We start from the raw sequence: 55,331 nt of genomic DNA, 5'->3' as shown, positions 1-55,331 counted from the left end.
AAAGCGATGGTTATCGCGCGGTTCAGGTAACCGTCGGTGCTCGTCGTTCCTCTCGTGTGACCAAGAGCGAAGCAGGCCACTATGCCAAAGCCGGCGTTGAAGCTGGTCGCGGTATGTGGGAGTTCCGTCTGGCTGATGGCGAAGGTGAAGACCTGGTAGCCGGCGGCGAGATCACGGCTTCTGTCTTCGAAGACGGTCAGGTTGTTGATGCCACTGGTCAGTCCAAGGGTAAAGGTTTCCAGGGCGGTGTTAAGCGCTGGAACTTTTCCATGCAGGACGCGACCCACGGTAACTCACTGTCGCATCGTGCTCCGGGTTCCATTGGTCAGAACCAGACTCCGGGCAAGGTATTCAAGGGCAAGAAGATGGCGGGCCAGATGGGCAACGCGCAGGTAACTGTGCAGAACCTGAAGGTCGTCCGCGTCGACGCCGAGCGCAACCTGCTGCTGGTAAGTGGTGCCGTTCCCGGCGCGACTGGCGGTAACGTTGTCATCAAGCCTGCAGTTAAAGCCTGAGGAGCGGTGCGATGGAATTGACTATTACAGGTAGCGGCAAGGGAATCTCTGTTTCCGATGCCGCATTCGCCAAAGATTTTAACGAGTCGCTGGTTCACCAGGTGGTTACTGCATACATGGCAGCTAGCCGTCAGGGCACCAAGGCTCAGAAAACACGTTCAGAAGTCAGTGGCGGTGGTAAGAAGCCCTGGCGTCAGAAGGGCACAGGTCGTGCTCGTGCAGGTACAATCCGTAGCCCGATCTGGCGCTCCGGTGGTGTGACCTTTGCTGCCAAGCCTCGTGACTTCGAGCAGAAGGTCAACCGCAAGATGTACCGCGCAGCGATGCGCTCTATTTTTTCCGAGCTGGTTCGCCAGGAGCGTTTGGTTGTGGTTGACGACATGAATGTCGACACCCCCAAAACCAAGGCTTTCAACGCCAAGCTGAAGGACATCGGTGTGAATAACGCCCTGATTCTGTCCGACAACGTTGAGCAGAATCTGCACCTGGCCTCCCGTAACATTCCGCACGTTGACGTGCGTGACGTTGCAGGACTGGACCCGGTTAGCCTGGTTGCCTTCGAGAAAGTCGTTGTGACTGTTCCCGCTCTGAAGAAGATCGAGGAGATGCTGGGATGAATCAGGAACGTATTTACAAGGTTCTTCTGGGACCGCACGTATCAGAGAAAGCGTCTCTGGTGGCGGAAAGCAATCAGGTCGTGTTTCGTGTAGCACCTGATGCGACTAAGCCCGAGATCAAAAAAGCCGTTGAGCAGCTGTTCAACGTCACCGTCGAAGGTGTTCAGGTTCTGAACCGTAAGGGTAAGCTCAAGCGTACCATCCGCGGTTTCGGCAAGCGTAATGATCTGCGTAAGGCTTATGTAAAGCTTGCGGAAGGTCAGGACATCGATTTTCTGGATGTGGAATAAGGTAAAGGGGTCGTAATATGCCGATCGTCAAAACCAAGCCAACATCTGCCGGCCGCCGTCACGTTGTAAAGCTCTACAACCCTGATCTGCACAAGGGGCGCCCTTACGAGCCGTTGGTAGAAACTAAGAGTAAGTCGGGTGGTCGTAACCATTTTGGTCGCATCACTACCCGTCACGTTGGTGGTGGCCACAAGCAGCACTACCGCGTAATTGATTTCAAGCGGACCAAAGATGGTATTCCGGCGACTATTGAACGCCTGGAGTATGATCCTAACCGCTCTGCGCACATCGCGCTCCTGAAGTACGCCGATGGCGAGCGTCGTTACATCATCGCTCCCAAAGGTATGCAGATCGGAGATCCTGTGCGTTCCGGTATCGACGCGCCGATTAAAGTGGGCAGCACGCTTCCGCTCCGGAATATTCCGGTTGGTTCCGTGATCCACTGCGTCGAACTCAAGCCTGGCAAAGGTGCCCAGCTGGCTCGCTCCGCGGGCGCATCCGTACAGCTGGTAGCGCGTGAAGGTGCATATGCCACCATCCGCCTGCGCTCAGGTGAAATGCGTAAGGTGCTTGTTGACTGTCGTGCAACGTTGGGCGAAGTGTCCAACAGCGAGCACAGCCTCAAGCAGCTTGGTAAAGCGGGTGCATCACGTTGGCGCGGTAAACGTCCAACAGTACGTGGTGTTGCTATGAACCCAGTTGACCACCCACATGGTGGTGGTGAAGGGCGTACCTCTGGCGGGCGTCACCCTGTTACTCCTTGGGGTGTTCCGACCAAAGGGCATAAGACTCGTAAGAACAAGCGTACTGACAAGATGATAGTACGTCGTCGTTCGGCCAAGTAAACGACTACATAGAGGTAATTGCTGTGCCACGTTCTTTAAAGAAAGGTCCTTTTATAGACCTGCATCTGTTGAAGAAGGTCGAGGCAGCTCTGGAAGCTAACGACAAGCGGCCGATCAAGACCTGGTCGCGCCGGTCAACAGTTTTTCCGGAGATGGTAGGCCTGACCATTGCAGTCCACAACGGCAAGCAGCACGTGCCGGTTTATGTCACCGAAGATATGGTTGGACATAAGCTGGGTGAGTTCGCGGCAACGCGTACTTATCGTGGTCATGCGGCCGACAAGAAAGCTAAACGCTGATTCTGAGGTAATAGAAATGGAAGTAGCAGCCAAGTATAAGGGCGCTCGCCTCTCAGCTCAGAAAGCACGTCTTGTCGCTGACCAAGTACGCGGCAAGGCTGTTGAGGACGCCCTAAACATTCTGACTTTCAGCCCAAAAAAGGCGGCAACAGTCATCAAGAAAGCTCTTGAGTCTGCCATCGCCAACGCTGAGCACAACGAAGGTCTGGACGTTGACGAACTGCGGGTTTCCACCGTGATGGTGGATGAGGGTCCGACGCTCAAGCGAATCAAAGCTCGAGCCAAGGGGCGCGCTGACCGGATTTTCAAGCGCACCTGCCATATCACCGTCAAGGTCGCCGACAAGTAGGAGATGCTCAGATGGGTCATAAAGTAAATCCAACCGGCATTCGCCTGGGTGTGATCAAAGAGCACAACTCAGTGTGGTATGCCGAAAAGCAGGAATACGCGAACAACCTGTTGAACGATATTCAGGTTCGTGCATTCCTTGACAAGCGTCTTGTGAAGGCGTCTGTCAGCAAGATTGTGATCGAGCGCCCTGCTCAGAACGCCCGTATCACGATCCATACTGCCCGTCCCGGTATTGTTATCGGTAAGAAGGGTGAAGATGTTGATCGTCTGCGTCGCGAAGTTAGCGACATGATGGGTGTGCCCGTGCACATCAACATCGAAGAAGTCCGCAAGCCGGACCTGGATGCCCGCCTGGTAGCGCAAAACGTTGCCGGCCAGCTGGAGCGTCGTGTGATGTTCCGTCGCGCTATGAAGCGTGCGGTACAGAACGCCATGCGCCAGGGCGCGAAGGGTATCAAGATCCAGGTAGGTGGACGTCTCGGGGGTGCTGAAATCGCGCGTTCCGAGTGGTATCGCGAAGGTCGTGTACCTCTGCACACTCTGCGTGCAGATATTGATTACGCAACCTACGAAGCGCATACCACTTACGGCGTTATCGGCGTCAAGGTATGGATCTTCAAAGGTGAGATTCTTGGTGGTATGGAGCAGGTCCGTGCTGACAAGAAAGCCTCTGGGAAGAAAGGTTCTAAGTAAAGGGGCACTCTTATGCTGCAACCAAAACGCACCAAATTTCGCAAGGTAATGAAAGGCCGTAATACCGGTCTCGCTCACCGCGCTAACAAGGTGAGCTTCGGTGAATACGGATTGAAGGCGACTACCCGTGGGCGTATAACTGCGCGCCAGATTGAGGCAGCGCGTCGTACCATGACTCGTCGCATCAAGCGGGGCGGTAAGATCTGGATCCGGATTTTCCCGGACAAGCCGATCTCCAGCAAACCGCTTGAAGTACGAATGGGTAAAGGTAAGGGTTCTGTCGAGTATTGGGTGGCTGAAATCCAGCCTGGCCGGATGCTTTATGAGATGGAAGGTGTTTCCGAGGAAATCGCTCGTGACGCATTCACTCTTGCTGCGGCCAAATTGCCGGTACAGACCACCTTTGTAACGAGGACGGTGATGTGATGAAAGCAACAGAGCTGCGTGATAAGTCAGTCGAGGAGCTGAACAACGAGCTGATCGACCTCCTGAAGGAGCAGTTCAACCTGCGCATGCGCAAGGCGACAGGTCAGCTGAATCAGTCTCACCTTCTCGGCAATGTGAAGCGCGATATTGCTCGCGTGAAAACAGTATTGAATGAAAAGGCAGGACAGTGACATGACCGAAGCTACCCAAACTGCCAGAACTCTGAGCGGCAAGGTCGTGAGCAACAAGATGGAGAAATCCATCGTTGTCCTGGTTGAGCGCCAGGTGAAGCACCCTCTGTACGGTAAGTACATGAAGCGCTCAACCAAGATTCATGCTCACGATGAGAGCAACCAGTGCAACATCGGTGACACCGTAACGATCCAGGAAACCCGTCCGGTCTCGAAGACCAAAAGTTGGGCTCTGGTGGAAGTTACCGAACGTGCATCCAAGGTGTAATTCGCCCGGAGAACAACCATGATTCAGACTCAAACAATGCTTGAAGTCGCGGATAACAGCGGTGCGCGTCAGGTGATGTGCATCAAGGTCCTGGGCGGTTCACACCGGCGTTATGCAAGCGTTGGGGATATCATCAAGGTAACCGTTAAGGAAGCCATCCCCCGCGGCAAGGTGAAGAAAGGCCAGGTCCTGAAGGCTGTTGTAGTACGTACCCGCAAGGGTGTGCGTCGTCCGGACGGGTCGCTGATCCGTTTTGACGGTAACGCGGCGGTACTTCTGAACAATCAGGACGCTCCCATTGGTACCCGTATCTTCGGACCGGTTACCCGTGAACTGCGTAACGAGAAGTTCATGAAGATTATCTCACTGGCACCCGAAGTACTTTAAGGACCAGAGGCCGGTTATGAAAAAGATCAAACGAGATGACGAAGTAATCGTCACCACGGGGAAAGATAAAGGCAAACGTGGTAAAGTCCTGAAGGTTCAGGACGATGGCCGAGTGATTGTTTCTGGCATCAACATGATGAAGAAGCACACCAAGCCGAACCCGATGCTGGGCACCCCAGGTGGCATCGTCGAAAAAGAAGCACCTATCCAGGCTTCCAACGTGGCTATTTTTAATCCGCAGACCGGCAAAGCCGATCGCGTAGGCTTCCAGATCAAGGAAGACGGCGCCAAAGTGCGGATCTTCAAGTCCACGAACGAAGCTGTCGATAACCAGTAAGCGGTGGTGGTTACGATGCTTAACATGAAAGAGCAGTACAGTAAGGAAGTGGTACCCGCCCTGCAGAAAGAGTTCGGCTACAAGAACATTATGCAGGTGCCGCGTATCGAAAAGATCACCCTGAACATGGGTGTCGGCGAAGCGGTTGGTGACAAGAAGCTGATTGAGAATGCCGTGGCGGATCTTGAGCGCCTGGCGGGTCAAAAAGTGGTTGTTACCAAGGCACGTAAATCCGTCGCGGGTTTCAAGATTCGTGAAGGTTGGCCTATCGGTTGTAAGGTTACCCTGCGTGGTGAGCGTATGTGGGATTTCTTTGATCGTCTGGTTCACATCGCGGTTCCCCGCGTTCGTGACTTCCGCGGTCTGAACCCCAAATCGTTCGACGGTCGCGGTAACTACAGCATGGGTGTGCGTGAGCAGATCATTTTCCCTGAGATCGAGTACGACAAAGTCGACAAGATCCGTGGTCTGGACATCACCATTACCACCACTGCCGGTACCGACGACGAAGGTCGCGAACTGTTGAAAGCCTTTGGCTTTCCGTTCAAGAAATAAGGAACGAGTGTAATGGCTAAGGTTTCCATGAAGAACCGTGAGCTCAAGCGCGAGAAGACCGTTGCGAAGTTTGCAGCGAAGCGTGCTGAGCTCAAGGCGATTATCAAGAACCCGAATACCAGCGATGAAGAGCGTTGGGACGCACAGATGAAGCTGCAACAGCTTCCTCGTGATGCCAGCCCCTCACGTCTTCGTAATCGTTGCCAGGTGACTGGTCGCCCCCACGGCGTTCTGCGCAAGTTCGAGCTTTCACGGATCAAGCTCCGTGAATACGGCATGCGCGGTGACGTACCGGGTCTGACCAAGGCAAGCTGGTAAGACTGGCACCCTGACCACCAGGTCAGGTGCCCGTTGGTAAGCGGTGCGGCACGCCGCTGCACAACTAAAAAGATCAGGAGCCTCATACCAATGAGTATGCAAGATACGCTTGCGGATATGTTTACGCGTATTCGTAACGCACAGATGGCACAGAAGGCCGACGTGGCCATGCCGTCTTCAAAGATGAAGATCTCCGTGGCCCAGGTCCTGAAGGACGAAGGTTACGTTGAAGATTTTTCCGTTTCAGCTGACGCGAAGCCCGAGCTGACGATTACTCTGAAATATTTCGGCGGCAAGCCGGTTATTGAAGAGATCAAGCGGGTCAGCCGTCCGAGTCTGCGCCAGTACAAAGGCGCTGGGGAACTGCCGAAAGTATCCGGTGGTCTGGGAGTCGCGATTGTCTCAACGTCCAAGGGCGTTATGACAGACCGCGCCGCACGAGCTGCCGGCGTGGGTGGCGAAGTCATCTGCACCGTATTCTAGGAGAATCACATGTCCAGGGTTGCCAATAATCCTGTCGTGCTGCCTTCCGGTGTTGAGGTTAAGCTGAACGGACAGGAAATTAATGTGAAGGGCTCCAAGGGAGCGCTTCAAATCACCATTCACCAGGCGGTAGAAGTAAAGCAGGAAGAAAACGTTCTTCGCTTTGTGGCCCGCGATGGTGCCAAACAGTCCCGCGCTCTTGCTGGTACTACCCGTGCACTGGTCAACAACATGGTGACCGGTGTCTCTACAGGCTGGGAGCGTAAGCTCGCGCTGACGGGCGTAGGTTACCGTGCCCAGGCGCAAGGTAAGAAGCTCAACCTGACACTGGGTTTTTCGCACCCGGTCGAGTATGAGCTGCCCGAGGGGATTACCGCTGAAACTCCGTCTAATACGGAAGTTGTGATTCGCGGAATCGACAAGCAACAGGTTGGCCAGGTCGCTGCGGAAGTCCGCGCATTCCGTCCGCCAGAGCCTTATAAAGGCAAGGGTGTGCGTTATGCGGATGAGCAGGTCAGACGCAAAGAAGCCAAGAAGAAATAAGGCGGGACTATGAGCGCGAATAACGAAAGATTGCGTCGCGCACGCAAAGTGCGCATGAAGATCCGTAAGCTGGGTACCGACCGCCTGTGCGTTCACCGCACGCCGCGTCACATGTACGCCCAGGTTACAACTGCAGATGGCAGCAAGGTTATTGCCACTGCCTCCACGTTGGATAAGGAACTGCGCCAGGGTGCAACCGGTAACGTGGAAGCTGCCAAAAAGGTCGGTCAGCTGATTGCTGAGCGTGCCAAGGCAGCAGGTGTAGAGAGCGTTGCTTTTGACCGCTCCGGTTACCGTTATCACGGTCGGGTCCAGGCTCTGGCCGACGCAGCCCGTGAAGCTGGCTTGCAATTCTAAGAGGTGGAGAAGATGAGCGTTAACGAACAGAAGGCGCCTGAGCTCCAGGAGAAGCTGGTTCAGGTCAATCGTGTCGCCAAGGTTGTAAAAGGCGGCCGTATTTTCGCCTTCACCGCACTGACTGTAGTGGGTGATGGTAAAGGTCGCGTTGGTTTTGGTCGTGGCAAGGCGCGTGAAGTGCCGGTCGCCATCCAGAAGGCCATGGAAGCCGCACGCAAGAACATGGTAGAGGTTCCGCTGGACGGCACCACTCTGCAATACCCGGTCAAGGCTCAGCATGGCGGCTCCAAGGTCTACATGCAGCCAGCCTCTGAAGGTACAGGTATCATCGCCGGTGGTGCGATGCGTGCGGTACTGGAAGTCGCGGGTGTTCAGAACGTACTGTCCAAGTGTTACGGGTCTACCAACCCGGTGAACGTGGTACGTTCCACCATCAAGGGTCTCCAGGCGACACAGGCGCCTGAGGATATTGCAGCCAAGCGCGGTAAAACCGTGGAAGAGATTCTGGGTTGAAGTCATGGCGAACGCAAAAACGATCAAAGTAACTCTGACCCGCAGCCCCATCGGCTGCCAGCCCAAGCACAAACTGTGCGTCAAGGGCCTGGGTCTTCGTAAAATCGGTCACACCGTGGAAGTGGAAGATACGCCTTCCATCCGCGGCATGATCAACCGGGTTGATTACCTGGTTCGGGTTGAGGAGAACTAAGATGCGTCTGAACGAACTTAGTCCGGATCCCGGTTCACGTCCTGCTGCCAAGCGCGTAGGTCGCGGTATCGGTAGCGGTCTCGGTAAAACCGGTGGCCGTGGTCACAAGGGTCTGAAAGCCCGTTCCGGTGGCAGTGTTGCTCCCGGTTTCGAGGGTGGTCAGCAGCCGTTGGCCCGCCGTCTGCCGAAGTTTGGTTTCACTTCTCGTCAGCAGCGTTATGTTGCTGAAATTCGCCTGAATGAACTGGCGAAGGTAGAGGGTGACGTAGTTGACCTCGAAGCACTCAAGAAAGCAGACATTGTTCGTGAAGAAATTCGCGAAGCCAAGGTTATCCTTTCCGGCGAACTGAGTCGGGCGGTGACCGTAAAAGGTCTGCGAGTGACCAAGGGCGCACGCGAGGCGATTGCTGCCGCGGGTGGAAAAGTCGAAGACTAAGGCGAGTCGAGGACTAAATGGCCAAGACAGCATCATTGCCTGCGGGCGCGGGAAAAGGACTGGCAGAGCTGCGTTCGCGGCTCTGGTTCGTCTTCCTGGCATTGTTGGTGTACCGTATCGGTGCCCATATACCGGTGCCGGGTATTAACCCTGACCGCCTGGCGGCGTTGTTCGATCAGAATCAGGGCACGATCCTGAGTCTGTTCAACATGTTTTCCGGTGGTGCGCTTGAGCGCATGAGTATCTTCGCACTCGGTATCATGCCGTATATCTCTGCCTCTATTATCATGCAGCTCATGACAGCGGTCAGTCCGCAGCTTGAGCAGCTGAAGAAAGAGGGCGAGGCTGGTCGTCGCAAGATCAGCCAGTACACGCGGTATGGTACGGTTATCCTGGCCCTGGTTCAGGGCTTCGGTATTTCTGTCGGTCTGGCATCTCAGGGCGTCACCTTTAACGACAGCTTCAGCTTCCACTTTGTGGCGGTTGTGTCCTTCGTTTGTGGTGCCGTCTTCATGATGTGGCTGGGTGAGCAGATCACCGAGCGTGGCGTCGGTAACGGTATTTCCCTGCTGATTTTCGCCGGGATCGTTGCCGGTTTGCCCGGTGCTATCGGTCAGACCCTTGAGCAGGCGCGGAATGGCGAGATGAGTCTGCTCGTTGTTCTGGGCATTGGTGTGCTGGCGATTGCCGTGGTTGGTTTCGTGGTGTTCATGGAGCGAGGTCAGCGGCGTCTGACTATCAACTACGCCAAGCGTCAGCAGGGCCGCCGGGTATTTGCCCAGCAGTCCAGCCATCTGCCGCTGAAGGTTAATATGGCCGGTGTTATTCCGCCCATCTTCGCGTCTTCCATCCTGTTGTTCCCGGCATCGCTGGGGCAGTGGTTTGGTCAGGGCGAAGGCATGGAGTGGCTGAGTGATATCTCCCAGGCACTGGCGCCAAGCCAGCCCCTGTACATCATCCTGTTTGCGGCAGCAGTGGTATTCTTCTGCTTCTTCTACACGGCGCTGATGTACAACCCGAAAGAAGTTGCGGATAACCTCAAGCGCTCTGGAGCGTTTATTCCGGGCATTCGTCCCGGTGATCAGACGGCCAAGTATATCGACGGCGTTCTGACCCGGCTGACTCTGTTCGGTGCAATGTACATTGCAGCAGTTTCCCTGTTCCCTCAGTTCCTGATGGTGGCCGGGAATGTACCGTTCTATCTGGGTGGTACCTCACTGCTGATTGTTGTAGTCGTGGTGATGGATTTCATGGCGCAGGTTCAGTCGCACCTGATGTCTCATCAATATGATTCGTTGATGAAGAAATCCAATCTCAAGGGCTATGGTCGGAACGGTTAAAACCGTTCCCCTTGAAAACTGGAGTCGACAATGAAAGTACGCGCTTCGGTAAAGAAAATTTGCCGTAACTGCAAAGTAATTCGTCGCAATGGCTCGGTACGAGTCATTTGCTCGGAGCCTCGTCACAAGCAGCGCCAGGGCTGATTCCTTCGGGAAGCCTTCCTGACATTGCAGGGTTTCGGAATGATAGCGCTTGACTCTGAATGGGGTCAGGCGCTATTATTTCGCGCCCTTTTTGTGGCGGAAAATTCACACAGCAAAGCTTTGAACGCGGAGTAATTTGGATGGCACGTATAGCCGGTGTCAATATACCCGATAACAAACATGCTGTTATCTCGCTGACCTACATCTTTGGTGTTGGCAAGACAACAGCCCAAAAGCTTTGCGATGCAACCGGCGTCAAGCCGGACGTCAAGGTCAAGGACCTGTCCGACGAGCAACTTGAATCCCTTCGTACTGAAGTGGGCAAGGTGTCTGTCGAAGGCGATCTGCGTCGTGAAGTACAGATGAACATCAAGCGTTTGAAGGATCTCGGATGTCACCGTGGTCTGCGTCATCGTCATGGCCTTCCGGTCCGTGGCCAGCGCACCAAGACCAACGCCCGCACCCGTAAAGGTCCTCGCAAACCTATTCGTAAGTAACAGGTAGGCAAACATGGCAAAGCCAGGTACACGTACCCGTAAAAAGGTGAAAAAGACGGTTGTTGATGGCGTCGCGCACATTCACGCGTCCTTCAACAACACTATCGTGACCATTTCTGACCGTCAGGGCAACGTCCTGTCCTGGGCTACCTCTGGTGGTTCCGGTTTCCGTGGGTCACGCAAGAGTACACCTTTTGCTGCGCAGGTAGCAGCTGAAAGAGCCGGTAATGCGGCTGCTGAATACGGCCTTAAAAACCTGGACGTAGAGGTTAAGGGTCCTGGGCCCGGACGTGAATCCGCTGTACGCGCGCTGAATGGCTGCGGGTACAAGATCACCAACATCACTGATGTGACGCCGATTCCCCATAACGGCTGTCGTCCGCCCAAAAAGCGCCGCGTCTAACACAGGAGACAGTGAATTATGGCTCGTTATATAGGCCCGAAGTGCAAGCTGTCTCGTCGTGAAGGGACAGATCTTTTTCTGAAGAGCGGTGTTCGCGCGCTCGATTCGAAATGCAACATTGAGACTCCGCCGGGTATGCACGGCGCGCGTCGCAGTCGTTTGTCCGAATACGGCGTTCAGCTTCGTGAAAAACAGAAAGTTCGTCGTATTTACGGTGTGCTCGAAAAGCAGTTCCGTAATTACTACAAAGAGGCTGCCCGTATCAAAGGCGCAACCGGTGAAAACCTGCTGCAGCTTTTGGAAGGCCGTCTCGACAACGTTGTATACCGCATGGGTTTTGGTTCTACCCGTGCTGAGTCCCGTCAGCTCGTTTCTCACAAGGCGATCCTGGTCAACGACAAGGTAGTGAACATTCCTTCCTACCAGGTTAAGCCGGGTGATGTTGTGAGTGTGCGTGAGAAGGCAAAAAACCAGCTTCGCGTTAAAGGCGCGCTGGATCTGTCTGCAAGCCGCGCACCGGTGAGCTGGGTAGAGGTCGACGCCAGCAAGATGTCCGGCGTTTACAGGTCAGTGCCTGAGCGTACTGAACTGCCGGCCGACATCAACGAGAACCTCATCGTCGAGCTTTACTCGAAGTAAAGCCCAGTTAGCAACGAGAGCAGATAGGGGCGTCTATGCAGCGTTCAGTACATGAGTTATTGACACCTCGTACCATTGACGTGAAGGAATCAAGCGCCATGCGTGCCAAGGTGACGCTGGAGCCTCTGGAAAGAGGTTTCGGTCATACCCTGGGTAGCGCACTGCGTCGTATACTCTTGTCCTCAATGCCGGGCTGTGCGATTACCGAAGCACAGATTGACGGCGTTCTGCATGAGTACAGCGCAATCGAGGGTGTCCAGGAAGACGTTATTGAGATTCTTCTGAATCTCAAGGGCGTAGCTGTCAAGATGGGCGGTCGGGATGAAGCTGAGGTTACACTCAGCAAGAAAGGCCCGGGCGCCGTCACAGCCGGAGATATCAAGCTGGATCATGATGTCGAGATCACCAACCCGGATCATGTGATCTGTCACCTCAGTGAAAAGGGTGAAGTGAACATGCGTCTCAAGGTTGCTCGTGGTCGTGGCTATGAGCCAGCCGATCAGCGGGGTCTGGACGAGGACGAAACTCGCGCTATCGGACGCCTGCAGCTGGATGCAACCTTCAGCCCGGTTCGTCGTGTCGCCTACGCCGTGGAAAGTGCACGGGTAGAGCAGCGCACCGACCTGGACAAGCTGGTTATTGATCTGGAAACCAATGGTACGATCGATCCGGAAGAAGCGATTCGCCGGGCGGCCACCATCCTCCAGCAGCAACTGGCGGTGTTTGTTGATTTCGATCACGAGAAAGAACCCGAGCGCGTGGAGGAAGAGGAAGAAATTGATCCGATTCTGCTGCGTCCGGTGGATGATCTGGAATTGACAGTGCGTTCAGCTAACTGCTTGAAGGCTGAGAACATCTACTACATCGGCGATCTGATTCAGCGCACTGAAGTTGAGCTGCTGAAGACGCCTAACCTTGGTAAAAAGTCGCTGACCGAGATCAAGGACGTGCTTGCGTCCCGTGGTCTGTCACTGGGTATGCGTCTTGATAACTGGCCGCCGGCAAGCCTCCGTGGCGACGACCGGGTTCTGGGCGGTTAATCGCCGATTAGTTTAAGGTAAGGAATAAGAGCAATGCGTCATCGTAAGAGTGGTCGTAAGTTCAGCAGGACCAGTGCGCATCGCAAGGCCATGTTCCGTAACATGACTGCGTCACTGGTTGAACACGAGCTGATCAAGACAACGCTGCCGAAAGCCAAAGAGCTTCGTCGTGTAGCTGAGCCTTTGATCACGCTCTCAAAGAATGATTCGGTCGCGAATCGTCGTCTGGCGTTTTCTCGCCTGCGCAACGATGCTGCGGTTGCCAAGCTCTTTGATGAGCTGGGTCCCCGCTATAGCGAGCGTCCGGGTGGTTACCTTCGTATCCTGAAGTGCGGCTTCCGTGCCGGCGACAATGCCCCGATGGCATTCGTCGAGCTGGTTGGCCGTCCGCTGGATATCGAAGCGGAAGAGGTGGACGACGACGAAGAGTAAATTCTTCGGAATTGTCCAGTAAAAAAGCCGGGGGGAGACCTCCGGCTTTTTTTGGTCTGAAGAAAAACAATTTGAACCGGCGGTTGTGTGGCTAGCCTGTTTGTTGGCGGGTTGGGGCGGGGGCGGGATGTCTTTTCTTATGGAAAAAGAACTCGCTGCGCTCAGACACCTTTGTTCCGTCAGAAAAGACATCCCGCCCCAGCCCCGTCGGGGCTGCACAGATACAGCCGTTCTTATTTCGCCAGCATAGGTTTCAGGTAGTGTCCCGTGTGGGACCTGGTGTTTTCGGCGACTTGTTCTGGAGTACCTTCAGCGATGATCTGGCCGCCACCGGAGCCGCCCTCTGGCCCAAGATCGACAATCCAGTCGGCGGTCTTGATAACGTCCAGGTTGTGCTCGATCACGATAATGGTATTGCCGTGGTCGCGTAGGCGCTGGAGTACAGTCAGTAGCTGCTGGATGTCATAGAAATGCAGGCCCGTGGTGGGTTCGTCCAGAATGTAGAGGGTCTTGCCGGTGTCCCGCTTGGACAGTTCTTTTGCCAGTTTGACCCGCTGGGCTTCGCCCCCTGACAGGGTGACAGCGCTCTGGCCCAGGCGGATGTAGGACAGGCCGACGTCGATCAGGGTCTGTAGCTTGCGGGCAATAAAGGGAACGGGATCAAAGAATTCCCGGCCTTCCTCGACCGTCATCTCCAGTACTTCGTGGATATTCTTGCCTTTGTAGCGGACTTCCAGGGTTTCCCGGTTGTAGCGCTTGCCCTTGCAGACATCGCAGGGAACGTACACGTCCGGGAGAAAGTGCATCTCAACCTTGATCACGCCGTCGCCCTGGCAGGCTTCGCAGCGTCCGCCCTTGACGTTGAAGCTGAAGCGGCCGGGCTTGTAGCCCCGGCTCCGCGCTTCCTGAGTGCCGGCAAAGAGTTCCCGGATCGGAGTAAACAGTCCGGTATACGTGGCCGGGTTTGAACGTGGTGTCCGACCGATGGGGCTTTGGTCAATGTCTATGACCTTGTCCAGATGATCCAGGCCCTTGAGCTTTTCATAGGGTGCGTGGGTCAGGCTTGTCGCCTTGTTCAGCTTGGCGGCGGCAACCGGGTAAAGCGTCCCGTTAATCAGGGTCGACTTACCGGAACCGGACACGCCAGTCACGCAGGTCATAATCCCCAGCGGAATATTGAGAGTAACCTCCTGCAGGTTGTTGCCACTGGCACCGGTGAGAGTCAGCTGTTTGCCGCTTCCGGTGTTTCGGGTGGCCGGGATGGCGATTTCGCGGGTGCCATTCAGGTATTGCCCGGTGAGGGAGTCGTTGTTGCCAATGATGTCTTCGGGGGTTCCCTGGGCAATGATCTTGCCGCCGTGGACGCCGGCACCGGGCCCTATGTCTATGACGTGGTCGGCTGCGCGAATGGCATCTTCGTCATGCTCTACGACGATCACGGTATTGCCGAGATCCCGAAGATGGGTCAGCGTGGCCAGCAGGCGATCGTTGTCGCGCTGGTGCAGGCCGATAGAAGGTTCGTCGAGGATATACATCACGCCGACCAGGCCGGCGCCAATCTGACTGGCTAGGCGGATGCGCTGGGCCTCACCGCCAGAGAGTGTGTCGGCACTGCGCTCCAGTGTGAGGTATTCCAGGCCGACGTTAACCAGGAACTGCAGGCGCTGACGAACTTCCTTGAGGATTTTCTCGGCAATCTCGCCCTTGCGACCCGGCAGGGACAGGGTCTCGAAATAATCGTGAGCGTCCCCCACCGGCAGGTGGGTGACGTCGGAAATATTGTGCTCTTCGACGAACACGTGGCGTGCACCACGACGCAGGCGTGAGCCGTGGCAGTCCTTGCAGGGTTGCGTGCTCAGGTTGCGCGCGAGTTCTTCTCGCATGCTTTGGGATTCAGTTTCCCGGTAGCGGCGCTCAAGGTTGGGCAGGATCCCTTCAAACGGATGGGCCTTTTCCATAATGTGGCCACGGGAATTGACGTAGCGGAAGGGGATATCCTCGCTACCTGAGCCGTACAGCAGCGTCTGGCGGAAATCCTCAGGTAAATCCTCCCAAGGCGTTTCCATGTCGACGCCATAGTGTTCGGCGACGCTGGTCAGCATCTGGAAATAATAGACTGCCCGGCGATCCCAGCCCTTGATGGCGCCTGCCGCCAACTTGGCTTCCGGATGCTGGACGATTTTCTCGGGGTCGAAGAACTGTTTAACGCCCAGGCCGTCGCAAGTCGGGCAGGCGCCGGCGGGGTTGTTGAAGGAGAAAAGTCGGGGCTCCAGCTCGCTGAGGGAGTAGCCGCACTGAGTGCAGGCATAGCGGGCAGAAAACGTATGTTCTTCGCCTTCGCCGCTCATGGGGGCGACCAGTGCAATACCATCGGCCAGGGCCAGCGCGGTCTCGAAGCTTTCCGCCAGCCGTTGTTCCAGACCGGGCTTGACCTTGAAACGGTCGACGACCACATCGATCTGGTGTTTGCGTTTTTTATCCAGCGTCGGCAGGTCATCGATGTCATACACCGTGCCGTCGATACGCAGCCGGATAAAGCCCTGGCTGCGCATGGTCTCCACCACCTGGAGGTGTTCGCCCTTACGGTCGCGGATAACCGGCGCAAGGATCATCAGCTTACTGTCCTCGGGCATCGCCATGACCTGATCCACCATCTGGCTGACGGTCTGGGCTTCCAGGGGTTGGCCGTGGTCGGGGCAGCGGGGTTCTCCTGCGCGGGCGAACAGCAACCGCAGATAATCGTAGATTTCGGTGATGGTGCCCACGGTGGAGCGTGGGTTGTGGGACGTGGACTTCTGCTCAATGGAAATCGCCGGCGACAGACCTTCGATGTGGTCCACATCCGGTTTTTCCATCATAGAGAGAAACTGGCGCGCGTAGGTGGACAGAGATTCCACGTAGCGGCGCTGGCCCTCGGCGTAAAGGGTGTCAAAGGCAAGGGACGATTTGCCGGAGCCGGACAGGCCGGTGATTACGATCAGCTTGTCCCTCGGCATATCCAGGTCGATGTTCTTCAGGTTGTGGGTCCGCGCCCCTTTGATCTGGATATGATCCATAACACCTCGCTCGAAGAAAAAACGGGATTATACCGTGTTATACCCCGCCCGGCGAAAGCCGTGAGGGTAAGTGACTACGCGATTGTTCACTGTGCCGTGGCGAACCGTGTTCTGGTACAATGCGCGGTTTCCGGAAAGGCGGTTATCCGCCAGAAACCGAATTGATGAAAGGCTCCCCCATGAATGCACTTGAAAGGCGATCAGTAGCGGCGTTGGCATCGGTTTATGCCATGCGGATGCTGGGCCTGTTCATGGTGATGCCGGTGTTTGTCCTGTTAGGCGACGACCTAAGGGGCTCGACTCCGGCCCTGATTGGTCTGGCCATTGGCGCCTACGGCCTGAGCCAGGCCCTGCTGCAGATTCCATTTGGTCTGCTGTCGGACCGGGTGGGTCGCAAGCGCATGATCTACATCGGCCTGATCCTGTTTGCCGGGGGCAGTCTTGTCGCTGCATCGACCGATTCCATATACGTTGTTATCGCAGGACGGATTCTTCAGGGCGCCGGGGCTATCGCCAGTGTATTGATGGCCCTGCTCAGTGACCTGACGCGGGAAGAGGAGCGAACCAAGGCGATGGCAACGGTGGGCATTTCCATCGGCCTGTCGTTTTCCGTCTCCCTGGTGCTTGGTCCCCTGATTGGATCCGCGTTTGGCCTGTCAGGCCTGTTTTACCTGACGGCCCTGCTGGCGCTGGTGGCCATGGTGATCGTCTGGCGCCTGGTGCCGACCCCGCACCAGCACAAGATCAGTGCGGATACCCGGCCGGCCAGGGCCATGCTGTCCAGGGTGCTGTCCGACGGTCGCCTGCTGCGTCTGGACTTCGGGATTTTCGCCCTCCACCTGGCGCTGACCGCCATTTTCCTGGTGTTTCCTACCCTGTTGCAGGATCAGTTGGGCCTGGCATCTTCCTCCCACTGGTGGTTCTACCTGACGGTTGTGGTGACTTCGTTCTTTGCCATGGTGCCTTTTATCATCATTGGCGAGAAAAAGCGCAAGATGAAGCCGGTGTTGTGCGGTGCCATCGCCTTGTTAACGCTGGCAACGGCTGGTCTGGCACAGGTCAGCGTCAGCCTGATGGCGGCCTGGGCGGTGCTGTTCTTCTTCTTCATGGCGTTCAACCTGCTTGAAGCCTCCCTGCCTTCGCTGATCAGCAAGGAATCACCAGCGGCGAGCAAGGGGACGGCCATGGGTGTGTACTCCACTTCTCAGTTTCTCGGTGCGTTTATTGGTGGTGCTGTTGGTGGTGTGCTGCTGGAGCAGGTCGGGGTCAGCGGAGTGTTGTGGCTGATGGCGGCCGTGCTGGTGTTGTGGCTGGTGGTCGCGTTGACGATGCCTTCCCCGGGTTATACCACCAGTTTCGTGGTACAGTTAAAACAAGTGGCGCACAGCCAGTTTGATAGTATTGACGATGCCTTCCGGCGGCTTCCCGGGGTACAGGATGTGGTCATTCTGGAAGAAGCGGACACCGCTTACCTGAAGGTGGATCGCCAACAATTTGATGAGGGGCTACTTGCGGACTTTCCATTTGTCCGGCAGGGTAGCAGTTCTTGAAATCCGGAGGCCCGCAAGGAGGTTGGGTCATCCCTGAAAACTGAGTCAGGAGCAGATCATGGCACGAGGCGTAAACAAGGTCATTCTTATTGGCAATCTGGGGCAGGACCCGGATACCCGTTACACCCCCAATGGCAATGCGGTGGTAAACCTGAACCTTGCCACGGATGAAAGTTACAAGGACAGGCAAACCGGTCAGTTGGTGCCGAAAACCGAATGGCACCGCATTGTCATGTTTGGCAAGATTGCCGAAGTGGCCGGCCAGTACCTGCGTAAGGGCTCCAAGGTCTATATTGAAGGTAAGCTTCAGACCCGCAAATGGCAGGGGCAGGACGGTCAGGATCGTTACACCACGGAAGTGGTGGTGGACATCAATGGCCAGATGCAGATGCTCGACAGCCGCGGTGGTGAGGGCGGTATGAGTCAGGGCGCGCCCGCAGGCCGGCCCCAGCAGCAGTCCAATTATAATGCACCGCCCGCCAATCAGCAGCCTAGCCAGCCGCAGCAGCCGTCCGGCGGTTACAGCCAGCCCTCCCAGGGCAGCATGCCTGAGCCGGTGGACGACTTCGACGACGATATCCCGTTCTGATTGATTACCTTCAGGTCGTCGGACCGGGGCCGGAACTGAGTTTCCGGCCCCGTCTTACTTAATGTCTAGTCTTCATCGCCCTCTGGGTGGTCCATCCCCAGTTCGTTGATCTTCCGGGTCAGCGTGTTCCTGCCCCATCCCAGCAGAATGGATGCATCCCGACGCCGACCGCCCGTGTGTTTGAGCGCCGTTTCGATCATGATCTTTTCGAATTCGGGCACGGCGGTATCCAGAATGCCTTTGCGCCCGCGTTTAAGTTCCTGTTCAGCCCAATTGTGCAAACCTTCCTGCCAGGTCTGGCCGGTGGTCGGGGTTTCCGCCTGGTGGAGTAGCTCGGGCGGCAGGTCATCAATGTGAATTTCGCGGCCACTGGCCATTACCGTCAGCCATCGACAGGTATTCTCCAGTTGGCGGACGTTGCCCGGCCAGGGCAGGGTGGTCAGGTATTCTTCCGCCTCGGGCCGGAGAATCTTGGGTTCCACTGTCAGCTCTTTGGCGGCCCGTTTCAGGAAGTGCTGCATCAACCTTGGAATGTCTTCCCGGCGTTCAGCCAGTTTGGGCAGGTGTACGCGGATCACGTTCAGGCGGTGAAACAGATCTTCCCGGAAAGAACCGCCCTGGACCAGCTTTTCCAGGTCCTGGTGTGTCGCTGCGATGATGCGCACGTCGACCTTGATCGGAGTGGTGCCGCCCACCCGGTAGAATTCGCCATCCGCCAGTACCCGCAACAGCCGGGTCTGGGTGTCTGCCGGCATATCACCAATTTCATCCAGGAACAGGGTGCCGCCGTTGGCTTGCTCAAAGCGCCCGTGCCTTGCTGCTGCTGCGCCGGTGAACGCGCCTTTTTCATGCCCGAACAGCTCTGACTCGATCAGGTCCTTGGGAATGGCGGCCATGTTGAGGGCGATAAACGGGTGGCTGGCTCTCGGGCTGTGGTTGTGAAGTGCTTGTGCGACCAGTTCCTTGCCAGTCCCGCTTTCGCCGTTGATCAACACGGTGATGTTGGAGTGGGAGAGGCGGCCAACAGCTCTGAACACTTCCTGCATCGCCGGCGCCTCACCGATAATTTCGGTGTTGCGCTGCGAACTCTCTGCCTGGGGTTCCGAGGTGGCCCGGCGCTCATGGCTGTGGGCCACCGCACGTTTTGCCAGGGCGACAGCGTCATCCACGTCGAAGGGCTTGGGCAGGTATTCAAAGGCGCCGGTCTGATAACTGGTAACCGCACTCTCGAGATCAGAATGAGCCGTCATGATGATGACTGGAACATCCGGATACACATCCACGATCTGGGAAAGCAGGGTGATGCCGTCCACGCCGGGCATGCGGATATCGCTGATAATGGCATCGGGCTGTTCGTGCTCAAGCCGCAACATGATGCTTTCACCGCTCTCAAATACCCGGGGCTGCATACCGGCCTGGTTCAGGGCGCGCTCCAGCACCCAGCGAATACTTTTATCGTCGTCTATGATCCAGACGTTTGCCGGTTGGCTCATTGGTTGTCCTCCAGGGGCAGGAAGATGATGAAGTCGGTTTTCCCGGGCTCGCTTTCACACTCCACGAGTCCGTGATGTTGTCCGATGATGCTCTGGGTGATGGACAGGCCCAGGCCGGTGCCGCTGGCACGGCCACTGATCATCGGGTAGAAGACATTCTGTAGCAGGTCCGGTGGTATGCCGGGACCGTTATCAATCACGTCCACGCGGCACACCAGGCGGTGGCGTTTGTGACCGATGGTGAACTGGCGAAGGGCGCGGGTGCGGAAAGTGATGGTCGGCGGTTCGCCTTCGGCATGTTCGCTCTGGTTTTCGAACGCGGCCTCCATCGCATTACGGGCAATGTTCAGGAAGGCCTGGATCAGTTGCTCCTTGTCACCTCCGAATTCCGGCAGGCTGGGGTCGTAGTCGCGGCGGAATGCCAGCCGGCCTCGGCTCTCGGCTTCCAGCAGGGTTTTGACCCGCTCCAGCACTTCGTGGACGTTGGTGGGCGCCAGTTTCAGGGCCTTGTTGGGCCCCAGCATCCGGTCGACGAGGGAGCGCAGGCGATCAGCCTCGTCGATGATAACCTGGGTATATTCCCGTTGACCTTCGTCGTCCAGTTCCCGGTCCAGTAATTGCGCCGCTCCGCGAATGCCGCCAAGCGGATTCTTGATCTCATGGGCCATGCCGCGCACCAATATGCGGGTGGTTTCCTGCTGGGAGATGATGTCTTCTTCCCGACTGATGCGGAGCAACCGGTCCCGGGGCTGGATCTCGATCAGCAGTTCAATCGGGGCCAGGCTGATCGGGGACACGGAGTAATCCACCGTAAGACGCGCGCCGCTGGTCAGTACGAACTCCGCTTCCCGGCGGGTGTAGGAATGGCCGTTGTCCGCCGCGGCATGCAGCGTGGTGAGTGCGTCTTCCGAGTCCACCAGAATGTCCCCGATGGGCAGACCCTCGCTGCGGGTGATGCTAGTCTCGAACAGGCTCTCCGCCGCCGGATTCAGATACTGGATGCGCAGGCCATCTCCCAGCACCAGGATGGCCGTTGTCAGACTGTCCAGGATGTTCTTGTAGCCGGTGGCTTTGAGTTGTGAGAGTGCCATGCTGCTGTCTCGGTTGATGGGCATAACGGGATACCCTCCGTTCTGCAAGAAGTGAACCAGTTTGAGGGGATGGCTCATGTTATGTGCCCGGTTAACGGGCACGCGGCTGTAACCGCCAGCGCGGACGCTGTGGCTTAGTGCGTTGGAGGTCGGGAGAGCCTGACGATGCCGGAAAACGCCCCGTTGCTGGTCAGAGTATGGCGTTTTTCTGGTGCGAGCGCACCAATATAGTGCGCTCGAGTTGGGGGTCAGTTGTTAACGGAGGGGCGATGGATAGTAAAGCTGATGGATTCGCCGGTTTTTACCTGCACGCCATTTTTGTCAATGATATTGACGCCAGCATCATGGGTGCCGCGGAATACGTTGCGCACGGTGACAGTATCCGAGGTGGTCTGGCCCACGGGTTGGCCATCCAGGGTGACTTCATAGCGATGACCTTCTTTCAGGCCAGGGTTGCTGGTGACCCGGAATGCCACATCGCCACTGCCGCTGTGAAATGCCTCGTCGTCGTTGGGAGCGACTATCCGGACGCTGCTGTATGCTGAGCCTTCTTCCTCGGCTACCTGGCGCAGCTTTTCCGGCTCTTGCACGTCCGCCGGCTTGGGGAGAGTGACCGTGGTAACTGGTTTGACCCTGACTTCTTCAGCGCCGTCCGAGGGTTCGTCAGAGAAGATAACGTTGCCCTGGGCATCAACATTCCTGTAGACCTCTGCGAATGCAGGGGCGGATGTGAGAACGAGCACGCCAGCGAATAATCCAAGCCGTAAGTTCATTCCGGTAACCTGTGGTGATTGTTTGATTTGATTATCAATGGCGGGGTAGGCGTTTTCAACGGTGTTGATGGTTCAAAGGGTTACATATCGTTAAGGGCAACAGGGACTGTGGCTGGGGTCACAAAAAAAGCCCCGCCGAGGCGGGGCTTTCTCACGCTGTGATCCGAGGATCAGTTGCGTCTGCGATTAGCAGGAGTAGTACAGTTCGAACTCAACCGGGTGAGTGGTCATGTTCAGACGCTCAACCTCACCGCGCTTCAGATCGACATAACCTGCGATCATGTCTTCGGTGAACACGCCACCGCGAGTCAGGAACTCATGGTCGGCTTCCAGGCAGTCCAGAGCTTCCGCGAGGGTTTCAGCAACCTTCGGAATGTTCAGGGCTTCTTCCTTCGGCAGGTCGTACAGATCCTTGTCCATGGCATCGCCAGGGTGGATCTTGTTCTGGATGCCATCGAGGCCGGCCATCATCAATGCAGCGAACGCCAGGTATGGGTTGGCGGACGCGTCAGGGAAGCGTACCTCGATACGACGTGCCTTCGGGCTGTTTACGTACGGGATACGGATGGAAGCGGAGCGGTTGCGGGCGGAGTAGGCCAGCATAACCGGGGCTTCGAAGCCTGGAACCAGACGCTTGTAGCTGTTGGTGGAGGCGTTGGTGAAGGCGTTGATAGCCTTGGCGTGCTTGATGACACCGCCGATGTAGTACAGGGCAGTCTCGCTCAGGCCAGCGTAGCTGTCACCGGCAAAGACGTTCTTGCCGTCCTTGCTCAGGGACATGTGGACGTGCATGCCGGAACCGTTGTCACCCACGACCGGCTTGGGCATGAAGGTGGCGGTTTTGCCGTAGGCGTGTGCCACATTGTGTACACAGTACTTCAGGATCTGGACTTCATCTGCCTTGCGGGTCAGGGGGTTGGCGCCAACACCGATTTCACACTGGCCGGCGGTGCCCACTTCGTGGTGATGAACTTCAATTTCCAGTCCCATGGACTCCATGGCGGCACACATGGCGCCACGCAGGTCGTGCAGGCTGTCTACCGGCGGAACCGGGAAGTAGCCGCCTTTCACGCCCGGACGGTGGCCGATGTTGTTGCGATCGAAATCTTCGCCGGATACCCAGGCTGCTTCTTCGGAGTGGATGGAGTAGCCAGCGCCTTTCATGTCGACTTCCCACTTCACGGAATCGAACACGAAGAATTCCGGCTCCGGGCCGAACAGGGCGCCATCGGCGATGCCGGTGGACTTGAGGTATTCCTCGGCACGACGGGCAACGGAGCGCGGGTCACGCTCGTAACCCTGCATGGTAGAAGGTTCTACGATGTTGCAGGTAATGTTAACGGTGGTTTCTTCGGTGAACGGATCCAGCACGGAAGTCTCGTCGTCCGGCATCAGGATCATGTCGGATTCGTTGATGCCTTTCCAGCCGGCAATTGAAGAGCCGTCAAACATCTTGCCGTCGGTAAAAAAGTCTTCGTCCACTTCGGTGGAAGGCAGAGTCACGTGCTGCTCTTTACCACGGCTGTCCGTGAAACGCAGGTCAACCCATTTGACTTCGTGCTCTTTGATCAAATCAACTGTCTTGGACATTGTGCATGCTCCATCGTGTTTCCCGCTGGGCGGGTGATTTCATGTTCGTTGTGCCGGATCGTTCAGCGATGCTGACTTCCGATCTGTTTTGAGGTTGGGGCAGCTTAACAAAAGCTGCGGCGTCTTACCTACAAAATCGGCTGACAGGAACAAAGCAATTGTCTTGCCAATTTATCAGGCGTGCGCCAGAACAGCGCAACCACAAGGGGTGCGGACTTTTTTGGCGCGTCTGTGGGGAGGTTGCCCGGTATTTCGCACTTCTTTGGTGCGTTAAAATGGTGCGCGCAACGCTTAATTGCCCAAAAATGGTGCATTTCCGTTGTGTGCAGAATAGGCGTTTTTCTTCATATAAACGACACGGACTTTTCGATATACTGCGCGCCACCTCATTTTTACCCTGCCGCTTTTGGGATGAATAACTCCAAACGGTATGCAGGGCGCCGGGCCAGCCGGTTCTGGTGAATGAATTCATTTTACGGATTTGAGACGGCATGTCAGGGGTTACCCTGCGAACGACCCTCTCAGGTCATTGAGTGCATGCCGCAGGATTATTTTTGTGATTGAAAAACTTCGTAATATCGCCATCATCGCCCACGTTGACCACGGTAAAACCACCCTGGTAGACCAGTTGCTGCGCCAGTCCGGTACGTTGGAGCGCAAAGAGCTCGAAAGTGAGCGCGTTATGGACTCCAACGACCAGGAAAAAGAGCGTGGTATTACCATTCTGGCCAAGAACACCGCGCTGAAATGGCACGACTACGACATCAATATCGTTGACACCCCGGGCCACGCCGACTTTGGCGGCGAAGTGGAGCGGGTAATGAGTATGGTCGATTGTGTGCTGTTGGTGGTTGATTCCATCGACGGCCCGATGCCGCAAACTCGCTTTGTGACCCAGAAGGCTTTCGATGCCGGGCTGCATCCGATCGTGGTGGTCAACAAGATCGACCGTCCTGGCGCTCGTCCGGACTGGGTAGTTGATCAGGTTTTTGATCTGTTCGACAACCTCGGCGCCACCGATGAGCAGCTGGATTTCCCCATCGTATACGCCAGCGCCCTCAACGGCATCGCCGGGATGGAGCACGAAAATCTCGACGACAACATGGATGCCGTATTCCAGGCGATTGTTGATCACGTGCCTGCTCCGTCCGTCGATCTCGATGGTCCGTTCCAGATGCAGATCTCCCAACTGGACTACAGCAGCTTCCTGGGTGTGATTGGCATCGGTCGCATTATGCGCGGCAAGATCACGACCAATTCCCCGGTGGCTGCGATCGGCGCCGACGGTAAAAAGCGCCAGGGCCGTATCCTGAAGATCATGGGGCACTCCGGTCTGCAGCGTGTCGAAGTTGATGAGGCGCAAGCGGGCGATATTGTTTGTGTGAGTGGTCTGGATTCACTGTTCATTTCTGATACGCTCTGTGACCCATCCAATGTCGAGGCGTTGCCGCCGCTGACGGTGGATGAGCCGACCGTATCCATGACATTCCAGGTCAACGACTCGCCGTTCTGTGGCAAAGAGGGCAAGTTTGTCACCAGCCGGAATATCAAGGAGCGCCTGGAAAAGGAATTGCTTCACAACGTTGCCCTGCGCGTTGAAGAAGGCGATTCCGCGGACAAGTTCAAGGTATCCGGTCGTGGTGAGCTGCATCTGTCGGTGCTGATCGAAAACATGCGCCGTGAGAACTTCGAGCTGGCGGTTGGTCGTCCTGAAGTCGTCATTCGTGAGATCGATGGCGTGAAGCAGGAGCCATACGAGAACGTCATTATCGACATCGAGGAGCAACATCAGGGCGCCCTGATGGATCAGATGGGTCTTCGCAAAGGCGATCTGACCAACATGGTTCCGGACGGCAAGGGCCGTATGCGTCTTGAGTACACCATCCCCGCGCGTGGCCTGATCGGCTTCCGTAACTCGTTCCTGACCCTCACGTCCGGCTCAGGCATTCTGACGTCAACCTTCAGCCATTACGGTCCGATCAAAGGCGGTGATGTGACCAGTCGCCAGAACGGCGTGATCGTGTCGATGGCGACCGGTACGGCGCTGACCTACTCTCTGGAAACGCTGCAGAGTCGCGGCAAGCTGTTCCTCGATCCTGGCCAGGAAATCTATGAGGGTCAGTTGTGCGGGATTCACAGCCGCGAAAACGATCTGGTCGTCAACCCGACCAAGGGCAAGAAGCTCGATAACATGCGTGCTTCCGGGAAAGACGAGGTCATTGGCCTGGTGCCGCCGATCAAGTTCACACTCGAGCAGGCGCTGGAGTTCATCGATGATGACGAGCTGGTGGAAGTAACGCCCAAGTCGGTTCGGTTGCGTAAGAAGCTCCTTACCGAAAACGAGCGTAAACGCGCCCACAAGAAGTAATCTGCAGTACGTGAGACAAAGGGGCGGGTCAGTGGTGACCCGCCCCTTTTTTGTTCACTTCAGCTAAACTCCGGTTACACCCTTTTACCGGAGCGCACCATGCTCACCCTTTACCCCGAAATCAAGCCGAATGCCCAGCATCGTATTGCCGTTGATCCACCCCATGAATTGTATGTGGAGGAAAGCGGGAACCCGAATGGAATGCCGGTGCTGGTGGTCCATGGTGGTCCGGGTGGCGGGTGCGAGGATTACCACCGTCGTTTTTTCGATGCTGAACGCTATCGCATCATTTTGATGGATCAGCGTGGCGCGGGTCGTTCAACGCCGCTGGCGGAGCTTGAGGGCAATAGCACGGACAAGCTGGTGGAGGACGTGGAAACCGTTCGTACGTTCCTGGGCATTGACCGGTGGCTGCTGTTCGGGGGCAGTTGGGGATCCACGCTCAGCCTTGTTTATGCCCAGAACTTCCCGGAGCGAGTATTGGGATTGGTGTTGCGGGGGATCTTCCTGTGTCGTCCCCGGGATATTCACTGGTTCTATCAGGAGGGGGCAAGCCGTGTCTTTCCGGATTACTGGGAAGATTTCCTGAGTCCGATTCCGGAAGAAGAGCGGGGCGATCTGGTAAGGGCTTATTACCAAAGGCTTACAAGCAGTAACGAATTGGAACAAATCCAGGCGGCCAAGGCCTGGTCGGTCTGGGAAGGCCGGTGTGCGACTCTTCATCCCAGCCCGAGGGTGGTGGAGCATTTCGGTCATCCCCATGTCGCCATCGCGCTGTCCAGGATCGAGTGTCACTACTTTATGCATGACGCTTTTCTGGAGGCGGACCAGATCGTGCGCGATGCCCCCAGATTGGCGGACATTCCCGGCGTGATCGTCCATGGTCGCTACGATATGGTGTGCCCGCTGGATAACGCGCTGGCACTGGCCAGGGCCTGGCCGCAAGCCGATCTGAGAATTATCCGGGATGCTGGCCACTCTGCATCAGAGCCAGCCATCGTTGACGCACTGATGCGTGGGGTCGACGAGGTGGCTGCGAAAGTGACCGGGACTTTAGACTAAGTCCGTCCGGTAGGGGTTGCGGCCACCGGGTGCCATGGATACACTCTTGCCAATTCTTAATGGTCCTTCCACAGGGAGCTTGATGAAAGGGCTCATACAGCGCGTATCCAGTGCCGATGTTACTGTTGATAATCAGGTAATTGCAGAAATCCAGGAAGGCCTGTTGCTTCTTCTGGGTGTTGAGCGTGGTGACGGAATCAAAGAAGTTCAGGGCCTGGTGAGAAAGGTTCTGAGCTATCGTGTTTTCCCCGACGACCAGGGACGGATGAATCGCAGCCTGCAGGACACAGGTGGTTCTCTTCTTGTTGTTCCCCAATTCACGTTGGCGGCGGACACCGGTTCCGGTACCCGGCCGGGGTTCTCATCGGCCGCTGCACCGGAATTGGCGGAAAACCTGTTCCTTGATTTTCTGGCAGCGGCAAGCGATGCCCTGATAAGTGGGCGTGTCGAAAAAGGCCAGTTTGGGGCGGACATGAAAGTGTCCCTGGTTAATGATGGCCCTGTGACTTTTATGCTCCAGGTGGGAGGCAGTTCCTGAAAAAATACTGTGCCGCACTATAATTGCGCGCGATCGTAATGTGCGGCCCTAAATAGTGCAGACCACAGATGTTTGAGGATGTCTAAAGTGCCGGACATTTGCTCGCTTCTGCTTTAACGGCATGAATTTAAGAGATTTATTGCGTTCTGGCCCCGGATTTGAAGTGCATGAGGGGTTAATATCAAACCGCGTTTTGAGTAATGCCCCGACAGGCAATTATAAGAACAGCGAAAAATCAGATGTTAAAAGTTTGCAAAACCGGGTTTGTTGTATTAAAAAGGCTCGTCATGCAGAGCTTTAACTTATAGCTGTAAGTGATTGAGCTGCAAAGGCCTGAAGAGCTTCGGGCTGTAGAAGAAATTAAAAAAATGTCTTTACCATGTCATTAAACTGACATGGTAAAGACACAAAATAAGGCTCTAACCAGCCTGACTGGTGGAAGTCTAAAGAACGGGATTTAAACCCGTCGCTAAAACCTGAGTTAACTCAATAAAGGAAGACGCAACATGAAAAAAACGCTCATCGCATCTGCTATTGCAGCCGCAACCTTCTCTGGCGCCGCGCTGGCACAGGACATGGCTCTGCCGACTGTTTACGGTAACATCCAGCTGGCCGCCACTCACGACAACATTGACAACGGTCCTTCCGAAGTTGATCTGTTCGACAACGGCTCTACCCTGGGCGTACTGCACGACCACGAAATTGCACCGGGCTTGACCGGCTTCTTCAAGGCTGAGCTGCATTTCGATGCTGACGACAATAACGGCGAAAACGACGGTATCTACGAGATCGACGAAGCCTACGTTGGTGTCAGCGGCGACAACTTCGGTAAGGTCTGGGTTGGTAAGGACGACTCCACCTACGAAACCGCCGTCACTGAAATCTCCGAATTCTTCGAAGTGGCATCCCTCAACATTGGTGTTGATTACACCACTGGTGAAGGTGACCTGGTTCAGTACCAGACCCCCTCGTTTGGTGGCTTGACTCTCGGCGCCGCCGTTCAGGTTAACGGTGATTCCTCCGATAATGGCAAGTCCTACCCGTACCAGCTGGCCGCTGTTTACGGCGTTGATGCCCTGGAGCTGGCAGTTGCAGTAGATTCCAACGACAACGGCGACGGCAACGGCGAAAACACTTACGGCCTGCGCGCCAGCTACAACCTGGACGCACTGCGCCTGACTGGTGAATTCCATACCCGTGATGACGCTGGTGACTTGTTCGGCGTAATGGGTGTTTACACCATTGGCGCGAACCAGTTCGCACTGGCTTATGAGTATGGCGAAGCTGACGACGCAAATGACACCAAGCGTGACACCGTGACTCTTCAGGCCCTGCACAACGTGTCTGACAACATGTACGTTTATGTTGAAGGCTACCTGGGTGGTGGTGACGACGTATACGAGTATGAAGATGAGCTCGGCAACGCCGCTGTTTCCGACGAGCGTTCCATCGCTGCCGTTGGTGCTACCTACTACTTCTGATCAGCTGAACAGCTAATCAGGTAGTCGAAAACCGGTGACCTTCGGGTCGCCGGTTTTTTTATGTATGCTGCAAAAATACATCCAACGGAGAAATGCCATGGCCGAAGAGCTGGAAATCAAGCTGAGCCTGTCTGCCGGGAATCAGGAGAAGGCCCTGGGTTGGTTGCTTGCACAGAGCGGCACGTCTGAAGGCCAGCGAAAAAAACTGGTGAACCGGTATTTCGACACGCCGCAAGCCGACCTGAACCGGCAACGCATCGCTCTGCGGATCCGGCAGTCGGGTGACCAGTTCATTCAGACCCTCAAGACCCAGGGAGAGTTTGTGGACGGCGCCCACCGGCGTCAGGAGTGGGAATGGCCGCTCATGGGCACCGAGCTGAACATGGGGCTGGTGGCGGATACCCCGGTGGGGCAGGACGTTAACCTGCCAGACCTGAAGCCGGTTTTTGAAACCAACTTTGATCGTCAGGTGGTGATGATCGAAGAAAGGGGGACTGTCATCGAAGTGGCTGTCGACGCGGGTTATATAGCGGCCGGTGGGGATAAGCGCCCTTTGCATGAAGTGGAGTTTGAACTGAAATCCGGTGACGCGTCCCATCTGGTCCGTTGGGCCCGGTCGCTTGCGGAGCATGTGCCTGTGTTTCTGAATCTGGTGAGTAAAGCGGAGCAGGGCTATTACCTGGCTGGGTTGCACAATCCCGTGATATTGCCGGCGGACGAAGGGGCTGAGCTGTCTGTGTCCAGATTTCTGCAGGGCCTCAGCGTGGCCTGGTTAAAAGGTGAGCCCTTACCCGTTGATGAGGGTGACCTTGTCGCGGTGGAGCGCGCGGCGACCCGTCGGGACGCCCAGCAGCAGTTCCGCGATGTACGTGCCGGCCTGCTGTCCAGGGAGTCTGTTGCAAACCTGGCCGAGCGAGTGGCGCTAGGGCAGCTACAACTCAGCATCGCCGCCGGTTAATCGGCGGCTGTATTCTTCTCTTCCGCCTGGCTGTCATGCCAGTTTTGAAGAAACGCTCGATAACGTTCCAGGGCTTCTTCCACCACCTGAACGGTGGGAGTTTCTTGTGATTTAACCAGTACAATCAGTCCTTTGCCTTCTATCTCCTTGTCTGTTGGCGGATGGCAGCTGACTTCGCCGTCATTGTCGATGTAGGCCAGTGCGGTTCCGATGCCATGGCGCACCAATGCGCTGACAATATCGGCCCAGTTCAGGTCATCAAGTTTCAGGTCGTAGCGATGCGGGTGATCGTTCTGGTAGTTGAACATGTCCTCCAGTACTTTCTCGGAACCCGGCGCCACAATCGCCCGCACCATAATTTCCGGGTAGGTACGTACCGGCCGGATAATGGTTCTCACACCTACTGATTTAAACCGCTGGCGGTTCTGGTCGCTGACACATTCGATGGTTGTTCGGTGGCCGAGGTTGGATTCGGCCAGGCGATGTGCAATATCAAAGGTCAGGCTGTCGGATGCCGGGTCCGCTTCGTCAGCGGCCAACACCACGATGTGTCGCGCGCTTCCGGCATGGGTTGCCTTCAGCGCCTCCGGATCACTGCCCGAGCCATGGAAATGCACCAGGCCAACGTCCGCCAGTTCCGGCGGAAGGCCGCCCGGAAACTGGCGTGTCAAAATGATGATGGGCACGGTTTCGTAGCCGGGAACCGCGCGCATCTGTGAAGCGAACCGCGCAAAGTATTGCTCGCCGCCATTTCTGGGAGTGTTGATGATCACGATGTGGTCTTTCATTTTGTATACCCAGCGTCCGGTTACGATGCGTTCCCGGCGATAAAACCGGTACTCGATAAAATCACTGACAATCAGCGTCATTATAGTGATGGCGCTGATAAACATGATGACAATGGTGCTGATCCGGCCAATCGCGGTTTCCGGGGAAAAATCCCCGTAACCCACGGTGACCAGGGTGGTCATCGTCAGCCAGATGGACTCGAAGAGGTTGAGATCCTCCACCGCCCAGATGACCATGACCTGAAATACCAGGAGGCCGCCCAGAATGGAAAACAGACGTTTGATGCGTGAACGGATGATACCGGACATCGGTAAGTGCGCGAATTGATGTTCCGGGTTGAGCGGACGGCGGTTTCTGAGCATTAAGGGCCTGGATGGTTCAGTCGGCTGACGGTTCGTTATACAGTAAGGGAAATATAACAGAGACACAGGGGTTTGCGTTATGTCCGAGCCATGGAGTGCACTTCCGAAGGTGCTTGCCGACGATGTCGCAGCGGGTTGGTCATCTGTGATCGGAGATGAGCTTCACTCCTGGATGACGGCATCGGCGGGCCTTTCAGAAGATGATATTGCGAACGCCATGGCGCGCAGCGTGTTTCTGAAACAGACCCTTGAGCGGCACCCGGAGCAGATTGAGGCGCTGGTCCAGTCCCGCCCGCTTCGCGAGCCAACCACCAGAGAGTATTTGCAACAGCGCTGGCAGGAGTATCTCGGGGATGTATCGGATGAGCATTCCCTGCACGTGGCGTTGCGACGGTTCCGCCGGGAGTGCCAGTTCCGCATTATCTGGCGTGACCTGATGCGTTGGGCGGATCTCCACGAAACCATGGCTGCGACCAGCGAGTTTGCGGAAACCGGTATCCAGGGAGCGCTGGACTGGCTGTATGAAGATACCTGCGAACAGTCGGGCACACCCTGGGGCGCTGATCCGGTGACAGGAGAAGACGTCCCTCAGTCCATGGTGGTGTTGGGCATGGGCAAGCTGGGTGGCCGGGAGCTGAATGTTTCGTCCGATATCGACCTGATCTTTGCCTTTCCCGGAAAGGGGGAAACCCGGGGCGGTCCTCGCTCCATCGATAACCAGCAGTTTTTCATCCGCCTGGGGCAACGACTGATCCAGGCGCTGGACCAGATCACGGCGGACGGCTTTGTCTTCCGCGTTGACATGCGCCTGCGCCCCTATGGCCAGAGTGGTGCGTTGGCGCTGAGCTTTGCCGCCCTGGAAACCTATTATCAGGATCAGGGGCGTGACTGGGAGCGCTACGCCATGGTCAAGGCCCGGGTCGTGGCAGGCGATGAGCGCGCCGGTCAGGTGTTGATGGAGAGTCTGCGACCGTTTGTGTACCGAAAATATGTGGATTTCAGTGCCTTCGAGTCATTGCGCAGCATGAAAGCGATGATTGGTCGCGAGGTGCGGCGCAAAGGTCTTGAGAACAACATCAAGTTGGGCAGTGGTGGAATACGTGAAATCGAGTTTGTGGTGCAGGCGTTCCAGCTCATTCGCGGCGGGCGTGACCGGGAGCTCCAGCAGCGTGAATTACTGGTGATCCTCAAGGAGCTTGAGGCGCTTGAGCTGCTGCCGTCTCCGGTGGTGAAGGAGTTGCGCGAAGCCTACGTGTTTCTGCGCAACCTGGAGCACGCGCTGCAGGGGGTTGAAGACAAGCAAACCCAGCTGTTGCCGGATGATGAGCTGACGCAGGCGCGAATTGCACTGATCATGGAGTTTGATGGCTGGGACACCTGCCTGCAGGAGCTTGAGGCGCACCGGGAGCGAGTGGCCAGACACTTTGCGGACATTATTGCCACCGAGGAAGAGGAGCATGAATCCGCAGCCCTGGAAGAAGGCTGGCACGAGCTCTGGTTGGCTGAAATGGATGAGGACACCGCCAGGCAATGGCTGGAACAGCACGGTTTTGAGGATCCGGCGGACAGTTACGGCCTGCTGTGTAACTTGCGGGACAGTCGTACGATAGAGGTCATGCAGACCCAGGGGCGGAAACGCCTGAATCAGTTCATGCCGGTGTTGCTGGAAGCCCTGACCCAGGTGGATGCGCCATCGCAGACCCTGGCCCGGGTGCTGCAACTGGTTGAAGCGATTCTGCGGCGTACCGCTTACATGGTCCTGCTGCTGGAAAACCCGGGTGCGAGAACGCAACTGGTCAAGCTGTGCAGCGAGAGCCCGTGGATTGCACGGCAGCTGGCGGAGACGCCGCTACTGCTTGACGAATTGCTCAATGCCGAGAGCCTGTACCATCCGCCCGCCAAGGAAGAGTTGCAGGACGACCTGCGCCAGCAGATGTTGCGGATTCCCTTCGAGGATCTGGAAGAGCAGATGGAATCCCTGCGGCATTTCAAGAAAGCGCATAGCCTGCGAGTGGCAGCGTCAGAACTGAAGGGTACGCTGCCGCTGATGAAGGTGAGCGACTACCTGACCTGGATAGCCGAGGTGGTGCTGGATCATGTTGTCGATGTGGCGTTCGCCAACCTTGTCAGCCGTCATGGCTATCCCCGTCGAGCCGATGGTTCTGCCTGTGACACGGATTTCGCCATCATCGGCTATGGCAAGCTTGGTGGTATCGAGCTTGGCTATACCTCGGATCTGGACCTGGTGTTCGTTCACAATGCTGATCCGGAGCAGGCCAGTGATGGTGACCGGCCGATTGATAACGCAATTTTCTATACCAGGCTGGGGCAACGCATTGTCCATATCCTCAGCACCCAGACGCCTTCCGGCCAGCTGTACGAAGTGGACATGCGGCTTCGCCCATCCGGTAATTCCGGGCTTCTGGTCAGTACGTTGCCGGCCTTTGAAAAGTATCAGCGCAACGATGCCTGGACCTGGGAGCACCAGGCCTTGGCCAGGGCTCGTGGTGTGGCTGGTTGCCCCGACACGCTGGGAGACTTCGAGTCCCTTCGCCACGATATCCTGTGCCAGCAAAGGGATCGCGCGAAACTGCGCGCTGACGTGGTGGATATGCGTGAGAAAATGCGCAGCAGCCTTGGAACGCCAGAGGGCAAGCGGGAGGAGGTTTTTCACATCAAGCATGATAACGGCGGTATCATTGATATCGAGTTCATGGTCCAGTACCTGATGCTGGCCTACAGTTCCGATCACCCCGAGCTGACTCAGTGGTCTGATAATATCAGGCAGCTTGAGGAGCTTGGTCGAGCCGGCATTATGGATGAGGAAGACATCACCAAGCTTCGAGAAGCCTACATTACCCTGCGTTCAACCATTCACCGCAGGGCGTTACAGAACCTGAACAGCCAGGTCGAGGGCAATGCGTTTCCCGACGAGCGCGCCTATATAAGGGGCATGTGGCAGGCGGTGATGATAGATTAGTCTACTACGCTTCGGTTCCGCGGAACTTTCCTGCTAGAATGCCGGTTTCCCGAAAACCGCTTGTTATGGAGCAGAAACAATGTCGATGGCTGATCGCGATGGCCTGATCTGGCTGGATGGTGAAATGGTTCCCTGGCGGGAAGCCAAAACCCACGTGCTGACCCACACCCTGCATTATGGTCTGGGGTGCTTTGAAGGCGTGCGTGCCTATAACACCGCCAACGGCCCGGCGATTTTCCGTCTGAAGGAGCACACCGATCGGCTGTTCCGTTCTGCTCACATCCTGAACATGACCATGCCGTACACCAAGGATCAGCTGAACGAGGCCCAGTGCGCGGCTGTTCGCGAGAACAATCTGGATGAAGCCTACCTGCGCCCGATGGTGTTCCTGGGTTCCGAGGGTATGGGCCTGCGTGCCGATAACCTCAAGGTTCACGTCATGGTGGCGGCCTGGAGCTGGCCTTCCTACATGTCTCCGGAGGCAAAGGAACTGGGCATCAAGGTGCGTACGTCCTCCTATACCCGCCATCACGTCAATATCACCATGTGCAAGGCAAAAGCCAACGGCAACTACATCAACTCCATGCTGGCGCTGAATGAAGCCATCGCAAGCGGTTGCGAGGAAGCGCTGTTGCTGGACAACGAAGGCTATGTGGCTGAAGGGTCTGGTGAGAACATCTTCATCATGCGTGACGGCGTATTGCATACCCCGGAGCTGACTTCCTGCCTGGAGGGTATCACCCGCGCCACGATTCTGGAATTCGCGAACGAGCTGAATATTCCAGTGAAAGAGCGCCGCATTACCCGCGATGAAGTGTACATCGCCGACGAAGCCTTCTTCACCGGCACCGCCGCCGAAGTGCTGCCTATCCGCGAGCTGGATGGCCGCGTGATCGGCGCCGGCAAGCGCGGTCCAGTTACCGAGAAACTGCAGGCGATGTATTTCGATGCGGTTAAGGGTAAGTCGCCCGGGCACAGTGGCTGGCTGACCCACGTAAAAGGCTGATCCCGGAACATTTGCAAGCCGCCGTTGACTGTTACAGCCCGGCGGCTTTGTTATTTCCACATCATATTGACCTGCAGGACGAGCAAATGGCAGACGTAATCAAGGTACCGGTATCCTTCGGTGAGGTGCTGGACAAAATCACCATTCTCGAAATCAAATCCGAGCGCATCAAGGACGAGGCAAAAGTCAAAAACGTCCGTCTGGAACTGGATGAGCTGAGCGCCACCTGGGACGAAGCGGTGAAAGACAAGGCGGCTGAGATTGCCGACCTGCGCAAGCAACTGAAGGCCGTAAACGAAGAACTGTGGGTCATCGAAGATGATATCCGCGACCAGGAAGCCGCCCAGGACTTTGGCCCGAAATTCATCGAGTTGGCCCGCGCGGTATACGTCACCAACGACAAGCGCGCCGCCATCAAAAAAGAAGTGAACCTGGCGCTGGGCTCCCGCTTCGTGGAAGAGAAGTCCTACCAGGACTACACCGCCCGCTAGTAATTGCCTGACTGGGCGGGCGACCTGTAGGTCGGCGTCAGATCACCCCAGATCCGACGCCGTTTTCGTTTCCGCTACCCGTTGAGTCTCAACCCACTTATCCAGCATGGCAGTGGCATCTTTGACCGTCACAAGCTCCATGGCGCCCTCGAACTCGGCTTTCGCGCCCCAGCGTGCTTCATCCACGGTTTTGCCCGTAAACTGCATCAGCGCTTCTGGATAGCGGTTAATGCACCATTCCAGCGAGTTGTATGGTCCTGAGCGGTACGGATTGCTTGCGGCAAAAATGCCCAACACATCGGTGCCAACTGCGCTGGCAATATGAGCGGGGCCAGTGTCCGGGGCAACCGCAAGGTCGGCGTGGGTGAGCAGGGCAGTCAGTTGCTTGAGGGTGTCCTTGCCACAGATATTGTGGGCTTTCTCCTTCATTGCGCCCTCAATGGCGGCGCAGTATTCCGCCTCAAACGGTGCCGGGCTGCCAACCAGGATCACCTTCATGCCGTGTACACGGATGGCGTGATCCGCAAGCTGCGCGTAACGCTCAGCCGGCCAGTTTCTCAGGATGTGACTGGCGCAGGGGCTGATCACCAGGTTCAGGCGATCGTTGGCCAGCTGCTCCCGGGCAAACTCATGATCCTCCTCGGTCAGGGGAATGGTCCACCGGGGCGGCGCGGCTTTCAGTCCCAGCGGTTCCAGAAAGCTGGCCAGGCAGTCCCGCACGTGTTGCTTCGGGGCTGGCGCAATGCGCTTGTTAATAAACAGGCTGTGAAGGTCTTTGCTGCGCGCCTTGTCATAGCCAACCTTCACTTTCGCCGGAATCATGGCAGCCGCCAGGTTGGCCCGAAATGCCACCTGCATGTGCAGGAGGGCGTCGAAATGTCGATCCCGCAGCTTCTGACGAAGCTCGGCATAGCCTTGGCGACCGGCTTTCTTGTCAAAAATCACAAAGTCCACGCCCGGGAGGTCACCAATCAACTTGGCTTCGATCTTGCCGATCACCCAGGTGATTTGCACGCCGGGGCACTGTTCCTGCAGGCTGAGAATAACCGGGACTACGTGGGTAACATCGCCGATAGCTGAGAGGCGCAGGATGCAGATGGAATTGATGGGCTGATGGTGGGTCTGACTGTCCAAGTTACGGTCCGTTGCGATTCTTTAACCGGCTGTTGTAGTGCCGGAAGGGTGTCGTTGGTAAACTGTGCGCCATTCTAACGTACTCCCCGGCCAACGTCTTGTGAGCCTTGGCAGGTGTGGTCCAGGGTTCCAGGTATATGGTGTCATCACATTGAAGTTCGGCGCTGAGGACAATGCAGGCTGGAAAGGAGCTCGTATACTCCGTGCTCCGGGCTATACGCAGGTTGATGAGCAATGGTTCTGTCCGGAATTCTGGGGAGGTCAGGCTCACTCTGTGGCTGCGGGTGGTAGAGGCAGTGCCTGGTTTATTCAGTCTGAATCAGGGGCGCTGGTTTTGCGGCACTATCGGCGGGGTGGGCTTGCGGCTCGGGTATCCGATCGCCGCTACCTGTTTACCGGTTTTGACAAGACTCGCTCCTTTTCGGAGTTCAGGTTGTTGCAGAATCTGCATGAATGCGGTTTGCCAGTCCCGAAACCGGTAGCGGCTATTGCTCGCCGACGTGGCTTGTCTTATGAGGCGGCGATCCTTATAGAGAGAATTAAGGGGGCGCAGCCGTTGCCTGAACATCCTGATGTGAGGGATGAAAAGCTCTGGCAGCAGGTTGGCGAAACTATCGGCTCGTTTCATCAGGAGGGGCTGGATCATGTCGATCTGAATTGTGACAACATCCTGGTGGCAACAGGCCGGATTTATCTTATCGACTTTGATAGATGCAGGCTGCATCGTGAAACGGAGAAGGCAGCCGGCTGGAAGGATCGTAATTTGAGGCGGTTGCGTCGGTCTGTTGAAAAGCGCTTGAGGGTTCTCACCGAACAGGAGCGCACCAACTTATGGCAGGCCCTCCTGGAAGGGTATTTTGCAGCATGATCGGTTAGGTGTGAGATCCAAAAGTCGTCTATCACGATTTCTGTCCAATCATTGCATGGACCCAATGTCCAGCTATTGGATTAGGCGTAATGTCACGCATACAATCGCTTTGCTTTAACCTGTTGAAAAACGTCGGGACTCTGGTCATACGGTCTGATCCTGCGCAACCGAAAACAGTAAATGCTCGGCGTTAAACCCTGAAATGAGGTTAGTTTTCCCGATATGTCTTTGCAGTGCAGTGAAGAGCCAATTGATGCGGTTGTCACGTGGGTTGATGGCGACGATCCAGATCATGAGCGAAAACTTGAAGCTCACTTGGGGTGGCGTGCAAGGCATCGGCCAAAGGCGGCCGCGAGGACCCGTTATGCAGACAGAGGTGAGCTGGAGTATTGTGTCGCATCGCTCATCCGTTTTGCCCCGTGGCTAAGGCATGTTTTTATCGTTACGGACGAGCAGACTCCGGGATTCATGAAATGTCTACCTTCCACAATTGCTGACCGCGTCAGTGTAGTCGACCATAAAGTGATCTTTCGTGATTTCAGCAATAGTCTGCCGACCTTTAATAGCCTTTCTATCGAGACGATGTTGTGGCGGATACCAGGCCTTTCCAATAATTTCATCTACTTTAACGATGATTGCTGTCTCGTCAAAGAAGTGAAGCCAGAAGACTTCTTCAACGACGGCGGGGTTGTGCTCCGTGGCACCTTCAGGCCAATCGTTAAACGGCAGCCAGCCAAGCACCTCAAGCGTTTATTTGGAAAGGGGCGACCAACTCGACGCACGCTACAATCGGAGGCCGCCGAGATGGCTGGAATCAGGGATCAATTCCTGGATGTTGAACACATCCCTCATCCGATGCGGGTCAGTACGTTTCGCGACTTTTATGCGAAATACCCTCGTAAGCTTCAGAGAAATGCATCTTATCCTTTGAGAAGCGTCCGGCAGTTCTGGCCAATTGCTCTGGCGAACCATCTGGAGATAAAAAGGAAAACAGCCAGCATTTCAGCTACACCTGAGTCTCTGTATCTTAGCTCTTTTGCCGGTACAGGCGACATAGACCGTTTGGTCGAGGTCGAGGGGCGCCCTGAATGCAAGTTTTTATGCGCTCAAAGCCTGGATAGTGCTAATGATGAATTCATGGATTTCTGGAAATCCTGGATGGATAGAATCGTTGGCCGTATTCCGAGGGCATCTAATTGAATCGGTATCTCCTTCACCAAGTCTGGTATCCAAAGTTGACTACCCCTTTTCGCACCCAGCACTGGATCAGCGTTTTTCTTCTGCTGTTCCTTACTTTTTCACTTCTCGTGCCCTGGATTGCCTTTTACAGGGCATTTTTGTTTGTCGGGGTTTTCCCTCTGGTATTTCTGGCTTGTGTTCGTTGGCAGCCTGACACCGGGATTAACGATAGAACCGCTTGGCTGGCAACCGGACTGATTGGCCTTGTAGCCGCAGGAACATTTTTCCCTGCCGGGTTGATGGCGGAGGATCAATACCAGGTTGTTCGATGGGGGGTGAGTACCGCGGTCTTTGTTTTGGGAGTGCTTGTGGCGTCCCAGAAATGGCTTGGCGAGCCGCTGTTCTATGCCCGCATCCTGGTAGGCGTGGCCGTTGTCAGCGGTGTTTTGGCGGTTGCGAATTACCTGTGGACTGATCAGTACCCCGCCAGATTCAGCGGATTTGGATTTCTGAGTCACCCGATACTGGGACCGGCTGCGCTAATAAGTTTGTGGGCGATTGGCATGGTGATGTATCAGGTAGACACGCACCGAGAGCGTATTGATTATGCCATGATGGGAACGTCCTTCCTTGTCGTGGTGGTTGTCGTATTCCTCTCCCAAAGTCGCGGTCCCTTTGTGGCGTTGCTAGTATTTCTTTTTGCATACTCACTCTCCTTGCAGCTGGTGAGTGGTAGAGCGAAGCGGTGGCGTTATGTTTGGTGGTTGGCGGGTGGCTGTCTTTTTCTGATCGTTCTCTCGACCCTGCTATTCGACGATTTGTTACTCAGGATGAGCGCGCGCGGGTTTTCCTATCGACCGCAGATTTGGCTGGCAGTTCTTCAGAATCCGCCCGACATAATCTGGATAGGAGCTGGAATGGCATCCGAGTTTACAAACTCTGATGCTGGAAAACTTCTGTATGAGCAGATAGGTATCAAGATCAAGCATCCGCATAACCTGTTCCTGGGGGTTTATCATTACGCCGGCCTTATCGGATTCTTTATCTTTTCTGTCTTGCTGGCTTGGGTTCTATGGCGACTGCTTCGGTTATCTCAAGGTTCGGCTCGTCGGCTGCGACCGTTTGCTTTGGGGCTTTATTTGCTGATTATGCTTTTGAATATGACGGATGGCCACAGGATCGTGGCCCCGCCGAGTCCGGACTGGCTCTTCTTCTGGTTGCCATTTATCTTTCTCGTAGGTTTAGCCAGATTCTACGAAAGGCAAGAAGCGTGATGCCTTTTGCATTCAATTACCGACAGTACCGAGTGGTTTCCAGTATTGGGGAAAGTGCGAGCAGTCGCCTGGTGGACGCGGTTATAGATAACACCCTTACCAGGGAAGCGGTATATCGCGATAATTGGCGGACTCTGAGTGCGAGGGTGAGCTTTGAAGGTAGCTCTCTTCTGCTCAAAGTGCCCCGTGCGCGGAATGCGAGAAGATGGGAACGTTTTCTGACTTATTTCAGGGTAAGCGATGCGCTGAGGACTTTTCGCCACCTTGAATTGATGGCCAGACTGGGATTCGTTGCGCCACAACCAGTTTTGGCAGGCGAGCGAAGATGTCGGGGCGTCGTTGTTGATTCCTTTGTCTGTTACAGATTTGTCGATGGTCGGCCTGCTGAGGCAGGTGATGCGAACAACATCCTCGTAACACTCCGCGCCCTGCATCAACTGGACTACCTTCGTAGCGACGCTCAGTTAGCCAACTTTCTCATAGTTGGTGATGCGGTTGCCTTTATTGATTTTCGGTTAAAAAAGCCACGATTCTTGCCTCGGTTGCAAAAAGCACGAGAAATCGATCGTCTTTTGAGAAGTTGTCCCGAGGCTCGCAGCTTTCTTTCTCGCGAAGAGAAGGCATCCCGCTGGCTTTGGTTGGCTTCCTGTTTGGAGTCCATCAGTTTCGGCCTTCGGGATTTGAAGCGACGGATACGGAAGCGAAGGAAAACGAGGCCCTGAGAAAGCTTTAAGCGGTCATTATTTCGGCGTGATTCGAGGGAAAATGAATCATGAAAAAAGTTGTTCTCTTCTGTCCTTCCCGTGTATGGGGAGGAATCGAAAAAAACGTGCATCTCAGGGCCAGACTCCTCGGGGAGTCTGGCGTAAAGGTGTATGTGATACTACTGCAGGGATATTTCGAAAATCGCTTTGTCGATCTGGATAATGTGACAGTGATTAATGTTAAGTCCCGGGGCGGGGATTTCAACTTCTTCGTTGTTGGAAATTACGTGAAAATTCTTAGGGAAATAAAGCCTGATGTGGTTTTCGCTGCCCTGAAAAAGGATTGGTGGCTGGTTTCATTAGCTTCGAGGCTGGCTGGGGTTGATCGCATAGTCCTCTACCTTGGGATTTCACGAAGAGTGAAGAGTCCCATCAAATTTTTTGCGATCTTCCGATTGATGAAAGCCGTTCTCATGGTTAATAGCGACTCTCTCAAGAATGAAATGTTGAAGTACCCGAAGTTCTTCGACAATAACAACGTTTTCAGGATCTACAACGGATTTGATCTTCCATCTCCTGAGGAAGAGCCAATGAATTTCAGGGCACTCCTGAACCTTCCTTCAGACAGTGTGATTGTAGGTTGTGCCGGGCGCTTCAGCCCTCAAAAGGGGTTCGATCTTTTGCCGGATATTCTCGCCAACCTTCCGGGCAATGTGCATATAGTTCACGCGGGGGAGGGGGAGTTTGAGGGTGAGATCAAGGCGGCTATCAATGACAAGCCGCAGGCATCGAGAATTCATTTTCTGGGTTACCAGAGCAACATGCATGCTTTTTTCAAGGGTATTGATCTTTTCTTGCTTTGTTCGAGGAACGAAGGCATGGCGAACGTGCTGAATGAGGCAATGAGCCATGGTAAACCAGTGGTTTCAACGCGTGTGCCGGGAAGCGAAGAATTGCTTGGAAACGGTAGATACGGTGTGTTGGCAGATATTAACGATGTGGAGGCCCTGTCTCGGGGGATTCAGTCAATTATTGACGGTAAAAACGTCTATTCTCCGGTTGAACTTCGGGAGAGGATCAATAACGAGTTTGGGCTTAAACGAATGATTCGTGAAACAGGCCGGCTTTTTTTTGAGGCCGACAGGAGCCAGATGTAATCTTGACTGATGCTGTGGGCTATTTCGCGATAGTAGTGTTTTCTCTGTTTTAAGGGCAGTTTTTGACTATAAAATATCAGCTTAGAGATTTTTGGATTGGCAGCTTCAATCGTCTGCAGTTTGGGGGGCGGGGCCCTCGCTATGCTGAGCGAATATGGGTAAGCCCCGCTCAATGTAAGCACTATATTGAAGCTGCAGAGTTGGCGGCCCGATTCGGTACCAGTGCTCGCCAGCTGTCCGGACGGGTTGTATCTGGTTGGCCCGAGAGCCTTGAGCAGCCATTGGAGAAGCATCCAAAGCTGGCTTACTGTTGGTCCCATTGGCGTGACGGAAAAAGCTGGGCAGACTCAGGGGCGTTCGACTTCATGCTTGAGCGAATTGCGGCCTCGCCGACGGGCGTTACCGATAAGTGCCGCAATCTGCAGGATGTGGAACGAAGGTTTGAGGCCCTGGATGCTATTTGGGCAGATGTGAGGAAGCGGGGCAGCTTACCCCCACGCGGGGAGCTTGTTGCCGGTAACTTTCGCGAGGTGGGAGGAATTCTTATGCACCTCGGGCCGGGAGGCGAACCCATATTTTCGGGGGCGGGCTGCCATCGATTTGCGATGGCTCTTATGTTGGATGCGTCATTCCCCGCGCAGCTTGGTGTGGTCCATAAGACTGCCTTGGATACCCTGCAACGGTTGCGCCTGCCGGAATAATCCGCCGTGTATTTTCAGCCTGGGTAGGCCGTCTATTGATACTTAAGCTGGGGGCTCAGGATCCGCCAAAAACGCCTCAACCACCGTCTTGGCACTAAACGCCTCAAGCCACTCCGGTTTGACCTCAATAGGCAGTTTGCCAATCACCGATTCAAGCCCCTCCGCCAGTCCTTCCGGCGTGCCCGGTGTCAGGTATTGTTCAAGCTCGCCCTGAAACACAAACCGCACGCCGCCACGGCTGTCTGTTGACAGGATGGGTGTGCCACAGGCCAGGGCCTCAGTCAGCACGATGCCTAGCCCTTCGTATTCGGACGCGAGCACAAACAGGTCGGCCCGATGCATCCAGGGATAGGGATTGGTGCGCTTGCCGGCGAACATTACCCGTTCTGCTATTCCGAGTGACCGGGCTTTTTGTTCAAGCTCCTGACGTAACGGGCCTTCCCCTACAATAACCAGTTGATGGGGAATCCGGGCTTTAGCGAACGCTGCCAGCAGGAGAGCATGCCCCTTCTGGGGAACCAGCCTGGCAACGTTCACGATATACGGGGCTGCAGGTATGTCAGGATCGTTAGCCTGTGCCATGGCCTGAATCTGTTCGACAGGACAAGGGTTGGTGATCACCCGCAGACTCTTCGGTTCGATATTCCCTTTCTCGAACGCTTCCTGAGCCGACTCCAGAACACCAGACGAAACACAGGCCAGGTGTCGGTTGTGGAACACCAGCTTCCATTCCAGCTTTTTTTGCCACAGGGGCCGGTCGTAATGGATGACATTTTCCAGTACGTAGATGTTGCGGTCGTCTCGGAATGACCAGAAGTACTTGAAAGTGCCCAGTCCGCGAAACACGATACGGTCAAAGCGGCCATGCTGTTGCTCAAGTTTCTGGATATGGCGCTTCAGTAACCATCCACTGAGCCACCCGACCCACATGAAGTGGGATTTTGGTAGCAATACGCCAAGGAGAAGGCGGGACAGCAGGAAAACCGGTATGCCAACCACCGACTTGAGCAGGGCCTGCTGTTGATCAAAGTGATGAAGCTTCACCCCTTCATGGGCAGGCTGCAGGTCGTTGGGACGGTTCCGGCAGGATAACAGGTGGCTCTCGTGACCCTCTTCGGCGAAGGCGTCAGCCAGATTGACGGCAACGCGCTCCATACCACCCATCTTGAGGCTGTGAATGACGACCAGGGTTCTCATGCGGTGGGTTTCTTCTCGATTCCGTTGACCGCCCAGAACGTGCGGTTATCTTTCACCGCTTTACGAATGGCGCGGTTCTTTGCCCAGATCTCCGGTTTGGAGTAGCCGCGGGCATGATCCAGATGCAGGCACACGGTGCTGTAGCGGATCTGTTTCGATTTGTGGCCGTAGTTCCACAGGCGTTCGCCCAACTCCCGGTCCAGTCCGCCGTACTGCATATCCTCGTTGAATCCGTTCACCGCGATCAGGTCTTTCGTCCAGGTGGAGCTGTTCATGCCATTCCAGCTGGCGGCAGCGGGGGTAACGGAGTTCATCAGCTTTTTCACTAACGGAGAAGGCGATAGCTTCCAGAGTTTGTGGGTTTTGGGCTGGCCATTTGCGACGAGCCACTTGGGGTCAAAGATCACCCCGGTGCGGATGTCATCGTCGGAAATTGTTTCAGACACGGGCATGGTGAGCTTGATGTACCCACCGGACAAAAAGTATCCGGGCTCTGCCAGAGTGCGATGGCTGTCAATAAAACGCGGCTCGGGAATACAGTCACCGTCGGTAAAGATCAGGTAATCGCAACTGGTCTCATGGATTGCCTTGTTGAGGATCTGGCATTTACGGAAGCCGTCGTCCTCATGCCAGACGTGATCAATCGTAAGAATGCCACGCTCCCTGAAGCTTTCGATCAGTTGTCGGGTGTCGTCCGTGGAGCCGTCATCGGCCACGATGACACGAAAGTCTTTCCAGGTCTGGTTTTCATACCCGGTCAGTACCTTGCCAAGCCACAAGGGGGAATTGTAGGTGGTGATAACCACGCCAATGGATTGTGGTGTCATAACTTAATCGGGCCCGTGACGGTGTCGCATTAAAATCAGGGGCCTAGTATACACGCGCTCGCGGCTTGTTTCCTGTCAGGGATTCTTACGATCGGGAAGGGTCAGCGACACAGCTTCTTGGGGTTATAGGGATTAGGGGTTCCCGGCGTCAGGTGGCGAAAGCGCTTGTACTCCCATTGATATTGCTCCGGAATTTCGCGCACGCAGTTTTCGATCGACAGGTTCAGCGCGGTTGTCGCAACGACAGGATCGGTGGCATCCATATCCGGTTCGCATTCGCGAATGATCAGGCGGAAGCCCTTGCCGTCTTTCAGGCGCTCGGAGAAGGTTATCAGCGGCGTGGCGCCGGACTTCTGAAGCAGTTTCGATACCAGGGTCATGGTGCGTACATTCAGCCCGAAGAACGGTGCATGGGCGACCCCTTTTGCCCGCGGGCTCTGGTCAGGAAGAATGCCGGCAACGCCGCCTTCCCGTAAAAGGGTGATCATGCGTGCGAGACCACGCCGGTCACCACGTACCAGTTCAGAGCCGATACGTCCGCGCACCCGAATCATGTAATCCTCGAATTCGCGGATATGGGGCGGGCTGTATAGCGCCGCCATTTTATGGCGGGAGGAAAAGTACAGACCGGTCAGTTCCCAGTTGCCCAAATGGGGCGCCAGCAGCACTAGCCCCTTACCTTTGGCCATTGCGTCCCTGACCAGGTGCTCACCCTCAATCTCCTGAATCAACCCCAGGCAATCCTCCACCGGCCATTCCCACATCAGTGGAATTTCCATCAGGGTCTGACCGGTATGGCGCAGGCTTGAACGGGCCAGATCCCGGCGCTGGTTTTCGGCCATGTCCGGAAAGCAGATGCGCAGGTTGGTGTCCGTCACTTTGCGTGACCTGCTGTTGAACACCCAGCCCAGTGTGCCGAGCGTACGGCCAATCAATTGCGCGCCTCGCAAGGATAGCTTGCCGGCCAGTTTGAGGGCGAGAATCAGGAATGTTGCTTTGGAAACGGCCATGGATAGGGACATCATCTCTAATAGTCGGACTGAGCGGAAGCTATCACCATCGGACCCGTGCGGCAAGGCGGTACGGGGAAACTACAGTTTCTGGGAATGTTCCCAGCTTTGCTGTCGGTTGCTTAGCTCCCATTCTATCCGCAGGTAGAAACGCTGGATGCGCCGGGAGATATACCGCCGCCGCCAGGCGGGTATGGCCGAGAGTTTATCCGGGATAGCAGGGGCGCCGAGCCCGTCGACCAGGTACAGTTCCGCCCGCCGCTCCGACTCTACTACAACGAGATTATGGGGCAGCAGGTTGCGGGTGAGGATGCCTGTGTCCAGAAGCCAGTCACAAAAGCGCCCGACAGCTTCCTGTATGGGTTGATCAAATCCCTGGCGTTGAAGGTAATGTTCCAGGGTTTCAGCGGGCTGGTCGTGATCATCCAGCAAAAGCTCGCTGACGTTAGCGCTTCCCAGGGAGGTTTGTACCGCGCCATGGAAACGGGGCAGGTGCTGCCAGACTGTCTCGGCCTGGCCCTGCGCAAGCAACTGACGAATGGCACTTTGATGGTGGGCCTTCAGCTCCTGGGCATTATCATCAATCCGTTTTTTGCCCAGCAGCTTTTTGGCCAGGGGCTGGCGCTGAAAGCGGGCCTCGATGTTTTCAGGGCGCAACACTTTCAGGCACAGCCGGGGGTTGTCGGGATGTCGAAAACAATGCCGGTTGGCGCCAGAAGCAAACGGTGTCGCCCTCGACAGATCAATCATGGTGATGGTTCCTGAGAAGCTGTCGATAAGTGTCTTCGGTTCGGGTAGCCATGCTGTCGATCGTCAATTCTGTCCTCGCATACTCCATCGCGGGGCGCTCGGCGTCACGGAGTTGTTCCAGTGCTGTCAGGTGCGTGGCCAGTAGTTGAGAGAGGGCTTCGGCAGAATGGTTCTCTGCTACGGCTATGGCCGGCAACAGCTCCTTTGCTCCGGCCACGGGTGTGGCGAGGACCGCGCACCCGGATTGCAGTGCTTCAATGAGAACGTAAGACAACCCTTCCCGGTGCGAGCTGATGATGCAGACATCGGCATGCTGAAGCCAGGTCTCCGGAGTGCTCTGAAAGCCGGCCAGTGATACTCGCGACGACAGGCCCGTGGCGGCAATCTGCGCTTCCAGCGAGGTTCGCTGGCTACCCTCCCCGATGATAGTGAGCTGCGCGTCGTTGTTAAGCCGTTCCCAGGCCCGGACCAGTAAATCAAAGCCTTTGACGGGTTCAAGGCGGCCAATCGCGACGGCTTGTATGAAGGATCTTTTGTTAAAGGGTGAGGGCGAAGCTGACGAGTCCTGGCCTGCAGAACTCCCGTGATAGATGAGTGTCTTGTTTGGGTGCTTCAGTGTTGCCATAACTGCCTGGCTAACGCCGATAACGGCGTCCATCTTCTCAAGTCCTCGATGGCTCTTTTTAATGCCGTGGACTGTGCCAATTCGCTTGGCAGGCAGTTTCAATTGGCTCAGCAAAGCGATGGCTTTGTTGCCCTGCCCATGGCAAAGATCGGGCACTAAATGGCGAAGCAAACGCCGAAGTTTCAGATACAGGATGGGATTGCGCCTGCCCAGGTGCATTGGCATCGGGTGCACGTGCACGTTGTTGCTGAATTGGTTCTGGTAAGCCGGGTGCGCAATCAGGTGAAGGGTATGACCTCTCCGGGCAAGGGCGTCCGCCAACTCGGCCGTGTGCTTTTCCATGCCTCCCCAACTTGTGCCGGGGGTGGCAAGCAACATGGCGATGGTCAGCGGGGGCTCAGCAGTCACAGAGTTCGCCTTTGTTCTTCAGCAGGCGTTCATAGACGGAGAGGGTTGCTTCCGTCTGGGCTTCCAGTCGAAATCGCCATGGCACCCGGATATCGTGGACCTGGGTGGGCAGGAGCCGTAGGGCGGTCTGTGCAAAGGCATGGGTATCATCAGGTTCCACCAGTCCCTCCGGAAAACAGGCCCGCAAGGTTTCCGCTGCTCCGCCGCGATCAAAGGCTACTACCGGTGTACCGGAGGCCAGGGCCTCAGTGACGGTGCGACCGAAGGGTTCCGGCTTGGTGGACATGTGGCAGACCAGGTCCGATAACAGGTACAGCTCGGCCATGTCATTGCGCTGCCCCAGGAACGTAATGTGTTGTGCCAGTCCCAATTCCTCCCGTCGCCGTTCCAGCTCTTCCATGAAGCGGTCCTTGCCGGGTTCCACTCCGCCGACGATGATGCCGTGGCAATCGGGATTCTTTTGGACAATCTCTGCCATGGCTTCCAGAAACATCAGTTGGCCTTTCCAGCGGGAGATTCGCCCGGGCATCATGATGATGCGTTTATCTCGCAGGTGCGGGTGCTGTTCCATCAGCCGGGCGTGCCAGGCGGAATTCAGGGTCTGGCTCCGGAATCCATCCACGTCGACCCCGCGCTGAATAACGGTCAGCTTGTCCTCGGGAACCTGGAAATTACGAATGATGTAATCCCGCACGCAATCAGAAACAGCAATGATATGGTCCGCCTTGGCCATAATGGCGCTGTAGGGGTTGACGGAATACATGCCATGGAACGTTGAGACCAGGACCGGGCGTTCGTGTGCGGGCAGTCCGCGCCAGGCCAGCCAGGTGATCCAGGCGGGCATGCGGGAGCGAACGTGGACTACGTCCGGCCGGATGTCCTCCAGCAAGCGTCGCATGGGCAGGATTTGCCCGAACGAGGCTGGGGATTTGCGATGAACCGGCATGGTGACATGGACCGAGCCGTGGGCTTCCAGTTGCCCAACCAGGGGCCCCCCGTTGGACACCACGAATGACTCGTGGCCCCGCTTGACCAGTTCGGCGGCGAATTCCACGGTGCCACGCTCAACACCGCCACTGTGCAGGGCGGGCAGAATCTGGAGAACTCTCACCGCGAACCTCGACTGAGGAACAGGCGGATCAGCCACTGGGCAGCCCGGTCTGCTTCCCACAACCGGAGCTTTTCCCCGGAGGAACGGTCCATAACGTTGCTATGATCGCTCCAGCGGGCAACCTGGCCCCGTTCTACCAACAGTTCAATGCCCCGTGCTACCCGGCTGCCTGCCTTCGGGGGCAGCTGAAACAGGCCGGTCGGAACGCCGGATGTGGCCGCTTCACACACCATGGACATGCTGTCGGGAGTGACCCAGGCGGCGCCAGAGGCGGATAGCTGATGGGCAAGCCAGTCTTCGTGAGTACGCTTGGGGTCCACTACGCTCACCCGGATGCTGTCCAGTTCTTCAAGGCGTTCCGCCAGGGCTTTTGGCGTGCGGCGGGAGCTGCTGATGGTCCAGCGCCAGCTCGGGTAATCCGCGATCAATTGACCGATCTGGTCGAACACCACGTTGTCATCCCATTCAAAGTGGGGGGACGGGCCGCCTATCAGGACCAGAGCCTCGGGTTTTTCCGTGATACGTGCCAGGGGCGTAATGCTGTTGATAACACCTTGTGTGGTGAGAGTCCGTTTGCCGGGGCTGACTCCGTCATGCTCCGGAAGGATCACGGCGTCTGCCCATCTCATGGGAAACGCAGGTTTCATCAGCACCACGGTTTTTGTCCGGGCAGTACGACGAAGCGCCAGCAACAGCCGATGTGTGGAGGCGCCGGCCGCAATGATAAGCGTGGGGGAGGGCAGTGAAGGCATGGACGCAGGCGCGATGCCCAAAAGGGCACGCCACAAGGGTACCCGATGCTCCCCGGCGTCAACCCAGTGGAGTGCGGCCCCGGCTTGAACCCGCAGGCGGTTGCCGATTCCCTTGAGCTGGTTCCGGTGTCCCGGCTTGTTGTCGGTCAGCAGCCAGACCACTGGGGCGTCAGTTTGCATTCAATGGGGGTCCTTGCGATAGAGATCCGGGTCGTCTTTCGAGGGCCGGGTTTTGAAGCGCCTGTGCATCCAGAGATACTGATCCGGATGGCGCCTGACTTCCTGTTCAATAGTGTGGTTGACCAGTGTGGCATCGGCCATGTCATCACCGGAGGGGAAGTTATCCAGTGGTGGGTGAAAGTAGATGTCATATCCGGGTTGATCATCCCGTCGGAAATGGCTGAACGGCACCACCGCACACCCGCTGCGTTCCGCAATCCGGGAGGTTGCGGTGATAGATCCGGCCGGCACGCCGAAGAAGGGCGCAAACACGATGCCCTTGCGCCCGTAGTCCTGATCGGTGGCATACCAGACAATGCGATTCTGTTTGAGCTGCTTCAGCAGGCCGCGCAAGTTCCTGCTGTCCAGAGCAACACCGTAGCGCCGCTCACGGGCGCGGGTCATGACGGCGTTCATTAACGGGTTGTTGTGGTCCCGCTGCATGACGTCGGCCTCGATGAATTCGGTGACCAGACTGCCGCCCAGGTCCAGAGTACTGTAATGACCTCCCAGCAATAGGATGCCATTGCCTTTGGCCAGCGCGGCATCCACATGCTCCAGTCCATGCACGGTGGTCACCGGCAGGTAGGTTTTCGGGTCGCGGAACCATGCCAATCCGATTTCCATCATACCGATACCGTTGGAGTGAAAGGCCTTGCGAACCAGCTGTTGTTGCTCCAGGGCAGACAGCTCCGGAAAACACAGTCGAATATTCACCTCGGTAATATGACGGCGGCGGGGAATCAGGCGATACGCAAGCTCGCCGATCACTTTGCCGATCCGCCATTGCAACCCCAAGGGCAGCCTCGACATCAGCCACATCAGGGCAATGCCAATCCAGGTTGGCCACCAGCGGGGGTGGCGATAACTTGTATATCGGGTATCGCGTTTTTTTTCGGGGCGCTTGCTCACGCTCGTGTCATCTCGTCTGTGTTTCGGTTATGAAACCGGAGTTTAGCAGGGTGTTTCCTGTCGACTAAAGTAGGAATGCAGGCGAACGGTCCTGTGATTCGGTAGAATGCTCTCCGAATCGCCGTCCCGGAGACTCCATGCTGCACTTTTTTTACTCTCTGTTTTTTCGCCTTGCGCTGCCATTTGTATTGTTGCGCTTGTGGTGGCAAGGGCGCCGCAACCCCGAGGCCTGGAAGCGCTGGCAGGAGCGCCTGGGGTACGTTGAGCAATCGTCGGAACCGGTGATCTGGGTGCATGCGGTGTCTGTGGGTGAAACCATCGCCGCGGCGCCGCTGGTGAAGGCGTTGCTACGCCGTAACCCTGACACGCCGATCCTGATGACAGCGATGACGCCGACCGGGTCCGCCAGGGCAAAAGCCATGTTCGGCGACCAGGTGCGCTACGCTTATTCCCCCTATGACACACCCGGCGCGGTCCGTCGGTTTGCCGAGCGGGTTCGCCCGATGGCACTGGTGATTATGGAAACCGAACTCTGGCCCAATATGATTGCCAATACCTTCCGCCACGATGTGCCGATTTTCCTGATCAATGCCCGCTTGTCAGAGCGGTCCGCGAGGGGCTACGAACGGGTGCCGTCGCTGGTCCGACCGTTATTGCAGAGTATTTGCTGGATTGCCGCCCAGGCGGAGGAAGATGCCGGGCGCTTCCTGCGGATTGGCGCCACGCGAGAATCCGTCTCGGTGACAGGAAGCATCAAGTTTGACGTGGATATCTCCGCATCACTCAGGGCGGAAGCTTCGGCCGTCAGAAGCCAGCTTGGCGAGCATCGCCCGGTCTGGATTGCTGCCAGCACCCATGAAGGGGAAGATCATCAGATTCTGGAGGCCCACAGGGCCGTGCTCCGAAACTTCCCCAATGCCTTGTTGGTGATTGTGCCCAGGCATCCTGAGCGTTTTGATGACGTCGCGGAGCTGACGGAATCGGTTGGCCTGCAGCTGTCACGCCGCTCAGCAGCGGCAGGCTCCGTCTCGGCGGAGGTCCAGGTCTATCTCGGCGACACCATGGGGGAGTTGCTGATGCTGTATGGCGCTTCTGATATCGCGTTTGTCGGCGGCTCGCTGATCGAGCGGGGTGGCCATAACCCCCTGGAGCCGGCTGCCTGGGGTATGCCTGTGCTGTCTGGCCCTCACATCTTCAACTTTGAAACCATCTACAACCGCTTGAATGCCGGGCATGGTCTTTATCTAACACCATCCACTGACGCGCTGGCGGACTGCATAACAGCTCTGTTGGCCGATCCGGACTCTGCCAAGCGGACAGGGGACAACGCCCTGGCCGTGGTGAATGCCAATCGCGGCGCACTGGAAAAGGTCGTGGATGGTATCGTCGAGAGGGTGTGATGCCCCTCCGGCGCAAGGGCACCGGAGGGAAAGCAAGGCGTCGACTTACTCCGTCGGGTCCTCGATGGTTTCCTCTTCGTTGGCCAGGGCTTCGATGCCCGGAGCCCTGGCGCTCAGCCAGTTGTTGAGGTCGATCAGGTCCTGAGGGCTCAGGGTGCCAGCGGCCTGTTTCAGGCTGAGGGTGTTGATGACGTAGTCATAACGGGAATTGGCGTAATCCCGCAGCGCTACGTAGTAAGCACGCTCTGCATCCAGTACTTCCACTATATTGCGGGTACCGACCTCATAACCGGCGCGGGTGGCATCCAGCGCACTACGGCGGGAAATGATGGTCTGTTCCAGTGCAGACGCCGTTTCAATATTGGTATTCACCGTGCGGAACAGGCTGCGGGTGTTGACCCGAACATCCCGGCGCGTGGTCTCCAGGCCCTGTTCGGCCACGGTGACCAATGAACGTTGTTGGCGAACCCCGGCCTGGGTGCCGCCACCCATGTACAGAGGCACGTTCAGGGTCACACCGATCACCGCTTCGGTTGTGGTGCCGTCTGTCCGCTGTTGTACCGGCGCTGAGCCATTGTCCAGACCATTGATCTTATTCTTGCCGTATGAGGCGTTCAGGTCCAGCGTCGGATAGTGGCCGGCCTTGGATACCTTCAGGTTCGCTTCGCTGGTGTTGAGTTCGTACATCGCTGACTGTATGGACCAGTTTTGTTCCAGCGCCGTCATTTCCCATTTGGTGGGGTCCATCGGCTCGGGACGGCCCAGTGGGAAATTCTCCCGCAGGTTGTCCAGCTCTTCCGTGTACTCACCGGTCAGGCGCGCCAGTTGTTCGCGGGCGATGTCCAGGTCACTTTCAGCGGCGATACGCTGGCTTTTGCTGTCGTCGTAGCTGGCGCGGGCCTCGTACACTTCTGTAATCGCGATCAGGCCGACATCGAAGCGCTCCTGGGCCTGTTCATACTGACGCTGAATCGCCGCTTCGGTCGCCCGGGCGGTGGTCAGGGTGTCCGCAGCCCTCAGCACGTTGAAATAGGCAGTGGCGACGTCAAGAATCAGCTGCTGTTGTGCCAGGTTGTACTCTGCCCGGGCCGCCTCGCTCTGAAATTTGCTGGCGTCGTACCCATACCACGCATCGGCCCGGAACAGGGGTTGGGTCAGCCGGACACCATAGGCCAGTGTGGTGTAGTCCACGTCCTGATTGGAGCTTTCGGAGTCGGTGTAATTGGCTTCACCGAAGGCATTGACCTGGGGCAGCAGGTTCGCACGGCTCACATCTGTACCAGCTTCCTGGGCCTCAAAGCTGGCTCGGGCGGCAGCGATTCCGGAGTCGTAGGAAAGCGCTTTCTCGTAGGTTTCGATCAGATCCATGGCGAAAGCGGGGTGTGCCGCAAGCAAGCCAATCATTCCTGAAAGCAATCGTTTCTTCATTGTGTCTCCTGGTACGTAAGCACGTCTGCTCCACTCCGGAGCGCTTATGTTGCAATCTGATGGATACTTTCGGGCAACGGTGAACGAGTTTGGCTGGTCATTATGGACAATAATTGCCCGCATCTCTACACTTGCAAACGGCACTCATTTAGAGTGTCATGTAACACGAATTCGCGTCTTGACGGGGTGCTGGCCTGAATGAAATCAGGCTGGCTGAGATTGCAACGCAGAACCCGCGACCTGATCCGGATAATACCGGCGTAGGGATTAAGACAATATTGCTGTAAGCCACGTGGAACCCCCTTGGATTAAATCCTTTAGCGGGGCCCTGACAGGGAAAACACAGTGCCTGCGGCTCCGTCATACGCGACCCGATATTCCCCTAACTGTTCCGGGAGCGCATGATGACAGACTTACCTTCCTACCTGAGTGATTCAGCCAAAGTCGATTCGGCCGCAATCAAACCATTACCAAGCTCACGAAAGATTTACGTGCAGGGTAGCCGAGCGGACCTCCGGGTGCCTATGCGGGAAATTACTGTGCAGGACACGCCGACCGAAATGGGGGGAGAAAAGAACCCGCCGGTCATGGTGTACGACACCTCCGGCCCGTATACCGACCCCGAAGCCACCATTGATCTGCGCAAAGGCCTGCAACCGATCCGTGCCGCCTGGATTGAAGAACGGGGCGATGTCGAGCAACTGGATGGCTACACGTCCGAGTTTACCCGCCGGCGCATGAAAGATCCCCAGCTTGATCCGCTTCGTTTCATGGACGAGCGCAAGCCTCTGAAAGCCAAGCCCGGTAAGAATGTCAGCCAGATGTACTACGCCCGCCAGGGCATCGTCACCCCGGAAATGGAGTACATCGCCATCCGGGAAAATATGAAACTGCAGGAAGCGAGGGAAAACGGGTTGTTGAAGGATCAGCATCCCGGCCAGTCTTTCGGGGCATCGTTGCCGGAGGAGATCACGCCGGAATTCGTGCGTGATGAAGTCGCCCGTGGGCGCGCCATCATCCCCGCCAACATCAACCACCCGGAAACCGAGCCGATGATCATCGGCCGCAACTTCCTGGTAAAAATCAACGGCAACATCGGTAACTCCGCGGTCAGTTCTTCCATCGAGGAAGAAGTGGAAAAGCTTACCTGGGGCATCCGCTGGGGCGCGGATACCATCATGGACTTGTCCACTGGCAAGAACATCCACGAAACCCGTGAGTGGATCATTCGCAACTCCCCGGTACCCATCGGCACCGTGCCCATCTACCAGGCGTTGGAGAAAGTCGGTGGCGTCGCCGAAGACCTGACCTGGGAGGTCTTCCGGGATACGCTGATCGAACAGGCGGAGCAGGGCGTGGATTACTTCACCATCCATGCCGGCGTACGTTTGCACCACGTGCCCATGACCGCCAAGCGCACCACCGGCATTGTGTCCCGCGGTGGCTCCATCATGGCGAAATGGTGTCTGGCTCATCACAAGGAAAGCTTCCTGTACGAGCATTTCGAAGACATCTGCGAAATCATGCAAGCCTACGACGTATCCTTCAGTCTCGGCGATGGCCTGCGCCCCGGCTCTGTTGCCGATGCCAACGACGCGGCCCAGTTCGGTGAACTGGAAACTCTGGGCGAACTGACCAAAATCGCCTGGAAGCATGATGTCCAGTGCATGATCGAAGGCCCCGGCCACGTGCCCATGCAACTGGTAAAAGAGAACATGGACAAGCAGCTGGAATGCTGTGACGAAGCCCCGTTCTACACCCTCGGCCCGCTGATCACCGACATCGCGCCAGGTTACGATCACATCACCTCCGGCATCGGCGCCGCGATGATTGGCTGGTACGGCTGTGCGATGCTCTGCTACGTCACCCCGAAAGAGCACCTGGGCCTGCCCAACAAGGACGACGTTAAAACCGGCATCATCACCTACAAGATCGCCGCCCACGCCGCCGACCTGGCCAAGGGCCATCCGGGCGCCCAGATCCGTGACAACGCCCTGTCCAAGGCCCGTTTCGAGTTCCGCTGGGAAGATCAGTTCAACCTCGGCCTCGACCCGGACACCGCCCGCGCCTACCACGACGAAACCCTGCCCAAGGAGTCCGCCAAGGTCGCCCACTTCTGTTCCATGTGCGGGCCGAAGTTCTGTTCCATGCAGATTTCCCAGGAAGTTCGGGAGTACGCGAAGGAGCACGGTCTTGACGAGGTGTCTGCGGTCGACGCCGGCATGCAGGAAAAGTCCCGGGAGTTTGTGGAATCCGGGAGCAAGCTCTACGACAAGATCTGAGTTCGGAGCTTGTGATCCGCTAGCCTGATGGTTTGGTGTTAGGCCTTCTCAGGACTGTAAGCATGGGTGTTGGAGCCCGGTGGGTGGCCCTGTTCAGGACACGC

General features: G+C 56.4%; 59 protein-coding genes and 1 riboswitch (1 of these 60 running past the window's edge). Of the genes, 43 read left to right on the top strand and 16 right to left on the bottom strand.

Features of this window, described 5'->3' with window-relative positions; genetic code table 11:
• The 27 genes from rplC to rplQ all read left to right on the top strand — a co-directional run.
• On the top strand, positions 1-515 hold the 3' portion of the coding sequence (gene rplC, locus ACJO5Y_RS07985; RefSeq protein WP_406985937.1) for a 50S ribosomal protein L3. It extends 124 nt beyond the left edge of the window; the window shows 515 of its 639 coding nt (coding positions 125-639); its start codon lies off the left edge, out of view; its stop codon occupies positions 513-515.
• 11 nt (positions 516-526) lie between these two features.
• Positions 527-1,132 (top strand): 50S ribosomal protein L4, encoded by a 606-nt coding sequence (gene rplD / locus ACJO5Y_RS07980; protein WP_127330390.1) that lies wholly within the window; start codon positions 527-529, stop codon positions 1,130-1,132.
• Positions 1,129-1,422: a 50S ribosomal protein L23 gene (gene rplW, locus ACJO5Y_RS07975; protein ID WP_127330392.1), complete on the top strand. Its 294-nt coding sequence runs from the start codon at positions 1,129-1,131 to the stop codon at positions 1,420-1,422. Before rplD ends, rplW begins: the two co-directional genes overlap by 4 nt.
• A gap of 17 nt (positions 1,423-1,439) precedes the next feature.
• The gene (gene rplB, locus ACJO5Y_RS07970) at positions 1,440-2,267 is read left to right on the top strand and encodes a 50S ribosomal protein L2 (RefSeq protein WP_012139769.1); all 828 of its coding nucleotides are present in this window, start codon (positions 1,440-1,442) and stop codon (positions 2,265-2,267) included.
• A 23-nt stretch (positions 2,268-2,290) separates the two neighbouring features.
• Positions 2,291-2,566: a 30S ribosomal protein S19 gene (rpsS, locus tag ACJO5Y_RS07965; RefSeq protein ID WP_007154011.1), complete on the top strand. Its 276-nt coding sequence runs from the start codon at positions 2,291-2,293 to the stop codon at positions 2,564-2,566.
• Between the two features lie 16 nt (positions 2,567-2,582).
• Entirely contained in the window at positions 2,583-2,915 is a 333-nt protein-coding gene (rplV, locus tag ACJO5Y_RS07960) for a 50S ribosomal protein L22 (protein ID WP_048497742.1), read from the top strand.
• Positions 2,916-2,926: 11 nt separating this feature from the next.
• Entirely contained in the window at positions 2,927-3,610 is a 684-nt protein-coding gene (rpsC, locus tag ACJO5Y_RS07955; RefSeq protein ID WP_406985932.1) for a 30S ribosomal protein S3, read from the top strand.
• A 12-nt stretch (positions 3,611-3,622) separates the two neighbouring features.
• Positions 3,623-4,036, top strand: a complete 414-nt coding sequence (gene rplP / locus ACJO5Y_RS07950; protein ID WP_027830882.1) for a 50S ribosomal protein L16 — start codon at positions 3,623-3,625, stop codon at positions 4,034-4,036.
• Positions 4,036-4,227: a 50S ribosomal protein L29 gene (rpmC, locus tag ACJO5Y_RS07945; protein WP_012139773.1), complete on the top strand. Its 192-nt coding sequence runs from the start codon at positions 4,036-4,038 to the stop codon at positions 4,225-4,227. The genes rplP and rpmC overlap by 1 nt, the downstream gene beginning before the upstream one ends.
• A 1-nt stretch (position 4,228) precedes the next feature.
• A complete protein-coding gene (rpsQ, locus tag ACJO5Y_RS07940) occupies positions 4,229-4,495 on the top strand; it encodes a 30S ribosomal protein S17 (RefSeq protein WP_008174879.1) in 267 nt (88 codons plus the stop codon).
• An 18-nt stretch (positions 4,496-4,513) separates the two neighbouring features.
• The gene (rplN, locus tag ACJO5Y_RS07935; protein WP_007154005.1) at positions 4,514-4,882 is read left to right on the top strand and encodes a 50S ribosomal protein L14; all 369 of its coding nucleotides are present in this window, start codon (positions 4,514-4,516) and stop codon (positions 4,880-4,882) included.
• Positions 4,883-4,898: 16 nt separating this feature from the next.
• Positions 4,899-5,219: a 50S ribosomal protein L24 gene (gene rplX / locus ACJO5Y_RS07930; protein ID WP_012139777.1), complete on the top strand. Its 321-nt coding sequence runs from the start codon at positions 4,899-4,901 to the stop codon at positions 5,217-5,219.
• Between the two features lie 15 nt (positions 5,220-5,234).
• Positions 5,235-5,774 (top strand): 50S ribosomal protein L5, encoded by a 540-nt coding sequence (gene rplE / locus ACJO5Y_RS07925; RefSeq protein ID WP_012139778.1) that lies wholly within the window; start codon positions 5,235-5,237, stop codon positions 5,772-5,774.
• Between the two features lie 12 nt (positions 5,775-5,786).
• A complete protein-coding gene (rpsN, locus tag ACJO5Y_RS07920) occupies positions 5,787-6,092 on the top strand; it encodes a 30S ribosomal protein S14 (RefSeq protein ID WP_012139779.1) in 306 nt (101 codons plus the stop codon).
• A gap of 90 nt (positions 6,093-6,182) precedes the next feature.
• Positions 6,183-6,575: a 30S ribosomal protein S8 gene (gene rpsH / locus ACJO5Y_RS07915; RefSeq protein ID WP_406985925.1), complete on the top strand. Its 393-nt coding sequence runs from the start codon at positions 6,183-6,185 to the stop codon at positions 6,573-6,575.
• Between the two features lie 9 nt (positions 6,576-6,584).
• Complete coding sequence (rplF, locus tag ACJO5Y_RS07910) at positions 6,585-7,118, top strand: 50S ribosomal protein L6 (protein ID WP_406985922.1); 534 nt, start codon at positions 6,585-6,587, stop codon at positions 7,116-7,118.
• A gap of 9 nt (positions 7,119-7,127) precedes the next feature.
• Positions 7,128-7,475, top strand: a complete 348-nt coding sequence (rplR, locus tag ACJO5Y_RS07905; RefSeq protein ID WP_012139782.1) for a 50S ribosomal protein L18 — start codon at positions 7,128-7,130, stop codon at positions 7,473-7,475.
• Positions 7,476-7,487: 12 nt separating this feature from the next.
• A complete protein-coding gene (gene rpsE / locus ACJO5Y_RS07900) occupies positions 7,488-7,988 on the top strand; it encodes a 30S ribosomal protein S5 (protein WP_008174892.1) in 501 nt (166 codons plus the stop codon).
• Between the two features lie 4 nt (positions 7,989-7,992).
• Complete coding sequence (gene rpmD, locus ACJO5Y_RS07895; protein WP_012139786.1) at positions 7,993-8,181, top strand: 50S ribosomal protein L30; 189 nt, start codon at positions 7,993-7,995, stop codon at positions 8,179-8,181.
• Between the two features lies 1 nt (position 8,182).
• Positions 8,183-8,617: a 50S ribosomal protein L15 gene (rplO, locus tag ACJO5Y_RS07890; RefSeq protein WP_406985919.1), complete on the top strand. Its 435-nt coding sequence runs from the start codon at positions 8,183-8,185 to the stop codon at positions 8,615-8,617.
• A gap of 17 nt (positions 8,618-8,634) precedes the next feature.
• Positions 8,635-9,957 carry a preprotein translocase subunit SecY gene (secY, locus tag ACJO5Y_RS07885; protein WP_406985917.1) on the top strand — a complete coding sequence of 441 codons (1,323 nt, stop codon included), beginning with the start codon at positions 8,635-8,637 and terminating at the stop codon, positions 9,955-9,957.
• 30 nt (positions 9,958-9,987) lie between these two features.
• On the top strand, positions 9,988-10,101 hold the full coding sequence (gene rpmJ / locus ACJO5Y_RS07880) for a 50S ribosomal protein L36 (protein WP_008174902.1): 114 nt from the start codon (positions 9,988-9,990) through the stop codon (positions 10,099-10,101).
• A gap of 140 nt (positions 10,102-10,241) precedes the next feature.
• Positions 10,242-10,598, top strand: a complete 357-nt coding sequence (gene rpsM / locus ACJO5Y_RS07875) for a 30S ribosomal protein S13 (RefSeq protein WP_012139789.1) — start codon at positions 10,242-10,244, stop codon at positions 10,596-10,598.
• Between the two features lie 13 nt (positions 10,599-10,611).
• The gene (rpsK, locus tag ACJO5Y_RS07870; protein WP_004580767.1) at positions 10,612-11,001 is read left to right on the top strand and encodes a 30S ribosomal protein S11; all 390 of its coding nucleotides are present in this window, start codon (positions 10,612-10,614) and stop codon (positions 10,999-11,001) included.
• 18 nt (positions 11,002-11,019) lie between these two features.
• Positions 11,020-11,640, top strand: coding sequence for a 30S ribosomal protein S4 (rpsD, locus tag ACJO5Y_RS07865; protein ID WP_406985914.1), 621 nt, complete (start codon positions 11,020-11,022; stop codon positions 11,638-11,640).
• A 35-nt stretch (positions 11,641-11,675) separates the two neighbouring features.
• The gene (locus ACJO5Y_RS07860) at positions 11,676-12,680 is read left to right on the top strand and encodes a DNA-directed RNA polymerase subunit alpha (protein ID WP_406985912.1); all 1,005 of its coding nucleotides are present in this window, start codon (positions 11,676-11,678) and stop codon (positions 12,678-12,680) included.
• Positions 12,681-12,713: 33 nt separating this feature from the next.
• A complete protein-coding gene (gene rplQ, locus ACJO5Y_RS07855; RefSeq protein ID WP_406985910.1) occupies positions 12,714-13,112 on the top strand; it encodes a 50S ribosomal protein L17 in 399 nt (132 codons plus the stop codon).
• A gap of 233 nt (positions 13,113-13,345) precedes the next feature.
• On the opposite strand, the gene uvrA is transcribed toward rplQ, so the two are convergent.
• Entirely contained in the window at positions 13,346-16,168 is a 2,823-nt protein-coding gene (gene uvrA / locus ACJO5Y_RS07850) for an excinuclease ABC subunit UvrA (RefSeq protein WP_406985908.1), read from the bottom strand.
• Positions 16,169-16,347: 179 nt separating this feature from the next.
• On the opposite strand from uvrA, the gene ACJO5Y_RS07845 reads away from it, so the two are divergent.
• Both ACJO5Y_RS07845 and ssb read left to right on the top strand, forming a co-directional pair.
• Positions 16,348-17,718: an MFS transporter gene (locus tag ACJO5Y_RS07845; RefSeq protein ID WP_406985906.1), complete on the top strand. Its 1,371-nt coding sequence runs from the start codon at positions 16,348-16,350 to the stop codon at positions 17,716-17,718.
• A gap of 58 nt (positions 17,719-17,776) precedes the next feature.
• On the top strand, positions 17,777-18,307 hold the full coding sequence (gene ssb / locus ACJO5Y_RS07840; protein ID WP_406985905.1) for a single-stranded DNA-binding protein: 531 nt from the start codon (positions 17,777-17,779) through the stop codon (positions 18,305-18,307).
• Positions 18,308-18,372: 65 nt separating this feature from the next.
• Here ssb and ntrC read toward each other — a convergent pair whose 3' ends face one another.
• From ntrC to glnA, 4 genes are all read right to left on the bottom strand, one after another.
• Complete coding sequence (gene ntrC, locus ACJO5Y_RS07835; protein WP_406985903.1) at positions 18,373-19,800, bottom strand: nitrogen regulation protein NR(I); 1,428 nt, start codon at positions 19,798-19,800, stop codon at positions 18,373-18,375.
• A complete protein-coding gene (glnL, locus tag ACJO5Y_RS07830) occupies positions 19,797-20,915 on the bottom strand; it encodes a nitrogen regulation protein NR(II) (RefSeq protein ID WP_406985901.1) in 1,119 nt (372 codons plus the stop codon). Before glnL ends, ntrC begins: the two co-directional genes overlap by 4 nt.
• A 224-nt stretch (positions 20,916-21,139) precedes the next feature.
• Entirely contained in the window at positions 21,140-21,664 is a 525-nt protein-coding gene (locus tag ACJO5Y_RS07825; RefSeq protein WP_406985899.1) for a DUF4124 domain-containing protein, read from the bottom strand.
• Positions 21,665-21,850: 186 nt separating this feature from the next.
• Positions 21,851-23,254: a glutamate--ammonia ligase gene (gene glnA, locus ACJO5Y_RS07820; RefSeq protein WP_406985897.1), complete on the bottom strand. Its 1,404-nt coding sequence runs from the start codon at positions 23,252-23,254 to the stop codon at positions 21,851-21,853.
• Between the two features lie 556 nt (positions 23,255-23,810).
• Between glnA and typA the strand changes: the two genes are divergently transcribed.
• The 5 genes from typA (at position 23,811) to ACJO5Y_RS07795 (ending at position 29,661) form a co-directional block, all read left to right on the top strand.
• A complete protein-coding gene (gene typA, locus ACJO5Y_RS07815; protein WP_406985896.1) occupies positions 23,811-25,622 on the top strand; it encodes a translational GTPase TypA in 1,812 nt (603 codons plus the stop codon).
• A 99-nt stretch (positions 25,623-25,721) separates the two neighbouring features.
• Positions 25,722-26,684 carry a prolyl aminopeptidase gene (gene pip, locus ACJO5Y_RS07810; protein ID WP_406985894.1) on the top strand — a complete coding sequence of 321 codons (963 nt, stop codon included), beginning with the start codon at positions 25,722-25,724 and terminating at the stop codon, positions 26,682-26,684.
• 82 nt (positions 26,685-26,766) lie between these two features.
• Complete coding sequence (dtd, locus tag ACJO5Y_RS07805; protein WP_406985892.1) at positions 26,767-27,222, top strand: D-aminoacyl-tRNA deacylase; 456 nt, start codon at positions 26,767-26,769, stop codon at positions 27,220-27,222.
• 506 nt (positions 27,223-27,728) lie between these two features.
• Positions 27,729-28,703, top strand: a complete 975-nt coding sequence (locus ACJO5Y_RS07800; RefSeq protein ID WP_406985890.1) for a porin — start codon at positions 27,729-27,731, stop codon at positions 28,701-28,703.
• 97 nt (positions 28,704-28,800) lie between these two features.
• Positions 28,801-29,661 carry a CYTH domain-containing protein gene (locus ACJO5Y_RS07795; RefSeq protein WP_406985888.1) on the top strand — a complete coding sequence of 287 codons (861 nt, stop codon included), beginning with the start codon at positions 28,801-28,803 and terminating at the stop codon, positions 29,659-29,661.
• Here the strand turns inward: ACJO5Y_RS07795 and ACJO5Y_RS07790 are convergent.
• A complete protein-coding gene (locus tag ACJO5Y_RS07790; RefSeq protein WP_406985887.1) occupies positions 29,658-30,812 on the bottom strand; it encodes a potassium channel family protein in 1,155 nt (384 codons plus the stop codon). The genes ACJO5Y_RS07795 and ACJO5Y_RS07790 overlap by 4 nt on opposite strands.
• 79 nt (positions 30,813-30,891) lie before the next feature.
• Between ACJO5Y_RS07790 and glnE the strand changes: the two genes are divergently transcribed.
• The 3 genes from glnE to ACJO5Y_RS07775 all read left to right on the top strand — a co-directional run bounded on the left by glnE (position 30,892) and on the right by ACJO5Y_RS07775 (position 35,289).
• Positions 30,892-33,792 carry a bifunctional [glutamate--ammonia ligase]-adenylyl-L-tyrosine phosphorylase/[glutamate--ammonia-ligase] adenylyltransferase gene (glnE, locus tag ACJO5Y_RS07785; protein WP_406985885.1) on the top strand — a complete coding sequence of 967 codons (2,901 nt, stop codon included), beginning with the start codon at positions 30,892-30,894 and terminating at the stop codon, positions 33,790-33,792.
• Positions 33,793-33,871: 79 nt separating this feature from the next.
• On the top strand, positions 33,872-34,798 hold the full coding sequence (locus ACJO5Y_RS07780; protein ID WP_406985883.1) for a branched-chain amino acid transaminase: 927 nt from the start codon (positions 33,872-33,874) through the stop codon (positions 34,796-34,798).
• Between the two features lie 86 nt (positions 34,799-34,884).
• The gene (locus ACJO5Y_RS07775; protein WP_406985881.1) at positions 34,885-35,289 is read left to right on the top strand and encodes a DUF6165 family protein; all 405 of its coding nucleotides are present in this window, start codon (positions 34,885-34,887) and stop codon (positions 35,287-35,289) included.
• 42 nt (positions 35,290-35,331) lie between these two features.
• On the opposite strand, the gene ACJO5Y_RS07770 is transcribed toward ACJO5Y_RS07775, so the two are convergent.
• On the bottom strand, positions 35,332-36,396 hold the full coding sequence (locus tag ACJO5Y_RS07770) for a glycosyltransferase family 9 protein (RefSeq protein ID WP_406985940.1): 1,065 nt from the start codon (positions 36,394-36,396) through the stop codon (positions 35,332-35,334).
• Positions 36,397-36,574: 178 nt separating this feature from the next.
• Here ACJO5Y_RS07770 and ACJO5Y_RS07765 point away from each other — a divergent pair, with 178 nt between their 5' ends.
• The 4 genes from ACJO5Y_RS07765 (at position 36,575) to ACJO5Y_RS07750 (ending at position 41,605) form a co-directional block, all read left to right on the top strand.
• Positions 36,575-37,291 (top strand): 3-deoxy-D-manno-octulosonic acid kinase, encoded by a 717-nt coding sequence (locus tag ACJO5Y_RS07765; protein ID WP_406985879.1) that lies wholly within the window; start codon positions 36,575-36,577, stop codon positions 37,289-37,291.
• Between the two features lie 222 nt (positions 37,292-37,513).
• Positions 37,514-38,491 (top strand): stealth family protein, encoded by a 978-nt coding sequence (locus ACJO5Y_RS07760; protein ID WP_406985878.1) that lies wholly within the window; start codon positions 37,514-37,516, stop codon positions 38,489-38,491.
• Complete coding sequence (locus ACJO5Y_RS07755) at positions 38,488-39,744, top strand: O-antigen ligase family protein (protein WP_406985876.1); 1,257 nt, start codon at positions 38,488-38,490, stop codon at positions 39,742-39,744. Before ACJO5Y_RS07760 ends, ACJO5Y_RS07755 begins: the two co-directional genes overlap by 4 nt.
• 772 nt (positions 39,745-40,516) lie before the next feature.
• Entirely contained in the window at positions 40,517-41,605 is a 1,089-nt protein-coding gene (locus tag ACJO5Y_RS07750; protein WP_406985874.1) for a glycosyltransferase, read from the top strand.
• 743 nt (positions 41,606-42,348) lie between these two features.
• Here ACJO5Y_RS07750 and ACJO5Y_RS07745 read toward each other — a convergent pair.
• The 8 genes from ACJO5Y_RS07745 to lpxL all read right to left on the bottom strand — a co-directional run bounded on the left by ACJO5Y_RS07745 (position 42,349) and on the right by lpxL (position 50,117).
• Positions 42,349-43,503 (bottom strand): glycosyltransferase, encoded by a 1,155-nt coding sequence (locus tag ACJO5Y_RS07745; protein ID WP_406985873.1) that lies wholly within the window; start codon positions 43,501-43,503, stop codon positions 42,349-42,351.
• Complete coding sequence (locus ACJO5Y_RS07740) at positions 43,500-44,330, bottom strand: glycosyltransferase family 2 protein (protein ID WP_406985871.1); 831 nt, start codon at positions 44,328-44,330, stop codon at positions 43,500-43,502. Before ACJO5Y_RS07740 ends, ACJO5Y_RS07745 begins: the two co-directional genes overlap by 4 nt.
• A 101-nt stretch (positions 44,331-44,431) precedes the next feature.
• Positions 44,432-45,340 (bottom strand): lysophospholipid acyltransferase family protein, encoded by a 909-nt coding sequence (locus ACJO5Y_RS07735; RefSeq protein ID WP_406985869.1) that lies wholly within the window; start codon positions 45,338-45,340, stop codon positions 44,432-44,434.
• Positions 45,341-45,421: 81 nt separating this feature from the next.
• Positions 45,422-46,090: a YrbL family protein gene (locus ACJO5Y_RS07730; protein WP_406985868.1), complete on the bottom strand. Its 669-nt coding sequence runs from the start codon at positions 46,088-46,090 to the stop codon at positions 45,422-45,424.
• A complete protein-coding gene (locus tag ACJO5Y_RS07725) occupies positions 46,083-47,123 on the bottom strand; it encodes a glycosyltransferase family 4 protein (protein WP_406985866.1) in 1,041 nt (346 codons plus the stop codon). Before ACJO5Y_RS07725 ends, ACJO5Y_RS07730 begins: the two co-directional genes overlap by 8 nt.
• Positions 47,113-48,234 carry a glycosyltransferase family 4 protein gene (locus ACJO5Y_RS07720; protein ID WP_406985864.1) on the bottom strand — a complete coding sequence of 374 codons (1,122 nt, stop codon included), beginning with the start codon at positions 48,232-48,234 and terminating at the stop codon, positions 47,113-47,115. The genes ACJO5Y_RS07725 and ACJO5Y_RS07720 overlap by 11 nt, the downstream gene beginning before the upstream one ends.
• Entirely contained in the window at positions 48,231-49,166 is a 936-nt protein-coding gene (locus ACJO5Y_RS07715; protein ID WP_406985862.1) for a mitochondrial fission ELM1 family protein, read from the bottom strand. The genes ACJO5Y_RS07720 and ACJO5Y_RS07715 overlap by 4 nt, the downstream gene beginning before the upstream one ends.
• The gene (gene lpxL, locus ACJO5Y_RS07710) at positions 49,167-50,117 is read right to left on the bottom strand and encodes an LpxL/LpxP family Kdo(2)-lipid IV(A) lauroyl/palmitoleoyl acyltransferase (protein ID WP_406985860.1); all 951 of its coding nucleotides are present in this window, start codon (positions 50,115-50,117) and stop codon (positions 49,167-49,169) included. It abuts the gene before it with no gap.
• Between the two features lie 137 nt (positions 50,118-50,254).
• Between lpxL and waaA the strand changes: the two genes are divergently transcribed.
• A complete protein-coding gene (waaA, locus tag ACJO5Y_RS07705) occupies positions 50,255-51,517 on the top strand; it encodes a lipid IV(A) 3-deoxy-D-manno-octulosonic acid transferase (RefSeq protein ID WP_406985858.1) in 1,263 nt (420 codons plus the stop codon).
• A gap of 45 nt (positions 51,518-51,562) precedes the next feature.
• Here waaA and ACJO5Y_RS07700 read toward each other — a convergent pair whose 3' ends face one another.
• Positions 51,563-52,945 carry a TolC family outer membrane protein gene (locus ACJO5Y_RS07700; RefSeq protein ID WP_406985856.1) on the bottom strand — a complete coding sequence of 461 codons (1,383 nt, stop codon included), beginning with the start codon at positions 52,943-52,945 and terminating at the stop codon, positions 51,563-51,565.
• A gap of 172 nt (positions 52,946-53,117) precedes the next feature.
• A riboswitch (TPP riboswitch) is annotated at positions 53,118-53,229 on the top strand.
• 120 nt (positions 53,230-53,349) lie between these two features.
• Here ACJO5Y_RS07700 and thiC point away from each other — a divergent pair.
• Positions 53,350-55,227 carry a phosphomethylpyrimidine synthase ThiC gene (gene thiC, locus ACJO5Y_RS07695; protein WP_406985854.1) on the top strand — a complete coding sequence of 626 codons (1,878 nt, stop codon included), beginning with the start codon at positions 53,350-53,352 and terminating at the stop codon, positions 55,225-55,227.
• The last annotated feature ends 104 nt before the right edge of the window (positions 55,228-55,331 follow it).

Source organism: Marinobacter alkalisoli, from assembly GCF_045449855.1.
In the GTDB taxonomy this organism is placed as follows: Bacteria; Pseudomonadota; Gammaproteobacteria; order Pseudomonadales; family Oleiphilaceae; genus Marinobacter.
The sequence above is the reverse complement of the archived record's forward strand: the minus strand, read 5'-3'. Positions and strand labels throughout refer to the sequence as shown.

Excerpts from the sequence above, each read along its gene's own strand:
- ACJO5Y_RS07760 (WP_406985878.1), top strand. The coding sequence starts at position 37,514 with ATGTCTTTGCAGTGCAGTGAAGAGCCAATTGATGCGGTTGTCACGTGG.
- ACJO5Y_RS07715 (WP_406985862.1), bottom strand. The coding sequence starts at position 49,166 with ATGCAAACTGACGCCCCAGTGGTCTGGCTGCTGACCGACAACAAGCCG.
- ACJO5Y_RS07730 (WP_406985868.1), bottom strand. The coding sequence starts at position 46,090 with ATGATTGATCTGTCGAGGGCGACACCGTTTGCTTCTGGCGCCAACCGG.
- thiC (WP_406985854.1), top strand. The coding sequence starts at position 53,350 with ATGACAGACTTACCTTCCTACCTGAGTGATTCAGCCAAAGTCGATTCG.
- ACJO5Y_RS07790 (WP_406985887.1), bottom strand. The coding sequence starts at position 30,812 with ATGCTCAGAAACCGCCGTCCGCTCAACCCGGAACATCAATTCGCGCAC.
- ACJO5Y_RS07800 (WP_406985890.1), top strand. The coding sequence starts at position 27,729 with ATGAAAAAAACGCTCATCGCATCTGCTATTGCAGCCGCAACCTTCTCT.
- rpsM (WP_012139789.1), top strand. The coding sequence starts at position 10,242 with ATGGCACGTATAGCCGGTGTCAATATACCCGATAACAAACATGCTGTT.
- rpsH (WP_406985925.1), top strand. The coding sequence starts at position 6,183 with ATGAGTATGCAAGATACGCTTGCGGATATGTTTACGCGTATTCGTAAC.
- ntrC (WP_406985903.1), bottom strand. The coding sequence starts at position 19,800 with ATGAGCCAACCGGCAAACGTCTGGATCATAGACGACGATAAAAGTATT.
- ACJO5Y_RS07745 (WP_406985873.1), bottom strand. The coding sequence starts at position 43,503 with ATGAGAACCCTGGTCGTCATTCACAGCCTCAAGATGGGTGGTATGGAG.
- rpmJ (WP_008174902.1), top strand. The coding sequence starts at position 9,988 with ATGAAAGTACGCGCTTCGGTAAAGAAAATTTGCCGTAACTGCAAAGTA.
- ACJO5Y_RS07775 (WP_406985881.1), top strand. The coding sequence starts at position 34,885 with ATGGCAGACGTAATCAAGGTACCGGTATCCTTCGGTGAGGTGCTGGAC.
- rplW (WP_127330392.1), top strand. The coding sequence starts at position 1,129 with ATGAATCAGGAACGTATTTACAAGGTTCTTCTGGGACCGCACGTATCA.
- waaA (WP_406985858.1), top strand. The coding sequence starts at position 50,255 with ATGCTGCACTTTTTTTACTCTCTGTTTTTTCGCCTTGCGCTGCCATTT.
- rpsN (WP_012139779.1), top strand. The coding sequence starts at position 5,787 with ATGGCTAAGGTTTCCATGAAGAACCGTGAGCTCAAGCGCGAGAAGACC.
- rpsC (WP_406985932.1), top strand. The coding sequence starts at position 2,927 with ATGGGTCATAAAGTAAATCCAACCGGCATTCGCCTGGGTGTGATCAAA.
- rplB (WP_012139769.1), top strand. The coding sequence starts at position 1,440 with ATGCCGATCGTCAAAACCAAGCCAACATCTGCCGGCCGCCGTCACGTT.
- dtd (WP_406985892.1), top strand. The coding sequence starts at position 26,767 with ATGAAAGGGCTCATACAGCGCGTATCCAGTGCCGATGTTACTGTTGAT.
- ssb (WP_406985905.1), top strand. The coding sequence starts at position 17,777 with ATGGCACGAGGCGTAAACAAGGTCATTCTTATTGGCAATCTGGGGCAG.
- glnL (WP_406985901.1), bottom strand. The coding sequence starts at position 20,915 with ATGCCCATCAACCGAGACAGCAGCATGGCACTCTCACAACTCAAAGCC.
- secY (WP_406985917.1), top strand. The coding sequence starts at position 8,635 with ATGGCCAAGACAGCATCATTGCCTGCGGGCGCGGGAAAAGGACTGGCA.
- ACJO5Y_RS07735 (WP_406985869.1), bottom strand. The coding sequence starts at position 45,340 with ATGGCCGTTTCCAAAGCAACATTCCTGATTCTCGCCCTCAAACTGGCC.
- rplQ (WP_406985910.1), top strand. The coding sequence starts at position 12,714 with ATGCGTCATCGTAAGAGTGGTCGTAAGTTCAGCAGGACCAGTGCGCAT.
- rplX (WP_012139777.1), top strand. The coding sequence starts at position 4,899 with ATGAAAAAGATCAAACGAGATGACGAAGTAATCGTCACCACGGGGAAA.
- rpsK (WP_004580767.1), top strand. The coding sequence starts at position 10,612 with ATGGCAAAGCCAGGTACACGTACCCGTAAAAAGGTGAAAAAGACGGTT.
- glnA (WP_406985897.1), bottom strand. The coding sequence starts at position 23,254 with ATGTCCAAGACAGTTGATTTGATCAAAGAGCACGAAGTCAAATGGGTT.
- rpsE (WP_008174892.1), top strand. The coding sequence starts at position 7,488 with ATGAGCGTTAACGAACAGAAGGCGCCTGAGCTCCAGGAGAAGCTGGTT.
- rpsD (WP_406985914.1), top strand. The coding sequence starts at position 11,020 with ATGGCTCGTTATATAGGCCCGAAGTGCAAGCTGTCTCGTCGTGAAGGG.
- rplD (WP_127330390.1), top strand. The coding sequence starts at position 527 with ATGGAATTGACTATTACAGGTAGCGGCAAGGGAATCTCTGTTTCCGAT.
- glnE (WP_406985885.1), top strand. The coding sequence starts at position 30,892 with ATGTCCGAGCCATGGAGTGCACTTCCGAAGGTGCTTGCCGACGATGTC.
- rplN (WP_007154005.1), top strand. The coding sequence starts at position 4,514 with ATGATTCAGACTCAAACAATGCTTGAAGTCGCGGATAACAGCGGTGCG.
- ACJO5Y_RS07740 (WP_406985871.1), bottom strand. The coding sequence starts at position 44,330 with ATGACACCACAATCCATTGGCGTGGTTATCACCACCTACAATTCCCCC.
- uvrA (WP_406985908.1), bottom strand. The coding sequence starts at position 16,168 with ATGGATCATATCCAGATCAAAGGGGCGCGGACCCACAACCTGAAGAAC.
- rplR (WP_012139782.1), top strand. The coding sequence starts at position 7,128 with ATGAGCGCGAATAACGAAAGATTGCGTCGCGCACGCAAAGTGCGCATG.
- rplE (WP_012139778.1), top strand. The coding sequence starts at position 5,235 with ATGCTTAACATGAAAGAGCAGTACAGTAAGGAAGTGGTACCCGCCCTG.
- rplV (WP_048497742.1), top strand. The coding sequence starts at position 2,583 with ATGGAAGTAGCAGCCAAGTATAAGGGCGCTCGCCTCTCAGCTCAGAAA.
- ACJO5Y_RS07780 (WP_406985883.1), top strand. The coding sequence starts at position 33,872 with ATGTCGATGGCTGATCGCGATGGCCTGATCTGGCTGGATGGTGAAATG.
- rpmC (WP_012139773.1), top strand. The coding sequence starts at position 4,036 with ATGAAAGCAACAGAGCTGCGTGATAAGTCAGTCGAGGAGCTGAACAAC.
- rplF (WP_406985922.1), top strand. The coding sequence starts at position 6,585 with ATGTCCAGGGTTGCCAATAATCCTGTCGTGCTGCCTTCCGGTGTTGAG.
- rplO (WP_406985919.1), top strand. The coding sequence starts at position 8,183 with ATGCGTCTGAACGAACTTAGTCCGGATCCCGGTTCACGTCCTGCTGCC.
- ACJO5Y_RS07825 (WP_406985899.1), bottom strand. The coding sequence starts at position 21,664 with ATGAACTTACGGCTTGGATTATTCGCTGGCGTGCTCGTTCTCACATCC.
- ACJO5Y_RS07845 (WP_406985906.1), top strand. The coding sequence starts at position 16,348 with ATGAATGCACTTGAAAGGCGATCAGTAGCGGCGTTGGCATCGGTTTAT.
- ACJO5Y_RS07860 (WP_406985912.1), top strand. The coding sequence starts at position 11,676 with ATGCAGCGTTCAGTACATGAGTTATTGACACCTCGTACCATTGACGTG.
- ACJO5Y_RS07795 (WP_406985888.1), top strand. The coding sequence starts at position 28,801 with ATGGCCGAAGAGCTGGAAATCAAGCTGAGCCTGTCTGCCGGGAATCAG.
- rpsQ (WP_008174879.1), top strand. The coding sequence starts at position 4,229 with ATGACCGAAGCTACCCAAACTGCCAGAACTCTGAGCGGCAAGGTCGTG.
- ACJO5Y_RS07700 (WP_406985856.1), bottom strand. The coding sequence starts at position 52,945 with ATGAAGAAACGATTGCTTTCAGGAATGATTGGCTTGCTTGCGGCACAC.
- pip (WP_406985894.1), top strand. The coding sequence starts at position 25,722 with ATGCTCACCCTTTACCCCGAAATCAAGCCGAATGCCCAGCATCGTATT.
- ACJO5Y_RS07750 (WP_406985874.1), top strand. The coding sequence starts at position 40,517 with ATGAAAAAAGTTGTTCTCTTCTGTCCTTCCCGTGTATGGGGAGGAATC.
- rpmD (WP_012139786.1), top strand. The coding sequence starts at position 7,993 with ATGGCGAACGCAAAAACGATCAAAGTAACTCTGACCCGCAGCCCCATC.
- rplP (WP_027830882.1), top strand. The coding sequence starts at position 3,623 with ATGCTGCAACCAAAACGCACCAAATTTCGCAAGGTAATGAAAGGCCGT.